Raw genomic sequence first — 57,671 nt, 5'->3', positions numbered from 1 at the left:
GACCGAAGGAGCGCCGGCGGATGATTTCGAACAGGCGGGCGCGGGAGGCGGATTTCGACACGGCGGTCCCTCGAACAGGGTTTTTGGAGGAGGCGGAATTTATCCGCGACGGCCACGACATTCCAGAGGGGGTATCCCCCGTCAACAGGGATCGGCCATCCCGGTCCGCCGGTTGTGGGGGTGCAGGCGCTGAGGTAGTTGGATGCCGGATATCCCGGGGAAGGAACGAGCAAGGAAATAGGGCATGACGATCGAGCTGCACACCTGGAACACGCCGAACGGCCGCAAGATCTCGGTCGCGCTGGAGGAAATGGGGCTGCCCTACAAGGTGGTCCCGGTGAACATCACCAAGGGCGAGCAAATGGCGCCCGGGTTCCTGAAGCTCTCGCCCAACAACAAGATCCCCGCAATCCTCGACCCCGAGGGTCCCGACGGCAAGCCGGTCAGCATCTTCGAGTCCGGCGCGATCCTGCTTTATCTCGGCGAAAAGACCGGCAAATTCCTGCCGAAATCACTTTCGGCGCGTATCCCCGTCTATGAATGGCTGATGTGGCAGATGGGAGGTTTCGGCCCTATGCCCGGCCAGGTGCATCATTTCATCGCGCTCGAGAACGAGCAGGACCGCGCCTACGGCCTGAAGAGGTACATGGCCGAGACCCGCCGGCTCTACGGCGTGCTCGACCGCCAGCTCGATGGCCGCGACTTCGTCGCCGGCGACCTCTCGGTTGCCGATTTCGCCATCCTGGGCTGGGCCTGGCGCCACCCTCGCCACAAGGTTGAGCTGGCCGACTTCCCCAACGTCAAGCGCTGGTACGAGGCGCTGATGGCGCGCCCGGGCGTGAAGCGGGGGATGGAAGCCAAGCTGGATTGAGGGTTGATCCTGTCCCTCTCCCCGTTCTTCCGGGGAGAGGGTTGGGGTGAGGGGCCTCTCTCCGCGCGTGAGGTCGAGGAGGGACCTGTACCCCCTCACCCGAATTCGACCTGCAATCGAATTCGACCTCTCCCCGCAAGCGGGGAGAGGTGAAAGACCCTCACACTTTCTTCGCTTCCACCGCCATCCGCACCGCGAGCCCGGCCAGCACCGTGCCCATCAGCCAGCGCTGCACCACCATCCAGCTCGGCCGGCTCGCCAGGAACTGCGCGATCGAACCTGCGGCGAGCGCGATCATCGCATTGACGCTGACGCCGATCGCGATCTGGATCGCGCCCAGCACCACCGACTGCGTCAGCACGCTGCCGGCGCTGGGATCGATGAACTGCGGCAGCAGCGCCAGATACAGCATCGCGATCTTCGGATTGAGCAAATTGGTGACGAAGCCCATCGCGAACAATTTGCGCGGGCTGTCGATCGCAAGCTGCTTCACCTGGAACGGCGAGCGCCCGCCCGGCTTCACCGCCTGCCAGGCCAGCCACAACAGATAGCCGGCACCGGCAAAGCGCAGCGCGTCATAGGCGAAGGGAATCGCGAGCAAGAGCGCCGTGATGCCGAACGCCGCGCACAGCATGTAGAACACGAAGCCGAGCGCCACGCCGCCGAGCGAGACGATGCCGGCGGCCGGTCCCTGCGTGATCGAGCGCGAGATCAGGTAGATCATGTTCGGTCCGGGCGTGAGCACGAGTCCAAGGCAGACGAGAGCGAAGCCGAGCAGGGCGGAGGTGTGGGGCATGGGTGAACCGGTGCGGGAGATGCAGTGGTTCTAATATGCGCGGGCGCGCGGGGCCATTGCGCAATTGCACGGAGGACAATTGAGTTTTCGTGTCCCGGACGCGGCACGACGTTCTTGCGCCGGTGCGCCCCCTCGCCCCGTTCTTACGGGGAGAGGGTTGGGGTGAGGGGCCTCTCTCCGCACGGGCGGTCGTCGATAGACCTGTACCCCCTCACCCGGATCACATCTGCGATGTGATCCGACCTCTCCCCGCAGGCGGGGAGAGGTAAAGAGATTCAATGCGCCTCGTCCCAATTGTTCGCGGCGCGCGCGTCGACATGCAGCGGGACCGACAGCAGCACCGCTGGGAACGGCGCGTCCTGCATGACGTGCTGCACGACCGGCAGCGTCTTCTCGACCTCGGCGTCCGGCACCTCGAAGATCAGCTCGTCATGCACCTGCAAGAGCATCTGCGCCGAGAGCTTCTTCTGCGCCAGAGCGTCCTCCACCCGCGTCATGGCGCGGCGGATGATGTCGGCCGCGGTGCCTTGCAGGCGGGCATTGATCGAGGCGCGTTCGTTGAAGGCGCGCACCGAGGCGTTGGAGGCCTTGATGTCGGGATAGTACATCTTGCGGCCGAACAGCGTCGTCACATAGCCGTTCTTGCGGCAGAATTCCTTGGTCTCGTCCATATAGGCGCGGATACCTGGGAAGCGCTCAAAGTACTTCTTGATGTAGGCGGAGGCTTCTTCGCGTGCGATGCCGAGCTGGTTGGCTAGCCCGAACGCCGAGATGCCGTAGATGATGCCGAAATTGATCGCCTTGGCGCGGCGGCGGATCTCGCTCGGCATGCCCTCGATCGGCACGCCGAACATTTCGGACGCCGTCATGGCGTGAATGTCGAGCCCATCGCGAAACGCCTGCTTCAGCACGGGAATGTCGGCGATCTCGGCGAGCAGCCGCAGCTCGATCTGCGAATAGTCGGCGGAAACGAGCTTGTTGCCCGGCGTCGCGATGAAGGCGCGGCGGATCTTTCGCCCGTCCTCGGTGCGCACCGGGATGTTCTGCAAGTTCGGCTCGTTCGACGACAGCCGGCCCGTGGTGGTCGCGGCCAGCGCGTAGGTCGTGTGCACGCGATGGGTCTGCGGATGGACGTAGGTCGGCAGCGCGTCGGTGTAGGTCGATTTCAGCTTCGAGACCTGACGCCACTCCAAGATCTTCTTCGGGAAGTCGTAGCCCTGCTCGGCGAGCTCGTCGAGCACCTGTGCGGTGGTCGACCACGCGCCGGTCTTGGTCTTGCTGCCGCCCGGCAATCCCATCTTGCCGAACAGGATGTCGCCGATCTGCTTGGGACTGCCGACATTGACCGGCTCGCCCGCGATCTCCTGGATCTCGGCCTCGACGCGCGCGGCGGTCTGGGCGAACTCGCCCGACAGCCGCGACAGCACCTGGCGGTCGATCGAGATGCCGCGCCGCTCCATGCGCGCGAGCACCGAGACCAGCGGCCGTTCCAGCGTCTCGTAGACGGCGGTCATGCGCTCCGCGACGAGGCGCGGCTTCAGCACGCGCCACACGCGCAGCGCCATGTCGGCGCCTTCCGCCGACAGAGGCGCCGCCTTGTCGATTGGCACCTGGTCGAAGGTGATCTTGCCCTTGCCGCTGCCGAGCAGCTCGCTCTCCTTCAGCATGGCGTGGCCGAACCAGCGCTCGGACAGCGATTCCAGCCCATGCGAGCCGCGGCCGGCGTCGAGCACATAGGAGATCAGCTGCGCATCGTCGATGCTGCGCAAGGTGATGCCGTGCTGCGCCAGCATCACGGCGCTGAACTTCGCGTCGAAGCCGATCTTGAGGATTCCCGGTGATTCCAGCACGGGGCGGAGCGCGTCGATCGCCTCGTCATGCTTGACCTGGTCGGGCGCGAGTCCCGCATCGAACAGGCCGGCACCGCCGCCGGCCTGCTTGTGCGCCAGCGGCACGTAACAGGCCTCGTTCGGCGCCAACGCCAGCGCGACGCCGCAGAGATCGGCCTGCATCGGGTCGATGGAGTTGGCCTTGATCTCGATCGAGACCTGGCCGGCATCGTGGATGCGCGCGATGAAGGCGTTGAGCTCTTTGAGGCTCTTGACCGCCTGGTATTTGCTGCGGTCGACCGGAAGCTTGCGCAAGGCCTCCTCGCGCGCGGCCGCGAGCGAGATCGGCGCGCCCTTGAGGCTCGCCGTCTTGTCGCCCTTGTCGCCGCCCGTTGCCGTCTTTGCAGGGCCGCCGAACAGGTCGCCGGAGCTCTCGGGCGATTTCGCCTTCGCGCTCTCGCCGGCCCGCGCGCGCTGCTGTTGCTGGCATCGGCGTCGACATTGGCGGGATCGATCTGGGAATAGTCGGCGACGCGGCGCGTCAACGTGGAAAATTCCATCGCCTTCAGGAAGGCGATCAGCTTGCGCGCGTCGGGCTCGTGCACCGCGAGATCGTCCAGCGGCACGTCCAGATCGACCTTGTCGTCGAGCAGCACCAGCTTGCGCGAGATCCGCGCCTTCTCGGCATTCTCGAGCAGCGCCTCGCGCCGCTTCGGCTGCTTGATCTCGCCGGCACGGAACAGCAGCTGGTCGAGGTCGCCATATTCGACGATCAGCTGCGCGGCGGTCTTGATGCCGATGCCGGGGACTCCCGGCACGTTGTCGGTGGAATCGCCGGCCAGCGCCTGCACCTCGACCACCTTCTCGGGCGGCACGCCGAACTTCTCGATCACCTCGGGGATGCCGATGCGGCGGTCCTTCATGGTGTCGTACATGGTGACGCAGTCGGTGACGAGCTGCATCAGGTCCTTGTCGGAGGAGACGATGGTCGCGCTCGCGCCGCGCTCGCAGGCCTGCCGCACATAGGTCGCGATCAGATCGTCGGCCTCGAAGCCGGCCTGCTCCAGGCAGGGCAGGTCGAAGGCGCGCACGGCTTCGCGGATCAGCGCAAATTGCGGGATCAGGTCGTCAGGCGCCGGCGGCCGGTGCGCCTTGTAATCAGCGTAGATCTTGTTGCGGAATGTGACTTCCGACTTGTCGAACACGATCGCCAGATGCGTCGGCCGGTTGTCCTCGGGCATGTCGCGCAAGAGCTTCCACAGCATGTTGCAGAAGCCGAGCACGGCATTGACCTGCAAGCCGTCCGACTTGCGGTTCAGCGGCGGCAGCGCGTGATAGGCGCGGAAGATGTAGCCGGAACCGTCGACCAGGAACACGTGGTCGCCCTTGCCAACCCCCTTCGCCGCAACCGGTTTGGCAGCAGCTGGCGCAGCGGCTTTGGTGTCGGCTGCGGCCGGGGCTTCATTAGCCTTGGGCGCAGCCTTGGTGTCAGCTTTGGCGGTGGTCTTCGGGGATGTTTTGGGCATGGCCGCAATGTATGAATTTTTGCGGGTTTTGACAGCCTTGGAAGGGGGATTTTTGGGCGGATTCCCACACCTCTCGTCGTCCCCGCGAACGCGGGGACCCCCGCGCGAGCGCTTGCGCTCGTCGCGATAACCACAGGGAAGAGTTTGGCGAAGGTTGACTGTGACTAGGCCGTGGTACGGAGACCGCGATCCATCGACAAATCACGCGGTATGGGTCCCTGCGTGCGCAGGGACGACAGCGCAATTACTCCGCCGCCTGCAACACCGGCCCCGCCTTCCTCGGCGCGATCCAGAACGCATCCGGACGCTCGAACAGGAAGTGCGCATTGAGCCGCAGCGCGACCTGCCAGATGGCGAGCGAACCGATCACGCCGACTATGGTCACAATCAGCGACACCGTGCCGATGTCGGGAATGACGCCGGTACGCAAGAGCAGCGTACGGGTCGCCGCCATCGGCAGGAAGAAGGCGAGATAGATCACGATCGAATGCTCGCCGCAGAAGCGGAAGAAGTTCAGCCAATGCGCGCGCGCCAGCAATGTGCCCATCGTGATGATGGCACAGGCGCCGGCGAAACCGAGCACGAGCGAGACGATCTTCCACTCGCTGGCGCCAGAGGCGACGAGGCCGGCATTGACCAGTACCCAGGTCGCAAGTCCAGCGAGCGCCAGCGCGGGATGTTTCCGCGCGCGATCCGACAGCGCGAACACGTAAGGCGCGAACAGGTAACCCGAATAGAAGTAGACGAAGCGCGCGCAGAATTCGTCGATCGCGGTCCAGCCGGTTGCGATGCGCGCCGTCTCCAGCGCGGCGGCCATGATCCAGACCGCGAGCGGCGGGATTCGCCGTGTCAGTTTTGTGACGACGAAGAACACCGGCAGCAGATAGATGAACCACAGCGTTCCGAACGGCTCGATGAAGGATTCCAGATACAGCAGGCCGGCGTCACGCCAGCTCGATTCCGCGGCGAAGGCGGGCGCCTTGAAGCCGAACTGGATTGTCACCCAGACGACATAGAAATAGGCGAAATGCACCACCTTGCGATCGAGATAGGTTCGCCAGTCCCGATCGATCACCAGTGGCAGGAACAGGCCCGAGATCAGGAAGAAATCGGGCATCCGGAACGGCTTTGCGAAGGCCACCAGGACATGCATGAAACCGGTCTCGCTGGCGGCGAGCTCCACTCCCAGCACCGAGTGCATCATCACGACCATGATGATGCAGATGCCCTTGGCGTAGTCGACCCAGTCGACACGCCCGGCCGTCGGGGCCTTCGGGCTCCCGGTTGCGGCGATTGTGCCTGATGATGCCATGATGTCCCGTTTCGAGGCGTGTTCCGCCCGGCTCTGTGTGGGCGTGGGGCAGTTTGGATCCCAGTGGTTTCCGACTTCTTTACCGGTTCAAGTCGCGTGCCGGTTTTTGCATGCGGACTGTTCCCTCCCCATCGGAAAGTGCTAAACCGCCCCGAGTTGGGGTTTCGTTAACCAGCCAGAACAGGGTTTTTCATGCGAATCGCGATGATCGGCACGGGTTATGTGGGACTGGTATCCTGCAACACGCCCGGGGCGCGCGTCGGGGTCCGCCCGCACCGTCGAGATCGACACCACCGGTGGTCCCGGATTCGGCTTCGAGCACTTCAAGGAGCTCGACTTCCTGCGCGACCACGAGGTGGTCCTGACCTTCGACGATGGCCCCTGGCCGAAGAACACGCCCGCCGTGCTGAAGGCGCTCGCCGATGAATGCACCACCGGCATCTTCTTCTCGATCGGCAAGCACGCGACCTACGAGCCGGAGATCCTCAAGCAGGTCTATGCAGCCGGGCACACCGTGGGCAGCCACACCTGGTCGCACGCCAATCTCAACAACAAGAAGCTGACGGAAGCGCAGCGCAAGGAAGAAATCGAGAAGGGCCTGTCCGCAGTGAAGTGGGCGCTCGGCGGCATCTCGCCCTCGCCGTTCTTCCGTTTCCCGGCACTCCAGCATCCGCCGGAGATGGTCACCTATCTCGGCAACCGCAACATGGCGATCTTCTCCTGCGACATCGACTCCTTCGACTTCAAGGCGTCCAAGCCCGAGAAGGTGATCGAGACCGTGATGAAGAAGCTCGAGGGCAAGGGCAAGGGCATCATCCTGATGCACGACTTCCAGAAGCACACCGCGGAAGCCCTGCCCGAGCTGCTCAAGCGCCTGAAGGCCGGCGGCTACAAGGTGGTGGCGATGCGCGCCAAATTCCCGGCCTCGACGCTGCCGGAATACGACCAGGAGCTGATGAAGGACGTCAAGCTGCCGACAGTGAGCCAGCGCCCGGTCAATTCCGTGGTGACGACCGTTTCCGAATAGCCTGCACTTGTCTTTCCGTTTCGAAGGCTACGTCATCATCTCGGCGGACGGCATGCTTGCCGATCCGTCGCACATCATGCCCTCAACGCTGGTGTTCGAAGGCGACAAGCGCTTTTTCGAGCAGGCGCTCGATCGCGCCGCGATCATCGTGCACGGCGGGCACTCGCACGAGCAGCAGCCGAACTCGCCGAAGCGGAAGCGGCTGATCCTCACCCGCAAGATCAAGGCACTCACCGTCGATCCGGAGATGCCGAACGCGACGCTGTGGAATCCGGAGCATGCGAGCTTCGAGGAGGCCTGCGCCTTCGCCGACGTCGCCTCCGGCACCGTCGCGATCATCGGCGGCCCCGTCGTGTTCGACATGTTCATGGACCGCTACGACACGTTCTGGCTGTCGGAAGCTCCGCGCGTGCGGCTGCCCGGCGGTGAAGGGTGTTTCGTCGGCGTGCCAGAGCGGACGCCGCACGAGGTGCTGGCGTCGCATGGGATGAAGCCGGGCGCGCCGTATCTGCTCGACGCGGCGCATGAGGTGACCGTGACCCCGTGGCGGCGGGCCGGAGGCGCGAACTAGACTCCCAAAACAACCCCATGCACAGTACCGGTGCCTTGATACAGGTACATATCTCTCGTTCCTGCCGCGGATATCGGGCTTCGCTCGTGGCGCTACCGGGCGCTCGATCGGGTCAAACTGCCCTTCTCGAGTTCAGCGCGCACGTCCTGGAGGACGCTGCGCCAATCGCCGGGTTGAGGCTGCCGGAATTGCCGGAGCGTCGGATACCAGGGGCTGTCGTCGCGGTTCAGCAGCCAGCGCCAGCACCGGTCGAAGCGATTGAGCAGCCAGACAGGGCGGCCAAGCGCACCCGCAAGATGCACCACCGCAGTATCAACACCGATGACCAGGTCGAGTGCCTCGATCAGCCCGGCGGTCTCACCGAAGTCGTGGAGATCATCCGTCCAATCGTGCAGGACCAGACCAGTCGGCGGCGACTGGCTCGCCGCCGGCCCCTTCTGCAACGAGACGAAACTCACCCCCGGCAGATCCGCCAGCTCTGAAAATCGATCGAGCGAAACCGATCGGCGCTGATCACCGCTCATCGTCTGATTGCCTGCCCAGACGAGGCCGACCCTGAGGCCGTCGAGCTGCCCGACTCGCTGCCGCCAGGCCGCCGCGCTTTGCGGGGCGGCCTGCAGATAGGGTACCTCTCGCGGGATGGTTTCCAGGGTGGTGCCAAGGGCGCGCGGCAAGCTCAACAGCGGGCAATGCAGATCGAACGTCGGCAGCGGATCGCCGAGCGCGACGATGCTTTGAAGTCCCGGCAGCTCCGCCAAGAGCGGCGCAAGGAGCGGCAGCAGCGCCCGCTGAACCTCGAGAACGACCCGCCACTTCGCCGCAATGGCCGGCACGAAGCGAACGAACTGGAGCGTGTCGCCCAGGCCCTGCTCCGCATGCAGCAGCAGGACCCGATCACCGATGTCTTCTCCACCCCAGAGCGGCTGGCTGAAGCCGCGCAGATGCGGCTTTTTCTTCGCCTGCTTCCACCGCCACTCATATTCCCGCCAGCCTTCGTCGAACTGGCCGGCCAGCAACAGTGAGGCCGCCAGGTTGAAATGCGCGTCGGCATAATCCGGCCTTTGCGACACCGCCGTTCGCAAGGTCTGAATGGATTCATCAGGCCGTCCAAGATCGAACAGCACGGCGCCGAGATTGTTGAGCGCCTCCGGCAAGGCCGGATCGTGAGCGAGAGCGACCCGATAGCACGGCTCTGCGTCCTGGAAACGACCGGCCTCGCGAAGGGCATTGCCGAGGGTCAGTTGCGCGGGGAAATAGTCCGGCTCCAGACGCAAAGCTTCCCTGCAGCAGGCTTCCGCCTCGTCCAGCCGCCCCTGCAGTCGCAGCAGGTCACCGAGATTGTTCAGGGCCCCGGGGAAAGCCGGCTTGAGCTTGCAGGCTTCGCGAAGATTCACCTCCGCCTCGTCAAGACGGCCGAGCTTGATAAGAAGACCACCAAGATTGTTATGGACATCCGCGAATGCCGGGTCGAGGCGCAGGGCCTCACGATAACAACGCTCGCATTCCTCGAAAGCGGACAGCTCGAACAGCACCGCTCCAAGGTTGCAATGGGCCGCCGCAAAATCCGGGCGCTGCCGCAGCACATGGCGAAACTCGCCGACCGCATCATCGAACTGCTTCCGCTTCGCCAGCAGATTGGCGAGATTGAAACGGGCATCGACCTGAGCACGGGCGAGGTTGCGGTCGAGGCCAGCGGGATGCCGCAGCACGAACCGATAATGGGCCTCCGCGCCCGCGACGTCCCCGCACTCGCCCAGCAGGGCGCCGAGCTGATTGTGCGCATCCAAATTGTCGGGCTTGAGCTGCAGCGCTTGCCGGTAGCTCGCGATGGCCTCGTCCCTTCGTCCCAGAGCGCGCAGAGCGCCAGCCATGTTGCTGTGATGGACGCTGTTGGAAGGCTGAAGCTTGACGACGCGGATGATGACATCGAGCGCCCTGTCGGGGTGGCCTGCCTGGAGCAAGGCAACTCCCAGCAGGTGCAGACAGTCGGCATGATCCGGCTGGGATGCCAGGATCTGCCGATAGATCGCCTCTGCTTGCGGCAAGCGGCCTGCGCGATGGTGCGCCAGAGCGGCCTCGAATGACACGGAACCCGACGACGCTTCAGCATACATTGCGATGGGCCCTCATCGATGAGATTACGAGAGGTGCGAGGCAGATGCCCCTTCGTGCATTTGAATGCTGAGGATTCCTCGAATCTGCCTCACACCTCGCTCCCCGCCATTCTGCGGCAGCGACCTTGCGTGAAGCTGGGCCCGTCGCGTGCGACCTGCGAGCCTAGACGTCCCCGTAGGCGGACTCGGCCGGGCGCGTGGTGCGGCCGTAGCCGATGATCATGCAGAGCGCGCCGATGATCGCGAGATTCTTCAGCGCGTCGACCACCATCTTGGCGTTGTCGGGCGCTGCGAGATTCCAGAAATCGGCGGACAGGTAGGTCGAGACTGCGATGTAGATGATCATCAGCATCGCGAAGAAGCGTGCGCCGAAATTCAGCGCGATCATCAGGCCCGCGATGATCTCGAGCCCGCCCACCGCGATCGCCAGCAGCTGCGGCGTGGTCATCGCGGTCGCCGTCTCGATCTGCTTGGCGTAGGGCTCGATCGCCTCGGGCACCACGATCTTGCTGGCGATGAAGTCCGCCGTTGCCTGGATCGCAAAGAGCTTGGTCGCGCCCGTGTAGATGAACAGTACGGCGAACAGGATCCGCCCGAAAGTCACGAACGCTGGCATGATCGGCCTCTTGGCTCAGGCTTATTGAAAATCGGAATTTGGACGAACGCGCCCGGCGATTATGAAGAGTCGTGCGCCGGTTTACAAACGGGGAAATGGAAAACTGAAAGTAATTCAAAGTTGGCGGCGCGGACGTTGCCCCTTCTCCCCTTGCGGGAGAAGGTGGCGTAAGCGGCCTTTGGCCGCCGTTCTTAAGAACGCCGAAGCGAGGCTTCGGCTACGGCGCCGGATGAGGGGTATCTATCCGCGGATCCAATCGTGAAAGGTACTCGCGGAGAGAAACCCCTCACCCGTCTCGCCGCTCCGCGGCGATCCACCCTCTCCCGCAAGGGGAGAGGGTAAGAACGGCGCGCAGTCGCGCGCCTACGTAAACAAAGTCGGCTGCTGCCGCGACGCACGCTCCTGCGCTTCCACCACGGCGACCGCGGTCATGTTCAGGATACCGCGCGCCGTCACCGAGGGGGTGAGGATATGGGCGGGCCGCGCCGGGCCGATCAGGATCGGGCCGACGGGCAGTGCGTCCGCCAGCGACTTGATCATTTGATAGGCGACGTTGGCGGTGTCGAGACTCGGCATGATCATGATGTTGGCCTCGCCCTCGAGCTTGGAGTGCGGCAGTACCATTTTTCGCGCTGCAGCCGAGAGTGCCGTGTCGCCCTGCATCTCGCCGTCGGCCTCGATCTCCGGATGCTTCTCCTTCAAGAGCTGGGTCGCCCGGCGCATCTTGCGCGAGGAGTCGGTGTCGTAGCTGCCGAAATCCGAATGCGAGACGAAGGCGATCTTCGGCTTGATGTTGAAGCGCTGGACGTGGACCGCCGCGAGCGAGGCGATCTCGGCAAGCTCCTCCGCGCCCGGATTGGGCCGCACCTGGGTGTCCGCGATGAAGAACGCGCCCTTGGTGGTGATCAGCAGCGCCAGCGCCGCATAGTCGCTGACCCCGGCCGCGAAGCCGACGATCTCGCGGACGTGACGCAGATGGTGCATGTAGCGGCCCTCGACGCCGCACAGCATGGCATCCGCCTCGCCGCGCGTCACCGCGAGCGCGGCGATGACCGTGTTGTTGGTGCGCACCACCGTGCGCGCCGCATCCGGCGTCACGCCACGGCGGCCGGCGACCTCGACATAGGACTGCACATAGGAGCGGTAGCGCGGATCGTCCTCGGGATTGACGAGGTCGAAATCCTTGCCGGCCTTGATCGACAGGCCGAAGCGCTTGATGCGCGCCTCCACCACCGAGGGACGTCCGACCAGGATCGGCCGCGCCAGCTTCTCCTCCAGCACCACTTGCGTGGCGCGCAGCACGCGCTCGTCCTCGCCTTCGGCGTAGATCACGCGCACCGGCTGGGTCTTGGCCTTGGCGAACATCGGCTTCATGACGAGGCCGGAGCGGAAGGCGAAGCGCTCGAGCAGCGCGGTGTATTCGTCGAAATTGGTGATGGGGCGCGTCGCGACGCCCGACTCCATCGCCGCCTTCGCCACCGCCGGCGCGATGCGCAGGATCAGGCGCGGGTCGAAGGGGCTCGGGATCAGCGAGCCCGGGCCGAACCCTTGCGTCTCGCCGGTGTCAAAGCCCTGCGCGACCGCGTCCGACGGCGCCTCGCGCGCCAGCTGCGCGATGGCTTCGACCGCGGCGTGCTTCATCTCCTCGTTGATCGCGCTGGCGCCGACGTCGAGCGCGCCGCGGAAGATGAAGGGAAAGCAGAGGACGTTGTTGACCTGGTTCGGATAGTCCGAGCGGCCGGTGCAGATCATCGCGTCCGGGCGTACCTTGCGCGCCTCCTCCGGCATGATCTCCGGTGTCGGATTGGCGAGGGCCATGATCAGCGGCTTGTCGCCCATCGCCTGGGCCATCTCCGGCTTGAGCACGCCGGGCGCCGAGAGGCCGATGAAGATGTCCGCGCCGCCGATGACGTCGGCGAGCGTGCGCTTGTCGGTCTTCTGGGCATAGACCGCCTTCCAGCGGTCCATCTGCGTGTTGCGGCCGTCATAGACCAGGCCGTCGATGTCGCAGACCCAGATGTTCTTGCGCTGCGCACCCATCGACACCAGCAGGTTGAGCGTCGCGATCGCGGCCGCCCCTGCCCCCGACGCCACGATCTTGACGTCGGACAGCTTCTTGCCGTTCAGGCGGAGACCGTTGGTGATGGCGGCGGCGACGATGATGGCGGTGCCGTGCTGGTCGTCATGGAAGACCGGAATCTTCATGCGCTCCTTCAGCCGGCTCTCGATCTCGAAGCATTCCGGTCCGCGGATGTCTTCCAGATTGATGCCGCCGAAGGTCGGCTCGAGCGCGGCCACGGTCTCGACCACGCGGTCGATGGTGTCGGCGGCGATCTCGATGTCGAACACGTCGATGCCGGCGAACTTCTTGAACAGGACCGCCTTGCCTTCCATCACCGGCTTGGACGCCAGCGGGCCGATATTGCCGAGGCCGAGCACCGCGGTGCCGTTCGAGACCACGGCGACCAGGTTGGCGCGGGTGGTGAGCGAAGCGGCTTCGGCCGGGTTCTTGGCGATCTCGGTGCAGGCGGCGGCGACGCCCGGAGAATAGGCCAGCGCGAGGTCGCGCTGGTTGGCAAGCGGCTTGCTTGCCTGGATCTCGAGCTTTCCGGGGCGCGGCAGACGATGATAGGCGAGCGCCGCCTGGTGGAGATCTTCAGAATAGGACGACATGCGGTGTCTCGCCTCGCGTTACCGGCCTCAGAATGCACGATCTGGAGCTGCCGCCCAAGCGGACGGTATTTCCGGGTCATGGAAACGGGATGAAGCACGGCCGAAGCCCCGGTGGCAACATCCGATTGCGCCCCCATCAACAGGGCGCATGGTCAAATATCTGATAGCGCTAGCTTTCCCTGGACCGTGCAGCGTTTCCCGAATATGGCAGGTTGCGCGCTGCAAAACGAGCAACTGGAGCTGGGAATGAAGCGAATCCTGATCGGCCTGTTCGTGGCAGCCGTGCTCGCCGCCGGCGGATGGTTCGGCTTCAATCTCTACGCCAAGCACCGGGCGACAGCCGAGATCGAGGCGGCGTTCGAGCAGATCCGTGCGGGCGGCGGCAAGACGGGCCACGGCAGGATCGGATTCGATCTGATGAGCCGGACGCTGACGATCGAGGACATCAATCTCGAACCCGCCCAGCAGGACCTTGCCCACGTCAAGATCGCCAAGGTCGTGGCCGTCGGCGCACGTCAGGCAGACGATGCCCGGTTTTCGGCCGACAGCATCGACGTGTCAGGGGTCGAGGTCGCCTTCACGTACACCGAGAAGGCAAGGCTGAAAGCGAACTACAAGATCCCGCAGATCACCGCACGCGATTTTTCCGGTCCGACCCGTCCGGCCAACGCGCCGCTCTCCGGTTCGATCATCGACATGTACCGATTCATGCTCGCGCAATACGCAACTGTCTCGGCGTCCTCGATCGTGGCGCCAACCGTTGCGGTTCACGTCGATGCGGGCACCGGCAATGCCGGCAGCGGAGACTTCGCCTATTCCGGTCTTGCGGTCCAGAACGTCGATCGCGGCAAGGTCGAGACGGCGAAAACCGACCGCATCACCTACTCGCTCGACGTCAGCCAGCCGGGCAAGCCCGCGAAAATGACCGGCGAGCTGTCCGGTCTGGCCGCCTATGATTTCGACGCAACCGCAGTGACGGCCGCGCTCGATCCGCTGGGATCGAGCGACGACGGCTTCCACCGGGTCTATCGACGCATCTCGGCCAATTCATACGCCGTCGCAATGGCGCAGGGCGTGCGTGTGCAGATCGACAACATCGCCATCGACGACATTGCGATCCGGCCCTCGAAATTCCGTATGGCCGACATCATGGCGCTCATGCCGGCTGATGGCTCGATCCCGACGCCGGCGCAATCCCGCAACATGATCGAGAAAGTGGCCGACTTGTTCGAGGGCCTTCAGATCGGCAAGGCCGAAATCGGCAAACAAACGGTCGAAACCCCGCAAGGGACGGCAAAGCTCAACGCCGTCAAATACGATCAAGACAGGATTGCGGTGGAAGGCCTCGACATGCCGTCCCCGCAGGGACAGTTCAGGATGGAGCGCTTCGCGCTGAAATCATTCAGCGCGGCCAATCTGATGCGCTGGGCCGGCAGCCTCAGCAATCCCGGCCAGGCCCCCTCGCCCGACCAGATGCTGGGCCTGTTCCGGGTGCTCGCAGGCGCCGAGATCAAGGGCGTGGTCTCGCCGTTCAAGAACACGCGGCAGTTCGTCACCATCGATACGATCAGCCTGGACTGGGGCCAGCTGATCGGATCGATCCCGAGCAAGGCCAATCTGGTCGTGAAGATGGTCACGCCGACCGATCCCACCAGTCCGTCGCAGCGGGCCCTGGTCATTGCCGGCGTCGACAAGCTCGCGATCGACCTCGACCTCGGCGCGGCCTGGACGGAGTCCTCCGGTGCGTTCGCGCTGGCGCCGGCTACGATCGATCTCGGCAATCTCGCCAGGGCGCAGGCGCGCCTCGCGCTCGCCAACGTGCCGCGCACGGTGTTCACGGCCGATCCGGTGCAGGCGATGAGCCAGGCCGGACAGATCGAGGCCGGCGCGATCGAGCTCACCTTGCGCGACAGCGGCGTCGTCGATCTGATCGTGGCGCAGTTCTCGCGCATCCAGAATGTCAGCCGCGACGCCGCGCGCAGCGCCATCGTCGAGATGATCCGGGCCCAGGGCGAGAAGATGGCCGCGTCCAATCTCGATGCCAAGGCCGCGGCGGACTCACTGGCGGATTTCGTCGCGACCTCGGGGCAGACGCTCACCATCAAGCTGACCCCGCTCGGCAAGGTGCCGCTGGTCCAGCTCATGGATGTCCTGAACAGCGAGCCGGTCGTCGCGCTGGCGCAGTTCAGGATCGAGGCGTCGACGGGGCTGTAGGCAACACAGCGGTGGTGCGCTCCCTCGCCCCGTTCTTACGGGGAGAGGGTTGGGGTGAGGGGCTGCTTCCGCAATCACGGTGAGGGTTGGACTCGCGGAGAGTCCCCCTCACCCGCATCGCATCTTCGATGCGACATAGCCGAAGCTACGCTTCGGCGTCTCTTTAGATCGGCCGGTGAAAGCGGCCTACGCTCTCCCCGCGTGCGGGGAGAGCGAAGAGCCTCACTTCTGCGGCAGGTTCACCCGCACATGCAGCTCGCGGAGCTGCTTGGTCGTGGCTTCCGACGGCGCGCCCATCAGGAGGTCCATCGCCTGCTGGTTCATCGGGAACAGCGAGATCTCGCGCAAATTCGTGGTGCCGCAGAGCAGCATCACGATGCGGTCGACGCCGGCGGCCATGCCGCCATGCGGCGGCGCGCCGTACTGGAAGGCGCGGTACATGCCGCCGAAGCGGTCGACCACTTCCTGCTCGCCGTAGCCGGCGATCTCGAACGCCTTCACCATGGCTTCCGGCACATGGTTACGGATGCCGCCCGAGGCGATCTCGTAGCCGTTGCAGGTGATGTCGTACTGGAACGCCTTGATGGTCAGCGGGTCCTGGCCCTTCAGCGCTTCCAGGCCACCCTGCGGCATCGAGAACGGGTTGTGCGAGAAGTCGACCTTCTTGTCGTCCTCGTTGTACTCGTACATCGGGAAGTCGACGATCCAGGCGAGCTCGAACCGCTCCTTGTCGGTGAGGTTGAGCTCCTCGCCGACCTTGTTGCGGGCAAGGCCTGAGAACTTCCAGAACTTGTCGGGATCGCCGGCGACGAAGAAGGCGGCATCGCCTTCCTTGGTGCCGATCTGTGCACGGATCGCGGCGGTGCGCTCGGGCCCGATGTTGTTCGCAAGCGGACCTGCGCCCTCGCCGCCCTCGCGCCACATGATGTAGCCGAGGCCGGGCTGGCCTTCGCCCTGCGCCCACGAGTTCATGCGGTCGCAGAACGCGCGGCTGCCGCCGCCTGCGGCCGGGATCGCCCAGACCTGGTTCTTGGGGTCTTCGAGCATGCGCGCGAACACCTTGAAGCCGCTTCCGCGGAAGTGCTCGGAGACGTCCTGCATCTCGATGGGATTGCGCAAATCCGGCTTGTCACTGCCGTATTTGCGCAAGGCTTCTGCGAACGGGATGCGGCGCCAGTTCTTGGTCACCGGCTTGCCCTTGGCGAACTCTTCAAAGACGCCCGTGATCACAGGCTCCATCGCCGCGAACACGTCTTCCTGCGTCACAAAACTCATCTCGACGTCGAGCTGGTAGAACTCGCCCGGCAGACGGTCGGCGCGCGGGTCCTCGTCGCGGAAGCACGGCGCGATCTGGAAGTAGCGGTCGAAGCCCGACATCATCAGCAGCTGCTTGTACTGCTGCGGCGCCTGCGGCAGCGCGTAGAATTTTCCCGGATGGATGCGCGAGGGCACCAGGAAGTCGCGCGCGCCTTCCGGCGAGGACGCCGTCAGGATCGGGGTGTTGAACTCGAAGAAGCCCTGCCCCTCCATGCGCCGGCGCATCGACTTGATGATCTCGACGCGGGTCATGATGTTCTGGTGCAGCTTTTCGCGGCGCAGGTCGAGGAAGCGGTACTTCAGGCGGATGTCTTCAGGATATTCCTGGTCGCCGAACACCGGCAGCGGCAGGTCGCCGGCCGGGCCCAGCACCTCGATCTCGCCGACATAGACCTCGACCTTGCCGGTCGGCAAATCGTCATTGTCGGTGCCTTCGGGGCGGCGGCGGACCTTGCCGTCCATCTTGACCACGAATTCCGAGCGCAGCTTTTCGGCCAGCGAGAACGCCGGCGAGTCCGGGTCGACCACGCACTGGGTCAGGCCGTAATGGTCGCGCAGGTCGATGAACAGCACGCCGCCATGGTCGCGAACGCGATGGACCCAGCCCGAGAGGCGGATGGTCTCGCCGATGTTGCTCTCGCGGAGCGCGCCGCATGTATGTGACCGGTAGCGATGCATGGTCGTCCCAAAATCAATGTCGGAGGGGTCGAATCGGACGGCCGTGACGGCCGGTCCGAAGTTGCGGCAGGGTTTACCCGACGAGGCCGGGGGCGGCAACCAAGGGAACGGCCTGATTTGGGCCAGAAGGGCCCATTTTTGGCTTATCGGGGCCGGAGCCTTTGCCATCAGCTGTTCCAGCCTTATCTTGGGGCCATGACCGTGCATTTCCCCTTCCAGAACTCCTATTCAGCGCTGCCGGACAGCTTCTTTGCCCGCGTCGCGCCGACCCCGGTGGCCGCGCCCCGGCTGATCAAGCTCAACCGGCCGCTGGCGGTCCAGCTCGGGCTCGATCCCGACATGCTGGAGACGGCGGAGGGTGCCGAGATCCTGGCCGGAAAAACGGTTCCCGCCGGGGCCGATCCCATCGCCATGGCCTATGCCGGTCACCAGTTCGGGCAATTCGTGCCCCAGCTCGGCGACGGCCGCGCCATTTTGCTCGGCGAGGTCATCGACAGGGACGGCGTCCGCCGCGACATCCAGCTCAAGGGATCTGGCCCCACGCCGTTCTCCCGCCGCGGCGACGGCCGCGCCGCGCTTGGGCCCGTCCTGCGCGAATACATCGTCAGCGAAGCGATGTATGCGCTCGGCATTCCGACCACGCGCTCGCTTGCCGCCGTCGTCACCGGCGAGCATGTCATCCGCGAGACCGCACTGCCCGGCGCGGTGCTGACGCGCGTTGCCGCGAGCCACATCCGGGTCGGCACCTTCCAGTTCTTCGCCGTCCGCCGCGACACCGACGCGATCCGCCGGCTCGCAGACCACGTCATCACCAGGCACTACCCGGACCTGCTTCACGCCGAGCGGCCCTATCACGCCCTGCTCGCGGCCGTCGTCGCGCGCCAGGCCGAGCTCGTCGCGCGCTGGCTGCTGGTCGGCTTCATCCATGGCGTGATGAACACCGACAACACCTCCATCTCCGGCGAGACCATCGATTATGGCCCCTGCGCCTTCATGGACGCCTACAATCCCGCGCAGGTGTTTTCGTCCATCGACGAGATGGGCCGCTACGCCTATGCCAACCAGCCGCGCATCGGCCTGTGGAATCTGACGCGCCTCGCCGAATGCCTGCTGCCGCTGTTCTCGGACGAGCAGGAAAAGGCGATCGCGGAAGCCCAGGACATCCTCGGCGCCTTCGCCGAGACGTTCAGCGCGGCCTATCAGGCCGGCCTGCGCAAGAAGGTCGGCCTGTTCACCGAGCGCGACGGCGACGACGCGCTGATCCAGGACCTGCTCGACGCCATGGCCAAGAACCAGGCCGACTTCACCCTCACCTTCCGCAAGCTCGGCGATGCCGCAGGCGATGACGGCGCCGACGTCCGCGCGCAGTTCATGGAGCCCGCAGCTTTCGACGAATGGGCCGGCCGCTGGCGAGCGCGCACAGCGCTGGAGCCGCAGAGTGCCGCCGACCGGCGCACGGCGATGCACGCCGTCAATCCGATGTTCATCCCACGCAACCACCGCGTCGAGGCCGTGATCCAGGCTGCGGTGAACGACGACGACTACGCGCCGTTCGAGGAATTGGTGAAGGTGCTGGCGAAGCCGTTCGAGGATCAGCCGGATCACGCCGCCTATGCCGATCCGCCGCTGCCGGACCAGCGGGTGTTGCAGACATTCTGCGGGACGTGAGGCTGGCTCGACCGCGCACCACCATCTCTGATTGACGCACGGCATGGATTGCGCGCTGGGCTCGTCCATTCCTGTCCGGCGGGCGTTGTGGACACGTCCCGTTCACGGGAACCGCTGTCATCAAACTGAAACACACGCGCTCTAACGGGCTGGCAGGCCGTCTTGCCGGAGGCGACCATCCTCCAACAGTCCCGACAGGCGCGCCATGCCGTTCAAATTCATCCACATCACCGACACGCATCTGGCGAACCCCGGGCTGAAGCTCTATGGGCTCGATCCGCGCGCCCGGCTCGATGCCGCCGTCGCCGACATCAACAAGCACCAGTCCGACGCTGCGTTTGCGGTCGTGACCGGCGACCTCACCCATTGGGGCGAGCCGGAATCCTACGCCAATTTCGCCGAGGCGATGGCCGCGCTGAAGATGCCGTACATCGCCATGGTCGGTAATCACGACAAGCGCGTGGCCTGCCTCGCGGCCTCCGGGCCGCGCCGCGCGATCCCAACGGCTTCGTGCAGGGCACCCGCACCACCGAGCACGGCCTGTTCGTTTTCCTCGACACGCTGGACGAGACCAGCCACGCCGGCGAGATGTGCGCCAAGCGCCTCAACTGGCTCGCCGGCACGCTGGCTGCGGCGCCGGACGACATGCCGTTCGTCGTGTTCATGCACCATCCGCCGTTCCCGGTCGGCGTCCACGCCATGGACGAGATCGCGCTGAAGCAGAGCGCCGAATTCGCCGAGGTGATCGCACCCTATCGTTCGCGCATCCGCCACCTGTTCTTCGGCCATGTGCACCGGCCGATCTTCGGCAGCTACGGCAAGATCCCCTTCTCCACCCTACGCGGCACCAACCACCAGGTCTGGTTCGAGCTCGACCCCGCCGCCACCGACCATCTGGCGAGCCACGAGCCGCCGGCCTACGGCGTTGTGCTGATCGACCAGGAGAACCTCGTCGTGCACAGCCACGACTTCCTCGACCAGAGTCTGCGCTTCCCCTTCGAGCCGCCGGCAGGAGTGGACGGCCGCGACTATGCGCTCAACTTCCCGGCGCGGTGAGATGAGCCTCGCTGAACCCGCGGCTCTCCCGGTCGCGGCATCGGCGCCGCCGCGCCTCAACGTCCTGAAGCGGTTCTCTCACCGCTTCAAAGCCTCGCTGCCGGCCTATCTGCTGCTGCTGCCCTCGCTCGTCTTCCTCGCCCTGTTCACCTATGGCGCGATGGGCCGCGTCATCATCGACGCGCTCTATCAGCGGGCGACGCCGAAGGCGCCGGTGCGCTTCGTCGGCCTCGACAACATCAGCGCGGTGCTGGCCGACCCCGCCTTCATCGGCGCCGTTATCAACAACCTGATCTACGCCGTCGGCACGGCGGTCCCGAGCATCGGCCTTGCGCTCCTGTTCGCGCTGGCGCTGGCGCGCACCAATGCCGTGACCAGCGCGCTGCGCGCCGCGCTGTTCCTCCCCGTCCTGATCCCGATGGTCGCGGCTTCCGCGCTGTTCCTGTTCATCTTCCTGCCCAATGTCGGCCTGCTCGATTACTACATCGGCCGGCTGCTGCCGGTGCTGCCGAACTGGCTCGGCGATCCCGATATCGCGCTGTACGCGATCATGGTCATCACGATCTGGAAGAACGCCGGCTATTACATGCTGTTCTTCCTCGCAGGCCTCCAGTCCGTGCCCGAGGATGTCATGGAGGCTGCCCATCTCGATGGCGCGGGGCCTTGGCAGCGCTTCCGGCACATTACTCTGCCGGAGCTGAAGCCCACCTTCTTGTTCGTCATCGTGATCGCGACGCTCAACGCGGTGACGCAGGTCGACCACGTCTTCGTCATGACCAAAGGCGGGCCGTCGAACGCAACCAATCTCGTGCTGTTCTACGTCTACCAGCAGGCGGTCGAGCATTACGACGTCGGCAAGGCGTCGGCGGCGACGCTGCTGACGCTCGCCGCCCTGATGGGCCTCACCGCGCTCTCGTTCCGCACCATGGCGAATCGCGAGGGCGGGCCATGAAGCTGATCGACGCGCTGTGGAAGGACGCCCCGCTCGCGACCCGCCGCGAGATCACGCCGAAACTCGGCTTCCTGCTGACCGTGCTGCTCGCGCTGGTCTGGCTGATCCCGTTCCTGTGGATGGCCATGGCGACGCTGCGCCCGGCCTCCGACGGCATCAACCTGATGGCCGAGCTGATGCCGAGCCTCAAGCCCACGCTCGACAACATCAGGGATGCCTGGGAGATCGGCGACTTCCCGCGCTACTTCCTCAACACCACGATCATCTGCACCGGCATCCTCCTGGTGCAGTTCGTCACGATCACGCTGGCGGGCTTCGCCTTTGCCCGGCTCGACTTCGCCGGCAAGACGCTGATCTTCTATTTGTTCCTGATGCAGCTGATGCTGGTGCCGGTGCTGCTGATCGTGCCGAATTTGCGCATCGTCGCGCAGTTCGGCCTCTACGACACGCTCGCCGGCGTGATGATGCCGTTCTTCGCCTCCGCCTTCGGCACCTTCCTGATGCGGCAGGCCTTTGAGGCCATCCCGACCGAGCTGGAGGACGCCGCCCTGATCGACGGCGCGAGCCTGTTCCAGCGCATCCGCCACATCTACGTGCCGCTGTCGCTGCCGAGCTTCTCGGCGTTTGCCATCATCTCCGTGACCAGCCACTGGAACGACTTCCTGTGGCCGCTGATGGTGATCAATTCGCCGGACAAGCGGCCGCTCACCGTCGGGCTCTCGGTCTTCACCGCCACGGCGGAAGGCACCCAGGCCTGGGGCACCATCGCCGCCGGCACGCTGATGGTGATCGCGCCGCTGCTCATCACCTTCCTGATCTTCCAGAAGCGCTTCATCAGCTCTTTCGTCACCTCAGGCATCAAATAGGAGATTTTCCGATGCTGTTTACCCGCAGGCTCATGCTCGGCCTTGCCATGGCAGGCTCCATGGTAGGCGCCCTCGCCGTCCCGGCGATGGCCGAAGGTCCGACCGAGATCGACCTGTTCTTCCCCGTTCCCGTCGACGCAAGCTCGCCCGCGACATGGGCACGTTGATCAAGGAGTTCAACGACGGTCACCCCAACATCAAGGCGACCGCCGTCTACACCGGCTCCTATGACGACACGCTGATCAAGACGCGCGCCGCGATCAAGGCCGGCAAGCCCCCGGCTGCCGTGATCATGTCGGCGAACTTCCTGCTCGACATGCAGATCGAGAACGAGCTCACCAATCTCGATCCCCTGATCGCCGCCGACGGCACCACCAAGGACCAGTTCCTCGGCCAGTTCTTCCCGGCGCTGCAGGGCAATGCGGTGATCAACCGCTCGGTCTACGGCGTGCCCTTCCACAATTCGACGCCGCTGCTCTACATCAACGCCGACAAGGCCAAGGAAGCGGGCCTCGATCCGAACAAGCCGCCGCAGACCTGGGCCGAGCTCACCGACTGGGCCAAGAAGCTCACCAAGCGCGAGGGCGACAAGGTGACCCAATGGGGCATCGCGATCCCCTGCGCCTATGACTATTGCGGCTGGATGATGGAAACGCTCACCATGACCAATGGCGGGCGCTACTACAACGAGGAGTTCGGCGGCGAGGTCTATTACGACACGCCCTCGATGCTGGGCGCGCTGACCTGGTGGAACGACCTCATCTACAAGCACAAGGTCCACGCCCCCGGCGCCACGCCCGGCCCCGCCGTCAGCACCTCCTTCATCTCCGGCAATGCCGCGATGATGATGCTCTCGACCGGCTCGCTCACCTACGTGCGCGACAACGCCAAGTTCGCCTACAAGGTCGCGTTCATCCCGCGCAACGTCCGCAATGCCGTGCCGATCGGCGGCGCCTCGCTGATCGTCCCGGCCGGCCTGGAAGCCGACAAGCAGAAGGCCGCCTGGACGCTGATCAAGTGGATGACCTCGCCCGAGAAGAGCGCCTGGTGGAGCCGCGCCACCGGCTATTTCGCGCCGAACATGGCCGCCTACAAGACGCCCGAGATGGTCGACTTCCTCAACAAGAACCCGGACGCCAAGACCGCCGTCGAGCAGCTCGACGTCGCCAAGCCCTGGTTCGCGACCTACAAGACCGTGCCGGTCCGCAAGAACCTCGAGGACGAGGTCATGCTGGTCCTCAACGGCAAGAAGCAGCCGAAGGAAGCCCTCGCCGCCGCCCAGAAGGCCGCGGATGAGACGCTGAAGCCGTACAATGCGGAGACGTCGCTGAAGCTGCCGTAAGGGCCGCTGACAGCACGCCAACAAGTTCGGCGCTCCGCCCTGCGGGGCGCCGAACTCATTTGAGGGGCAGCCGCGTCAGTTGCGCTTGCCGTCGAGCCTGAACACCATCTGCGTGGGACGCACGAACCGCAATGCGACCAGGAGCACGGACAACACCGTGCACATGTAGATGACGGCCATCGCGTCGATGGAATAGACCGGCCGGACGCCGCCGGCGAAGACGTTGTAGTACAGCGCGACGACCAGGGTCTGCGAGCCGCCGCCGGCGAGCAAGAATGCCAGCTCGAAGTTCGAGATCGTGTTGACGAGGACCAGCAGGCCCGCCGTCAGAATGCCCGGCAGCATCAACGGCAGCAGGATGCGGCGGAAAATCTGCAGCCGGCTCGCCCCGAGCATTTGCGCCGACCATTCCAGGTTCAGGCTGATCTGCTCGAAGAACGGCAGCAGGATGAAGACGGCAAGCGGAACCATGGGGACGAGCACGGCAAGGATGACGCCCAAGACGGTGCCACCCACGCCGAACCCATAGAGCGTCGTGGCGAGCGGAATGCCGTAGGTCATCTGCGGGATCAGCAGCGGCAGGAAATAGAGCAGCAGCAGGATCGGCTTGGCGTTGAAATTCCGCCGGGCCAGCACGTAAGCCGCCGGAAAGCCGATCGCCAGCGCGATGAACACCACGGCGAGTGCAATGAACAGCGTGATGAAGAGAACGTGCGAGAGCTCGAACTCCCGCCAGGCGTAGGTGAACCAGTCGGTCGTGAAGGCCGGCGGCAACGGCTTGCCGAACCAGCGCTTGGCGAACGAGCTCACGACGACATGCGTCACGATTCCGAGCAGGTTCAGGATGAACCCGAGCAGGAACAGGTAGATCGCCAGTTTCCACATCCGTCCGCGCATCAGCATCCCCTCAGCGTTTGCCGACGCCCATGGTCGTCGCGATGGTCATGCGACGGCGCACCAGCACGATGACCACCAGCGCCGCGAGCTGGCAGAGGCCCATGATGACCGCGATCGCGGACGCGTAGGACATGTCATATTGCTCGAAGGCCTGCTGATAGGCCGCGATCGAGATCGTTCGCGTCGAACCGGCCGGCTGGCCGACCATCACCGCTGATGGAAACACGGCAAAGCTCATCACGAAGACAAGCGCGAACGCGATGATCAGGCCGGGCGCGATCAGCGGGAACATGACGCGGCGGAAGATGGTCCAGGGCCCTGCGCCCAGCATGCGGGCCGAGCTTTCCAGGCTGGGGTCAATGCCAGAGATGTAGCCGAGCAGCATCAGGAAGCAGAACGGGAAGTTCTGCATGAACAGCGAGAAGGTGACGCCGATCGAATTATGCGTCAGCTCGAGCGGATTTTCGATCAGCCCAGCCGCGATCAGCAACTGGTTGAGCCAGCCATTGTGACCGTAGAAGCCCAGAATGCCTTCCGACAGGAAGACGACGCCGAGCGAGATCGGCAGCACGAGGATGGTCGTGATGGTCCGCTCGAACCAGATCCCGCGCCGCATCCCGTAGGCCAGGAACAGCGCGACCAGGACGACGGCGATCGTCGTCGGCAACGCCAGCATGAAGGTCGTCTTGATCGTATTGTACTGATAGGCGTCGTTGAAGAACGCGACATAGTTCGAGAACATCCCGGCATCGCGCTTCTTCGGCTGCAGGCTGATGTAGATCCCGTAGAGGAACGGGTAGACGAACATCGCGAGCACATAGAGCAGCGACGGCACAAGACAGAGGATCGCGACGAGGTCGAGTTCGCTGCGGGAATCGGAGCGGATGCGGGCCACGATCTCTCCCTCACTCGCGCCGCAGCAGCACGAACTTGTCCGCCGGCAATGTCAGATCCAGCGTCTCGCCCAGCGAGAGCTTCTCCAGCGAGCGAATCCAGAGCCGGGCACCGCCATCGAGCGCGATCTCGGCCTCCTGCTCGCGGCCGAGATATTCGACGAGCTCGACCCTGCCGCGCACGGCATTGACGCCATCGGCAACCTTGCCGAGACGCACGTCCTCCGGCCGGATCGCCAGCACGGCCTGCTCGCCCGGGCGGAAGCCGTCCCTCGCCTTCGCCCGCAACATCTGTCCCCTGAAACCGGCTTCGACCGTTCCGTCCGCCGCCATGCCGAGCGTCACGTCGAGAAAATTTCGAAAGCCCATGAAATCCGCCACGAAGACGTTCTTCGGCCGGTCATGGATCTCCTGCGGCGTGCCCACCTGCATGAGCACGCCTTCGCGCAGCACGACGATCCGATCGGAAAGCGAGAGCGCTTCAGCCTGATCATGGGTGACATAGATCGAGGTCAGGCCGAGGCGCGCGTGCAGCTGCTTGATCTCGGCACGCATCTCGACACGGAGCTTGGCGTCGAGGTTGGACAGCGGCTCGTCGAACAGCATCAACCGAGGATGCAGCACCAGTGCGCGCGCGATGGCGACGCGCTGCTGCTGCCCGCCCGAGAGCTGGCCGGGATAGCGGTCTTCATAGCCGGTAAGACGCACCAGACCCAGCATTTCGCGCACGCGCTGGTCTATTTCCGCAGAGGGGCGCTTCTGCAATGAGAGGCCGAACGCGACGTTGCCGAACACGGTCAGATGCGGAAACAGCGCGTAATTCTGGAACACCATGCCGAAGCCGCGTTTTTCGGCTGGCACGTCGTCGATCCGCTGTCCGTTGAGGCGGATCTCGCCGTCGCTTGGCGGCACGAGCCCCGCGATGATGCCGAGCGCCGTGGACTTTCCGCACCCGCTGGGCCCAAGAAAGGTGACGAACTCGCGGCCACCGATCTCCAGCGGAAAGCGGTCGAGCACGACCTTGCCGCCATAGCGCTTGGTGATCGACATCTCGAGTCTATCGATGGAATCGGCCATTCCCTGCCCCGCATACGCGCGCGAGGGCCGCACTTCGCGTGCCCTCGCGTTTTGGTCCCTGTTCTTGTTATTTCTTGACCTGGTCGCGCCGACCTCGCGGTCCCACCGTTCCATCGCGTAGCTCAGTTCGGTCACGCCGAGCGGAGGCGACACTTTCCACTTGGTGCCGATCTGATCGTACTCAGGACGCCAGAACTCCTTCACCTCGTCCTGGATGTCCTTGGGCGCCGATGCCAGGGTCGCGGCCTTCACGACTGGTCCGATGAAAGCCTTCCAGGTGAGCGCCTGCTGCTCCGGCTTCCACATGAACTTCATGAGGTCGACGATGATGTCGACTTGCTCCTGCGGAACGCCCTTCGGGATGCACCAATAGTGGCCGTCGACCACGAACGTGGTGTTCTCAAGGATCGCGATCTTCGAATCCGGCGGGATCACGCTTTGCGCGCGGGGCTTCATGTCCCATTCCATGATCCCGGCGATCATCCAGCGCTGTCCCTGCGCGAACTCCTTCAGGGTGATCGCGGTGCCGGTCGGATAATACTCGACGGACTTGCCGAGCTCCTTCAGAAAATCCCAGCTCTTGTCCCAGCCCTTCTCGGGATCGAGTGGCTTGGAATCCCCGAGAATGAAGGCAAAGCCCTGCAACATCGCGCGGCCCGGCCCGCTGTTCGCCGGGCGGGCATACATGAACTTGCCCGGGTTGGCCTTCACCCACGACAGCAAGTCCTGTGCGGTCTTCGGCGGGCTCGGCACCTTGGCGGGATTGTAGATCAGCACCGGACCGCCGGCATTGCCGACGGACGGAATGAGAAAGCCCTTGCCCTCGTCGTAAAGCGCCTTGCCCGCATCGGTGAGGCCGTCGCGCGGAAAACTCTTCTGATAGTCGGGGATCGCAATGAGCTGGCCGTTCTGGGCGAGCAGCGAGCCGCCGTCCTGCCCGGTCAGCACCAGATTGATATCGAGGCGTCCGGCATCCTGCTGCGCCTTGATCTTGGCCGGAAGCTCCGGCGCCGGCGCACGCTGGATCTTGATCTCGCTGACCTTGTCCGGATTGGCCTTCTTGTAATTCTCGATGATGGGCTGCACCGAGGCGAGGTCGCCGCCGGTATCGATGATCGAAAGACTGATCGGAGCGGCAAGAGCTCCGCTGCAAAAAGCTGCTCCCATCAAGGCGGCGGCCATCAAGGTCGCGGACCTCATCCTCATTCTCGCCTCCCACGCGCTTTATTTCTTGTTCAACTTGTTATTTATTTGTAAGGCGAGCATCGACGAAATTGCAGCCGTTTGTCAAGCGACCCGTTCCGTCGAGAATTGCTGCTGGGGCCGCGCGCCTCGGTGCACCGGTTGAGATGTTAAAAACTTGTCTGGCGGAGCCGGAGTTGAAAAAGCCTGCGATCAAATCCGCGGAGTTGCCGCTCTCCTCCTCGACCGGACGATTGAGCGACCGGATCTACGACCACGTGCTGGGGCAGATCGCGATCGGCATCCTTCCCGTGAACTGCCGGCTGCCGCCGGAAAACGGCCTTGCTGAACTTCTCGGCGTCTCGCGCCCCGTCGTTCGCGAAGCCTTGACGCGACTGCGCGATGACGGGCTGATCGCATCGCGCCAGGGCGCGGGCTGGTTCGTGACGCGGCGCCCGGCCGCCAATGCCTTCGATTTCGCGCCCGTCAGCAGCATCCCGGACATCCAGCGCTGCTTCGTGTTCCGGATGGCCGTCGAGGGCGATGCTGCCGCGCTCGCCGCGCGCAATCGGGACAGGCAAGCTCTCCGCCGGATCCAGCAGGTCCTGACCAAGCTCGACACCATGGTCGCGCAAGGCCGCGAGGGCGGCCTCGGTGTCGAGGAGGACCTGCTGTTCCATCGCACCATTGCCGAGGCGAGCGGCAACCGGTTCTTTGTCGAGACGCTGGCCTCGCTGCGGGAGCAGATTGCGATCGGCGTCAGCCTGAACCGCAACCTCTCGCTCATTCAGCCGCGCGGCCGCATCCTCAGAGGCCAGCAGGAGCACCGCCGCGTGTTCGAGGCCATCGAGGCTGAAGATGAAGAAGGCGCGCGCCGCGCCATGCGCACGCATATCGAGAACGCGCGAAAGCGTATCTTCGAGGGCGGCTGATCGCCGCGCGAACTCCGATCGCGACGATCTCAGATCGTCACCACGATCTCAGATTGTCACTACGATCTCAGATCGTCACTACGATCTTCCCGAACTGGGCGTTCGACTCCAGGAAGCGATGCGCCTCGACGATGTCCTCGAAGCGGAACGTTCTGGCGATGATCGGGTTCAGCGAGCCATCCGACAGCCCGTCGAGGATGAACGCCTTTGCCCGCGCAAGGCGCATGGGGTCTCGGATGACCTCGTGGACGAGATAGCCGCGCAACACCAGGCTCTTGGTCAACACGTGGAAGAGCGGAAATGGCGTGGGCTCGGGGCTCAGCCCGCCGTACTCGATCAAGATGCCGCCCGGCGCCATCGCCGCGGTCAGCGGCTCGAAGGCGGGACCGCCGACCGCGTCAAAGACCGCACGGACCCCATTTGATCCGGCGATCGCCGCGAGCCGCACTCCGACGTCCTCCTCGTCCGAGACGATCACGTGAGCGGCGCCCGCATCGCGCAAGGCGCGCCGCTTGGCCGAGGTCCGCGTCAGCGCGACCGGGATAGCGCCGATCCGGTTTGCGATCTGGATGGCCGCAAGCCCGACGCTGCTAGATGCGGCCGTGATGGCGACGACGTCGCCTCGCAAGAGTCCGGCGATGTCGACCAGCGCGCCGTAGGCCGTCAGATACTGCATCCACATCGCAGCCGCCGTCTCGAAGCCGAGCTCGGGCGGATGCTTCACGACGAGTTCGGCCGGGAATGTCGCGAGCTCGGCATAGGCCGGCCATCGCACCATCGACAGCGGCGGCACGATGCTGACGATGTCGCCCGGCACGAAGCCGATCACGTCGTCCCCGATGGCCTCGACGATGCCCGCCGCCTCCAGTCCGAGCCCCGATGGGAACACCGCGCTCTCGATATAGGTCCCTCTCCGCAACAGCGCTTCCGCACGGTTGAGGCCGAGTGCCTTGACCCGGATCTGAACTTCACCCCTTGCCGGCGGCGGAACGTCGACGGTCTCAATGCGCAGCACCTCAGGGCCGCCATGATGATGAAAGCGAACGACGCGAGCCATGGGCACACTCCAAAACAGTTGAACTGAATGGAGCTATGCCGACCCCGCGAAAGCAGATAAATCGCCTCCACGAGCGAACAGTCGAAACCAGGAGTTTTCAATCATGGACCGCCTGACCAGCATGGCCGTGTTCGTTCGGGCCGTCGACCTCGGCTCGTTCGCCGCTGCGGCCGACGCCTTGGAGATGTCTGGGCCGATGGTCGGCAAGCATGTGCGATTCCTCGAAGAGCGCTTGGGCACCCGCCTCCTCAACCGCACCACCCGGCGGCAGAGCCTGACCGAGGCCGGCCAGGCCTATTACGAGCGCTGCCGTGCCGTGCTCAGCGAGGCCGAAGCCGCCGATGCCGCCGTTGCCAATGACTTGTCCGAGCCGCGCGGCAGGCTACGCGTGACCATGCCGGCCCTGCTGGGACGGCACTGCATCGCACCGCTCTTGATGAAGCTCGCGCGGAAATATCCGCATCTCGAGCTCGACCTTTCGTTCGGCGATCCGATCGCCGACCTCGTCGAGGCCGGCTACGATCTTGCGATCCGCACCGGCGATCTCGACGACCAGTCCGGCCTGATCACGCGCCGCATCGGGGGCCAGCGCATGGTGGTATGCGGCGCGCGCTCGTATTTGCGTGCCAACGGCAGGCCGAAATCGATCGACGACCTCGCCGCGCACCAGGCGATCATCTACCGCCGCTCCGGACGCGTGCGGCCGTGGCTGTTTCCACAAGAGGGCCAACCTCCACGCGAGATCATGCCGTCAGGCCGGCTGAGGCTGGACGATATGGAAGCGATCGCCGATGCCGCCGCGCAGGGCATGGGGCTCGCCTGGCTGCCTTTTTGGCTGGTCCGCGAACGCCTCAACACCGGCGCGCTGGTCGGCCTGTTCGCGGGCCAGAGCGAATTCCTCTACGACTGCCACGCGCTGTGGCCCCGTTCGCCCCGACTGGCCCCAAAAGTCCGTGTCGCCGTGGACATGCTCGCTGCGGCCTTGCCGAAGCTCATGGCGTGACGCGCGCCCAAAGCCCCCGTTTACCTCTCGTCCACCATCTGGCCCGGCCCGCCGCCGGTAACCACGAGAATTAACAGACCGTCAACGCACCCCCGACAAATCTATCAATGTTTCTGGAGATTTCGCCGTGGATCTGTTGGTTTTCGAGTTCCTGGGACTGGCCCTGGTCGCCATGTGCGTCGTCGTGGTGGCGCTGCCCTGCGCCCGCAAATCCTCGCACCGGATCCGCTACGAATAGGAATTTTCCGCGGAAAGGGCCGATTCCGGCCCGATGCAGGGCTCGAATTCTCTTAGAGCCCCTTGACATCACAGCACTTTCGGCAGAACGGCTGATGGCACGTGTCATGGGCCGTTCATGGATTTAATTACCACCACCGCTGACCTCGCGGCTGCCTGCAGCCGCCTCGCCAAGCACCCCGTTATAACAGTCGATACCGAGTTCCTGCGCGAGACCACCTATTACCCGCTGCTGTGCGTGGTGCAGATGGCCAGCGCCGAGGAGGCCGTGGTCATCGACACCCTGGCCGAGGGCATCGACCTCAAGCCGTTCTTCGAGCTGATGGCCAATGAGAGCGTGCTGAAGGTGTTCCATGCCGCCCGCCAGGACATCGAGATCATCTGGCATCAGGCCAATATCATCCCGCACCCGGTGTTCGACACCCAGGTCGCCGCCATGGTGCTGGGCTACGGCGACAGCATTGCCTACGACCAGCTGGTCGAGAAGGTCACCGGCCACCGGCCGGACAAGACCCACCGCTTCACCGACTGGTCGCGCCGGCCGCTCAGCAAGGAGCAGATGCATTACGCGGTGTCCGACGTCACGCATTTGCGCGACGTCTTCGCTGCGCTCGACGCCGACCTGAAGAAGCGCCGCCGCAGCGAATGGGTCTCGATCGAGATGGAGGTTCTGACCTCGCCCCGCACCTACGACTTCCACCCCGAGCGCGCCTGGGAGCGGCTGAAGACGCGCGTGCGCAAGCCGAAGGACCTCGCCGTCCTGATGGAGGTCGCGGCATGGCGCGAGCAGGAGGCGCAGAGCCGCGACGTGCCGCGCGGGCGCGTGCTGCGGGATGAAGCCATCAGCGACATCGCCACCCACGCGCCGAACACGCTGGAGAAGCTCGCCCATCTGCGCTCGGTGCCGAAGGGTTTTGAGAAATCCAAATGGGGCGCGGACATCGTCGCCGCGGTCGAGCGTGGCCTGGCGCGGGATTTCTCGATGCTGCCGAAGCTGGAGAAGCCGCGCAACAACAATAACGGCGCGGCGATCGTCGAGCTCTTGAAGGTGCTGCTGCGCATGACCGCGGAGCGCCATGCGGTCGCCAGCAAGGTGATCGCCACCGTCGACGATCTCGAGGAGATCGCAGCCAGCGACGAGGCCGACGTCCCCGCCTTGCGCGGCTGGCGCCGCGAGCTGTTCGGCGAGGCCGCCTTGAGGCTCAAGCGCGGCGAGCTGGCGCTGGCGATCGAGAAGGGTCGCGTGGTCGGGGTTCAGCGGGCGTAGCGGTCAGCCGCAACACTCACACGGTCATCCTGAGGTGCGAGCTGCGCGTAGCGCGGCGAGCCTCGAGGGATGAGCGGCCCCCGCTGCAGCCGGGCCGTCGCCCTTCGAGGGCCGCTGAAGAAGCGGCCACCTCAGGGTGACCGGGCCGTCGCCCTTCGAGGGCCGCTGAAGAAGCGGCCACCTCAGGGTGACGGAGTTAGACTTGATCGCGAGCCGAAACGCGAGCCCTACGCCGGCGTCAGCTTCGCCACTTCGCCCTTCATATCCTCCAGCACGCCGGAGATCGCAGCGACCAGCTCGTCGATCTGGCCCTTCGTGGTGATCAGCGGCGGGCAGATCGCGATGGCGTCCAGCATGTTGCGGGAGATCACGCCGCGCTCCTGGAGCATGCGGCTGGCAATGCCGCCGACCGCGCCGGGCGTCGCCGCTGCGGTCTTGCGGCCCTTGTCCAGCACGAGCTCGAGCGCTGCGATCATGCCGACGCCGCGGACCTCACCGACCAGCGGATGGCTGACGAGCTCGCGTAGGCGGCCCTGCATGTAGCCGCCGAGCTCGGCGGCATGCGCGACCAGGCCGCGCTCCTCAATGATCTTGAGATTTTCAAGCGCGATCGCCGAGCCGACCGGATGGCCGCCCGCGGTGAAGCCGTGGCCGAGCACGCCGATCTTGTTGCTCTCGTCCGCGATCGGCTCGAACATGCGGTCGTTCATGATGATCGCCGAGAGCGGGAAGTAGCTCGAAGTGATCTGCTTGGAGACCACGATTGCATCCGGCTTAATGCCGTAGGTCTCGCAGCCGAACATCTTGCCGGTGCGGCCGAAGCCGCAGATCACTTCATCCGCGACCAGCAGGATGTCGTACTTCTTCAGGACGGCCTGGATCTTGTCCCAATAGGTCGCCGGCGGCACGATGACGCCGCCCGCGCCCATCACCGGCTCGCCGAAGAAGGCTGCGATCGTGTCCGGCCCTTCCTTCTGGATCAGCGCGTCGAGCTCCTCGGCCCGGCGCGTCGCGAACGCCTCCTCGCTCTCGCCGGGCGCGCCGTCCTTGTAGAAGTGCGGCGAGCCGGTGTGCAGGATATTCGGCAGCGGCAGGTCGAACGAGCGGTGGTTGTTCGGCAGGCCCGTGAGGCTGGCCGAGGCAATGGTGACGCCGTGATAGGCGCGCATCCGGCTGATGATCTTCTTGCGCTGCGGCTGGCCGAGCGCATTGGAGCGATAGGCGATCAGCTTGAGGACGGTGTCATTGGCTTCCGAGCCGGAATTGGTGAAGAACACCTTGCTCATCGGCACAGGCGCGAGCGCGACCAGCTTCTCGGCGAGATCGATCGAGGGCCCGTGCGATTTGGCGGAGAAGGTGTGGTAGAACGGCAGCGCCTGCATCTGCTTGTGCGCGGCCTCGACCAGCCGCTTCTCGTTGAAGCCGAGCCCGACGCTCCAGAGGCCCGCCATCGCCTCGAAATAGCGCTTGCCCGCCGCATCGAACACGTAGGGGCCCTCGCCGCGCTCGATCACCAGGGGACCGGCCTGCTGATGGGTGCGCGCATTGGTGTAGGGATGGAGCTGGTAGGCCACATCCCGGGCCTCTTGCGAATTGGGCAGCATGGACATTTGCGTGCTTCCTCAACGGTGCGTCACTGGCGTGATGACGCAGACCAGTGCAAGCGATGAGCTTGTCCAAAGAAAGCGTCGACATCTTGGCTATTGCGGCAGGCCGCAACTTGCAACGTCATTTCGTTGGCAACCGGCGCACATGAGCGTTGCAGGAAAGCAGGCACATCGGCAGCCGGCACGTCCCCTCGCCTAGCCCCGCCGCGCCAGGACGAAAGCCGCAGCTGCCGCGATCAGCGCCGGGACGGCTGCGGCGCCGAACAGCGGCTGCGGTCCCATGTCGCGGGCCAGCATCAGGCCGCCGATCAGAGGCCCCAGGATTGAACCAATGCGGCCGATACCGAGGGCCCATCCCACGCCGGTCGATCTGATCGCCGTCGGATAGAAGGTCGCCGTCAGCGCGTTCGAGGCGATCTGTCCTCCGACGATGCAGAAGCCCGACGCGAAGATGGCAATCGTGACCAGAACGATCGAATGACTTGCCATGCCGACGGCCGCGACTGCGACCGCGGCGACCAAATAGGTCAGCGCCAACGCGCGAAACGAGAAGCGATCAATGAAATGACCGAGCGTGAAAGTGCCGACGACGCCGCCGACCTGCAGCATCGCGCCGATCGCGGCCGCCGCCGAAACCGAGACTCCGAGGTCGTTCAGCACCGTGGGGAGCCAGTTCGACAGGAGGTAAAGGTCGAGCAGGCTCATGAAGAAGACGATCCAGAGCAGAAGCGTCACCGATCCGCGTCCTTCTGCAAACAGATGCGCAACAGGCAGTCCCGTGAGCCTGGGCTCCTGCACGACGAACCTGGCACTCGCCGGGAACGAGGTGCCCGGGACCACCTTCTGGAGCAGGTCAGCCACCTCCCGGTCGCGGCCGCCGATCATCGCCAGGAAGCGGATCGACTCCGGCAACGCCTTGAACAGGAAAGGAAGCAGCAGCAGCGGCCCGAGGCCGCCGACGAGAAACACCGAACGCCAGCCGAAGGCCGGAATCAGCGCGGCCGCCAGCAACCCGCCCAGCGCCGCACCAATCGAAAAACCTGCGAACATGATCATCACGAGCGTGGCGCGGCGGCGATGCGGGCTGAATTCGGAGGTCAGGGCAACGGCGTTGGGCATCGCACCGCCAAGCCCGAGGCCGGTCAGGACGCGCAACGCGATCAGCCAGGTCGTGTCCGTTGCGAACACCGTGAGCAACGTCCCGATGCCGAACACCAGCGTACTCGAAAGGATGATGCGCCGGCGGCCGATCCTGTCGGCCATTGGCCCGAAGACGAGGGCACCGATCATGAGGCCCAAAAGCCCCGCGCTGAACACAGGTCCAAGGCTCCCGCGTGCCAGCTTCCATTCCTGCGCGACCGCCGGGGCGACGTAGCCGATGGCCTGGGTGTCGAAACCGTCGATGAACAGCACGGCGGCGCAGACCAGCAGAACCCGGATCTGAAAGGCTCCAACCGGCTGAGCATCGACAAAGGCGGGAACGTCGATCGCGTCGATCGTGCCTGGCCCGACCTCATCTGCAGCTGTCACAGCCATGCCAAACCCCTCCCCGGCAGCCCATGCACTATTATTCTTCTCAAAATCTCTTATAATGAGATTATTACGAAGGCAAGTCATGCAGGTACCGCCGTTTTGCGGCCCGCGCGAATGCGGTAACACGGCGAACACGCGAAGCTGGATCTAGCCCCACTTGGTCAAAGCAAACAGTCAGGATCGAGTCCTTGCCGTGCTCGATCTCTTCACGGAGGCACGGCCGCAATGGTCGCCGGACGAGCTCATGAAGGAGCTCGGCTACACCAGGCCGACATTGTACCGCTATCTGAAGAGCCTGAAGGAGAGCGGGTTCGTCATGCCGATGCGCGGCGGGCGGTTCGCACTCGGCCCGCGCGTGGTCGAGATGGATTATCTCAGCCGCCGTTCCGATCCGCTGATCGCGGCCGCCACGCCGCATCTGGAACGCCTGTCGGCCATGCATCCCTGCACCGCCCTGGTCGTGCGGTGGTACGGCGAAAAGATGCTGTGCGTAGCCTCGATCGCGTCCGCGGTGAATCCCGTGAGCAGCTATCCGCGCGGCCGGCCGATGGCGATGGGACGCGGCGCGATCGCACGCTCGATCATGGCCTTTCTGCCCAGGCAACGCGTGATGCCGCTCGTGACGCGCTACGCGGCCGATCTGCGCAGCGTCGGTGCCGGCAGCACGCCGGACGAAATTCTGGCAACCCTGAAGCGTGTGCGCCGCGCCGGCGTCGCTGTCGCCTTCGGCGAAGTGACGCCGGGCGCGATTGGGATAGCGGCCCCGATCCTCGATGCAAGTTACCCGGTCGCCAGCCTCTGCATCACGATCGCGGGCCAGGATACTAAAGGCGAGTTGATCGATCGCATCAGCGCCGAGGTCCGGGAAGCCGCCCGGCAGATATCCTTGATGACCGACACCAGCCAAGAATAATCTCATTATACGAGATTTTACTTGACGCGTTTCCTGGGGCGTCCCATGTGGACGGACGATCGCGCCTCGCGCGATGACAACCTGGGGAAACGATGTGAGGCAGGTTTCAGCGGACAGTGACGCGCCCGTCGTGGTCGTCGGCGGCGGACCAGTCGGGATGGGCCTGGCGATCGGCCTCGGCCTGCGCGGAATCAAAACCATCGTGATCGAGCGCCACGAACAGCCGCAACCGATCCCAAAGGGTCAGAACCTCACCCAGAGAACGATGGAGCATTTCCATTTCTGGGGCGCCGAAAGCGCCCTGCGCGAAGCTCGCACCATTCCTCCCGATTACGGCATCGGCGGAATGACCAGCTATGGCACGCTGCTCAGCGGCTACAATTACAATTGGCTGCAGCGCGAACTCGTCCGCCCGTTCTATTTCACCGACAACGAACGCCTGCCGCAATACGCAACCGAAGCCGTGTTGCGGCAACGCGCGGCACAGCTCTCCTCCATCGACCTGCGATACGGCTGGACCTGCCGGGACGTCCGGCCCGACGCCGACGGCGTAAGTCTCGACATCGAGCATCGCGACGGCACGAAACAGAGCCTGCGCGCCGACTACGTCGTCGGCTGCGATGGCAGCCGATCGATCGTGCGCGAACGCGCAGGCATTACGCAGACCCGCTCCGACCACGATCGGCTGATGGTGCTACTGGTGTTCCGCTCCGTCGAATTGCATCGGCTGCTTGCGGCCTTTCCGGGCAAGTCGTTTTACAGCGTGCTGCATCCGGAGCTCGAGGGCTATTGGAAGTTCTTCGGCCGGGTCGATCTCGGCAGCACCTGGTTCTTTCACGCCCCAGTTCCCGCAGATACCACGGCCGACAATTTCGATTTCCGCCGCCTCTTGCACGATGCCGCGGGCGCTGAATTCGACGTCGAATTCGAGCACATCGGATTCTGGGATCTACGCTTCACGCTCGCCGACAGCTATCGTGCGGACCGCGTCTTCATCGCGGGAGATGCAGCGCACAGCCATCCGCCCTATGGCGGCTACGGGATCAATACCGGCTTCGAAGACGCCGTGAATCTGGCGTGGAAGCTCGCCGCCAAGCTGCAAGGCTGGGCGCCCGCCGGTCTGCTCGACAGCTATGATGCGGAGCGGCGGCCGGTGTTTGCGTCCACCGCGCGTGACTTCATCGAGACGCCGATCTTCCGCGACCGTGATTTTCTTCGCCGGCATGATCCGGCGCGAGATCGCAGCGATTTCGAGGCCGCCTGGCACGGGCGCCACTCCGGCGCGCGCGCCGAGGTCAACGCCTTCGAGCCGAACTACGAGGGGTCATCGATCGTCTTCGGCCCGGCTGGAGCTATCTGCAGCGCGATCGGCTCGCATGCCTATCCTGCGCGCGCAGGTCACCATCTCACCCCGCAGCCCCTGTCGTCAGGCAAGAACGTGTTCGAGGAACTGGGTAGCGGGTTCACCCTGATCAACCTCGCGGACGGCACAACTGCGACAGCATTCGAGCAAGCCGCAGGACGACTTCACATTCCGCTGAAGGTGATCAAGGACACCGCCTCTGGCGGACGGGAGCAATACGCGGCGCGGCAAATCCTGGTCCGCCCCGATCAGTTCGTCGCCTATGCGGGCGACGGCGACGGCACCGAGGCGTCTTACATCCTGCAACGCGCTGTCGGCGGCGCGTGACGAGGCAAACCTCAAGCCGCGCTGTCGTCATCCCCGTCGTCGGCGGCAACGGCTTCCCTCACCTCGACGAGTGCCATCGAGAGCAGATAGACCGTCGTCGGCAGGCCAAGCCGGCGCGCCCGCTCGGCCGCCCGCGACAGATCGCTCGCCAGCTCCTTGAGCTCTTCTCCCGGTGACAATGTCTGACCCCATCCGCCGATCGCGGCCGCCTACACCGCAACGGCGCCGCTGGTTCTGATCAGTTCGGCGCTGAAATGAATTGTAGCAAAATTTCCAACGACATTCACTACCGCCTGCTTGTAGGCGTCCGCATCGCCCGTGCCCGCCTGCCGACAGGCTACGGCATCGCCGATCACCTGATAGCGGTGGCTACGGTGAAACCCGTCGATGGCGGTGGCCAGGATGGTTTCGTCGAGCGAAAAGCCGATCAGGATGCAGCGCACATTGCGGATATTGGACATGTAGTCCACAAATCGCGAGGAGCTGTAGGCCGAGGGTAGCGGGTGCTCGAACGTCATCTCGCCCGGCCGTGGCTTCGCTTCCTCGATCCAATCGGTCAGCCTGGATGACGGATTGAACCAGGCCGCCTGCGCGATCCGCTTCAGATGCATCACCGGCTGGAGATTGTTGCGCCACAGCGCCAGCAGCTCCAGGCAGCGCGCCGTGGCGGCATCGCCATCGCGGATGAGATGGCGTCGCCCGGGGGTCAGATATTCGACCTGGAGATCCGCGCAGATCAGGATCGGCGGATCATCGTCAAGAAAGACCGGCATAATCTTGCGCGTAGCTGCACCAGTTTCATCGATCAGCGAGTGCGAGGTCCCGCAGCGGCGAAGTCACCGCCCGCCCCGCGGATGCGTCGAGCACGCCCGGGCGATCCCAATCGCCCTCGGGGCGGATGATCACATAGGGATCGCTCTCCAGCGTGATGGCATCCGGTCCCGGCTCGATCTCCAGCAGCATCTCCGTGTAGGAGAAATCGGAGAAGGTGATCTTGCGATTGTGGCCGAGCGGCTTGGCGCCGAAATGGGCCCAGAAATCGACCAGCCGGTCCTGCGCCTGGCCGTAGATCTTGCGGAACCCCTTGCGCTTCACATAGTCGACGCTGGCCTGCACCAGCTTGAACGAGACCCGCGAGCGTCGATATTGGTGCCGCACCGCGAGCCGCTCCACCTTAGCGAAATCGCCGAAGAAGCGAACCCGCAGGCATCCCGCGGGCTCGTTGCCGACATAGCCGATGAAATGCGCGGCAACCATGTCGTTGCCGTCGAACTCCTCCTCGAACGGACAATCCTGCTCGGCGAGATAGACCGCGGAGCGGATCGCCGTGACCAGCATGAGATCGTTCGGGTCGCGCGCGAGGCGGATGGTGATGGCGCGGGAGTCGGGCTTGGCGAGAGGAATCCTAGTACCGTGCATCTGCAAAACTCCTTGCGTGAATGATCGCGGCCGGCATGCGCATCGGCTGCCTGTGCCAGGGACGCTGGTAGCACCAGAGGTCGGGTTGGAAGCTTGGGACAGGCTCGAATCCTGTCGCCCTCATGATGCCGCGGCCGGCCACGGTTGACGGCTGCGCATAGCAATCGGCGCTGCGAAACCTTAGCTGTCGCAGATGAGCCGCGGCCTTGCCGAGACCGGCGATGCCACGACCACTCGCCGCGATCGCCCAGATGTAGATGGCAGCAACGTCCTGCCTTGGCGCGGCGAGATAGTGCGTCTCGGGCGCGGTCAGGCAGATCTCGTCGAGCAGCAGCGCATCGTGCCCGCGCTCGCTCAGGAACAGGAAGGCCATGCCGCCGAGCAGCTTGCCCTTGCGGCTGAACGTCAGGATGCTCTGAGGATCGAAGGTGAGATATTTCGCGAGCTCGGCCGCGCCAATCTCTACGCCTGGCACCAGCCGATGCGCCATTTCCGAAAGCGCCGCAATTTCGGAAAATTGCGCGCAACGGACATCGACGTCCGGGCTTTGCGGCAGCGCATCGAAATCATGCCTTGCGGCAAACGAGCCCCTTTCCATACTCATGTCGTCCCACTATCGTTCGAAGCCTTCAGCGCCCCGCTACGACATTGAGCTTAGCGGTTGGGGATCAGGAGTATGCAGCAGTTATTGCACCGGGGTGCTGCGATGATGCAGCACCGTGAAGAAGCCCTGGATGCATCCTGGGACGATTTGAAGCTGTTTTTAGCGTGCGCAAAATATAAAAGTTTTCGCAACGCGGCCGAGGAGCTCGGGCTCACCTCGACCACCCTGATGCGCAGGATCGATCGGCTCGAAGAGAGCATCGGCTGCAAGCTGTTCCTGCGCGACCAGAGCGGGCTGACGCTCAGCGACGAAGGCACCGCGATGATCGCCGACGTTGCGCACATGGAGCGCCACGCCTTCAACGTCTTCCGCCGCGCCTCGCGCTCGTCGAACGACACCGCGGGCACCGTGCGCGTCGCGGTGACGGAAGGCCCCGGCAATTTCTGGATCCTGCCGCGGCTGATCGACTTCCAGAAGACCTATCACAAGATCACCGTCGACCTGCGCTGCGCGATGGAGCAGGCCGACGTCGCGCGGCTCGAATCCGATATCGCGATCCAGCTCGAGCCGCCGACCAATCCCGATCTGATCGTCACCAAGCTCGGCCGCCTCCACATCTATCCCTTCGTCTCCAGGGAATACGAGACCCTCTACGGCCTGCCGGCAACGCTCGCCGATTTGAAGAACCATCGCATCGTCAAACAGACCGCCCCGCAAATCGACGACGGCGCCTATGCCCGCATTCTCGGGCTGACGTCGCTCGAAGGTATCGTCGGGATCAAGACCAATTCATCCGTCGGGGCGCTCTATGCGGTCGAACGCGGCGCCGGCATCGGCTTCCTGCCGACCGTGTCGATCGCGCTCGGCGCGCCGCTCGTCGCCGTCGATCTCGGCGTCAGCCACCACGCCGATCTCTGGCTCACTTATCACAGGGAGTTCCGCAGTTCCGAACGCCACAAGATCGTGGTCGACTGGCTGAAGAGGATCTTCGATCCCAGGACCTATCCCTGCTTCCGCGACGAGTTCATCCACCCGAACGCGCTGGTGCCGATGATGACGGCCGTGCGCGAAGGGTTTGGACTGAGCGGTTACGTCGCGGCGACGCCGACGTAGAGCATGATGCGGAAAAGTGCGTAGCGGTTTTCCGGAAAGATCATGCTCAAAAAGCGCGATGGTGATTCATCTTCATCCCATCGCGTTTTAGACGCCAGCGGGATCCAGCTTACCAACGATATTCGAAGCCGGCCGTGCCCTGGTGCGACGTCAGCTCGTTGCGGAACTTTCCGTCGTAATTGACGTAGAGCCGCGCCGTGTTGGTCAGGCTGAGCGAGGCCGAGGCGCCGGCATCCATGCCGTAACGGCTCTCGCCGATGCCGGGCACGACGATGCTCTGGGTCCCCAGGCTGACCTGAATCGATCCGAGGTCCTGGTGGAAATTGTCGACGAACTTGCCGTAGGCGGACAGGTCCAGGATCTTCTGGTCGAGGATGAAGTAGCGGCCGATCTCGCGCCGATCATGACGCGCGCGCGTGAGAGGGTGGTGGAACCGACGTTGAGCGGATCAAGGCCGCCGGCCTCCTGGAATGCCGCGCTGGTGGCGCGCACATATTCGACCGCGCCCTTGGGCACGATGCGCATCTGGTCCTTGGTCCAGTAGTAGCTGATCTCGGTCAGGGCGCCGTCGACCGCGGCGCGATAGCCCGCGGTCGCAAGGCCGAAGCCGGTATCCCGGCTGGAGTGGACCTTGCCGAAGCCGTGCACCAGCGCGAAGGCCCAGGTCCATGGTCCCTTGTCGACCGAGCCGTTGAAGCCGAGCTGCGTCAGGTCAAGCGTTGCGGACTGCAGCGCAAGCGGCACGTCGATGTCGGTGTGGCTCTGGTCGACCGAGAAGCCGAGATTGACGCCAGGCGCAACCCGTGCGCCGAAGCCGGCAACGCCGCCGAAGGTCTTGCGCTTGTCGCCGACGAAGTCGCCTTGCGCATCGGTGCGAACCGAGATGCCGTAGCCCTCGAACCAGGTGCGGTAGCGCGGATCTTCCGTGCTCGCCGACGCGCCGCCGCCACCTGGATTGGTGCGGAAGGCGCGGTTGAAACCGCCCGAGGCCTGGTTGCCGAGCCGCTCCAGAAAGCCCGAGCCGAGATCGAGCGCGGCGTTGCCGGCGGATTGGTCGTCATTGGCCGACGTTGGCGATGGCGTCGGAGGCGGCGGCCGTCTCTGCGCCAAGGCGGGCGTCGCGGCCACGGTCAGGCCAATCGTCACCACAATTGCCATGACAAATGTGGTGACGATTGCCTTGGCGCGCGGGAGCATGGGCATACCACCGCTCCCCTCCAACCGGATCGCCCGCCGTGTCCCCGAGAGCTGCGACGTGCAGCGCATAACGACAAAATCCCAAAGCGAAAAGCGACGCGCAAAAATGCAACACGCGCCACGCTGCATGCGACGATTTGCGCTGAACTGCAACGGTGGGTCAATCGGGTGCAGGGCGCGAGCAGGAGTGATTGCCCCGGATTGTGGTTCCGCTGCCACAGGTTCGAAATAGCGGCTGCAGATAGCCGGACCGCTCTTGAAAATCGCGCGCGGCTTGCTAACGGGCGATTTTCATGTTGCAATATTCGACACAATCGGAATTGGCCGCTCGGCTGTGCGTTTCGCGACATTGAGACTCAAGACTCGAACAGACTTCCGGAAGCCCGTTTGTGGCGTGGCACGCGAAACAGCGGCCGCGTCTTTTTTGTATCTAGTGGAGGAGACTGAGGATGCCGCAAAAGGGCACCGTCAAATGGTTCAACCCGACCAAGGGCTATGGGTTCATCAAGCCGAACGGCGGCGACAAGGACGTGTTCGTCCACATCTCCGCCGTCGAGCGCGCCGGACTTTCGACACTCAATGAGAACCAGGTGGTTGAATACGACCTCGTGGAGAACCGCGGCAAATCATCCGCGGAGAACCTCAAGGTCTCCTGATGTCTCTCAAGCCTAGCGCGAGAGATCATGACGTTGCCCCCGGCTCTGCCGGGGGATTTCGTTTGTGACGACGACTCGCGCTTCAGCCCACCACAGGCGCAACCAGAAAATTCTCCGACGCAGAGCTTCCCGCCGTCCTGCACACATCGCCCTCGATCTGGACCTTGCCAGTTGCGAGCAGCCGCAGCGCTTCGGGATAGATGCGGTGCTCGACTTCGAGGATGCGCTCCGACAGCGTGTCGGCGGTGTCGTGGTCGCTGACGGGCACCGCGCCCTGCATCACGATCGGGCCGGCATCGGTCTCGGGGATCACGAAGTGCACCGTCGCGCCGGACAATTTCACTCCGGCGCGCAAGGCCTGGCCGTGCGGATCAAGGCCGGGGAACGACGGCAGCAGCGATGGATGGATGTTGAGCATCCGCCCGTACCAGGCCTTGGTGAACTCGGCCGTGAACAGGCGCATGAAGCCGCCGAGACAGATCAGCTCGATGCCATGCTGGTCGAGCGCTGCCTGCAGCACATTCTCGAAGCCGGCGCGGTCCTTGCCGAACGGCTTGCTCTCGATCACCAGCGTGTTCACGCCGGCCGCCTTGGCCCGTTCGAGCCCGAGGGCGTCGGCCTTGTTCGAGATGACGAGCGCGATCTCCGCAGGGAAATCCGGCGCGCTGGCGGCCCTGATCAGTGCGGACATGTTGGAGCCGCGGCCGGAGATCAGGATGGCGACGCGGCGCTTCATCACAGCGCCAGGTCGAGATGGCCGTTATAGACGACGCGATGCTCGCCCTCGGCCGGGATCACGGTGCCGAGCTGCGCCACGGTCTCGCCGGCATCGGCGAAGACCCGCACGACCTCCTCGACCTTGTCGGGCTCGACGATCGCGATCATGCCAATGCCGCAGTTGAAGGTGCGCAGCATTTCGAGTTCGGCGATGCCGGCCTGGTGCGCCAGCCATTTGAACACCGGCAGCACCGGAAGGCGCGCGAGGTCGATGCCGACGCCGAGATGGCTCGGCAGCACGCGCGGAATGTTGTCGGTGAAACCGCCGCCGGTGATGTGGGCGAGCCCCTTCACCGCGCCGGTCTCGCGGATCGCGCGCAGGCAGGATTTGACATAGAGCTTCGTGGGCGTCAGCAGCGCGCCGCCGAGCGTCATCACCGGTGCGAACGGAGCCGGCGCCTCGAAGCCGAGGCCGGATTGTTCCACGATCTTGCGCACCAGCGAGAAGCCGTTGGAGTGCACGCCCGACGAGGCAAGGCCGATCACGGCGTCCCCCGCGGCGATATCCTTGCGCGGCAGCAGCGTACCGCGCTCGGCGGCGCCGACGGCAAAACCGCCGAGGTCGTAATCGCCATCCTTGTAGAGGCCGGGCATCTCGGCGGTCTCGCCGCCGATCAGGGCGCAGCCGGATTCCCGGCAGCCTTCGGCGACACCCGCGACGATCGAGGCCGTGGCCTCCGGATCGAGCTTGCCGCAGGCGAAATAGTCGAGGAAAAACAGCGGCTCGGCGCCCTGCACCACGAGGTCGTTGACGCTCATGGCGACGAGGTCGATGCCGATGCCGCCATGCAGGCCGGTCTCGATCGCGATCTTGACCTTGGTTCCGACGCCGTCGGTGGCGGCGACCAGGACCGGGTCCTTGAAACCGGCCGCCTTGAGGTCGAATAGGCCGCCGAAACCGCCAATCTCGGCGTCGGCGCCGGGCCGCGCGGTGGCGCGCACCATCGGCTTGATCAGGTCGACCAAGCGGTTGCCCGCGTCGATATCGACGCCTGAATCGGCGTAAGTGAGGCCGTTTTTGCGGTCGGTCATGCCCGATTTCCAGTGGGTTTGCGGCTGGTTACGTCGAATTCCGGGGACGCGCAATGGCAAGCGTGGCGCCCCGCCCTATACTATGTAGAGATATCAACCGGTTCAGCCTCCCTGGGGGCCGGATTCGAGGTCAGACCGGGTGCCGGGAAGCGCCGCGTGAGTATTCCGAACATCATTACCCTGGGCCGCATCATGCTGGTCCCGATCATCGTCTGGGCCATCGTGTCGAGCCAAATGGAGGTGGCATTCGCCGTCTTCCTGATTGCCGGCATCAGCGACGCCGTCGACGGCTTCCTGGCCAAGCGCTTCAACATGACGAGCGAGCTTGGCGCCCTGCTCGACCCGCTCGCCGACAAGGCGCTGCTGGTGTCGATCTACCTCGCGCTCGGCATCTGGGGCGACATCCCGCGCTGGATCGTGATCCTGGTGGTGTCGCGCGACATCATGATCGTCGCAGCGGTGATCGTATCCTGGCTGTTCGACAAGCCCGTCGAGATGAAGCCGTCGAAAGTATCCAAGCTAAACACAGCGGCCCAGGTGTCCTACGCAGCGCTGGTGCTGGCCGCCCTTGCCTTCGGCTTCAAGCCAGCGCCCTATGATATCATCCTGATGGGTCTCGTCACGGTCTTCACGCTCTCCTCGGTGTCGCTCTATCTCGTCGAGTGGCTGCGGCACATGAGCACGATCGAGGCCAAGTGAGTTGGGATCTGTGAGTTGACGACTTTTCGGTGAGGGACTTGGCCCCGCAACAGGCCAACTCCCGCTCGATGAAGTCGAATCTCGTCAAACACGGCCGGCACGCCGGCATGGAGCAAAGCAAGCGTGGCAGGCCGCGTTCATCCCCGACAATTGGCGTTTTCGCTTCCGCATGCGGAGAGCCTCAGCCGGGACAATTTCCTCGAAGGCCCCGCGAACGCCGCCGGCCTTGCCCTGATCGACAGCTGGCCGGATTGGTCGAACCGGATCATGTGGCTGGCCGGTCCCGAAGGCAGCGGCAAAAGCCATCTCGCCGCGATCTGGGCCGAAGAGGCCGGCGCCCGCTCGACCACGGCCAATGCGTTGACCGCCGCAGGCGTCCCGGGCGCGCTCGCCACTGGCGCGCTGGTGGTCGAGGATCTCAAGGCCGGGGATTTTGACGAACGCGCCCTCTTCCATCTGATGAACCTCGCCCGTGAGGACGGTGCCTACATCCTCTTCACCGGACGCGACGTGCCGGCATCGCTCGAGATCGAGCTGCGCGACCTGCGCTCGCGCCTGCGTGCGGTGCCCGTGATCTCGCTGCTGCCTCCCGACGACCAGCTCTTCCGCGGCCTGATCGTCAAGTTCTGCGCCGACCGCCAGCTCACGATGGACGAGAGCATCGTCAGCTACCTCGCCACCCGCCTGGAGCGGTCCTCGGCGGCCGCCCGACAGGCCGTAGAGCTGCTCGACAGCGAGGCCCTCCGGCTCGGCCGTCCCGTCACACGGGCGCTGGCCGCCGAGCTGCTGCGGGACGCCTGAGCGCCGCTCGGGCGCCCTTTTCCGCTCTTTGCCGCTCTTGCTCCCCTTGTCGCCCTTGGCCGCTTGACGCGGCGCGACGGCGGAACATCAATGTCATCGAAACGTCATCGCACTAACACATGCTCCCGCCGGTTTTTGCGCATAAGTCGCAAGGTGGGGCGAACTGGATGGACCGACTTCTCATGGACTCAGCGCAAGCCGTTGAAACTAAAGAAAAAGCCCCTGAGACCGAGGGCCTGCCGGCAATCGCCACGAGCCCCGAGCGGTTCATCAATCGCGAGCTGTCCTGGCTGCATTTCAACCGCCGCGTCCTGGAGGAATCGGTCAATCCCAGCCACCCCATGCTGGAGCGGGTGCGATTCCTGTCGATATCGGCGAATAACCTCGACGAGTTCTTCATGGTCCGCGTCGCCGGCATCAAGGCCCAGGTGCGCGAGGGCATTGCCGAACGCGCGCCCGACGGCCTGACGCCGTCCGAGCAGCTTGCGCTGATCAACCGCACCGTCTCCCAGCTCGCCTCCGACCAGCAGGCGATCTGGCGCGACCTGCGCGGCACGCTGGCCGATGTCGGCATCGTGCTCGTTGACGGCAAGGACGTCACCAAAGCGGAGCGGACCTGGATCGAGGACTATTTCCTCAACAACGTGTTCCCGCTGCTGACGCCGCTCGCGATCGACCCGGCTCATCCCTTCCCGTTCATTCCGAGCCTCGGCTTCACCATCGCGCTCCAGCTCACGCGCGAGGCCGACGGCAAGCAGATGAACGCGCTGATCCGCATGCCCGGCAAGATCGACCGCTTCATCCGCCTGCCGTCCGAGGGCAAGGCGGTGCGCCTGCTCTCGCTGGAGCAGGCGACCGGCCTGTTCATCAACCGTCTTTTCCCCGGCTACAATCTGCACGGCCAGGGCGCCTTCCGCATCATCCGCGACTCCGAGCTCGAAATCGAGGAAGAGGCCGAAGACCTCGTCCGCCTGTTCGAGACCGCGCTGAAGCGCCGCCGCCGCGGATCGGTGATCCGGCTCGAGATCGACGCCAAGATGCCCGAGGAGCTGCGCAGCTTCGTGCAGCACGCGCTGTCGGCCGCCGATGACGAAGTGTTCCTGGTCGATGGCGTGCTCGCCATGAACGAGCTCTCGCAGCTCACCCGCCTCGACCGGCCCGACCTCGAATTCACCCCTTACGTGCCGCGCCATCCCGAGCGCGTGCGCGAGCATGGCGGTGACATCTTCGCGGCGATCCGCCAGAAGGACCTCATCGTCCACCATCCTTACGAATCCTTCGACGTCGTCGTGCAGTTCCTGCAGCAGGCCGCGCGCGATCCCGATGTCGTCGCGATCAAGCAGACGCTGTACCGCACCTCCAACAACTCGCCGATCGTGCGCGCGCTTGCGGAAGCCGCCGAAGCCGGCAAGTCCGTCACCGCGCTGATCGAGCTCAAGGCTCGGTTCGACGAGGAAGCCAACATCCGCTGGGCGCGCGACCTCGAGCGCGCCGGCGTGCAGGTCGTCTATGGCTTCCTCGAATTGAAGACGCACGCGAAACTCTCGATGGTGGTGCGCCGCGAGGGCGGCAGCCTCACGACTTACGTCCACACCGGCACCGGCAACTACCATCCGGTCACCGCGCGTATCTATACCGACCTCTCCTACTTCACCTCCGATCCGACCATCGGCCGAGACGCTGCGCGCGTGTTCAACTTCATCACCGGCTATGCTGCTCCGAGCGATCTGGAGAAGATGGCGGTATCGCCGCTGACCCTGCGCAAGCGCATCATCGAGCACATCCAGGGCGAGACCGCGCATGCCCAGCACGGCCGTCCCGGCGCGGTCTGGATGAAGATGAATGCGCTCGTCGATCCCGACATCATCGACGCGCTCTATGAAGCCTCGCAAGCCGGCGTGCAGGTCGAGCTCGTGGTGCGCGGCATCTGTTGCCTCAGGCCCGGCATTCCCGGCCTGTCGGAGAATATCCGCGTCAAGTCGATCATCGGGCGATTCCTGGAACACGGCCGAATCTACTGCTTCGGCATGGGCCAGGGCCTGCCGAGCGCCAAAGCTGCTGTGTATATCTCGTCCGCCGATATGATGCCGCGCAACCTCGACCGCCGCGTCGAGGTGCTGTGTCCGCTGCAAAATCCCACGGTGCATCAGCAGGTTCTCGAACAGATCATGGTCGCGAACCTGAAGGACAATGAGCAGAGCTGGCAGTTGTTGCCGGACGGGTCCTCAACGCGTATGAAGGCCGCGAAGGGCGAGGAGCCTTTCAACGTGCACAACTACTTCATGACAAATCCGAGTCTGTCTGGCCGTGGAAAGTCGCTCAAGGAATCCTCGCCGCGCCGCCTCACGCGCCGTAATGAACGTCATCAATCCTGATCCGGGACCGTCGACGTGAAGCGGCCGCGCAAGCGCGGCTCGAGCGTCGCGGTCATCGACATCGGGTCCAACTCGGTCCGTCTCGTCGTCTATGAGGGGCTGACGCGGAGCCTCCTTCCGATCTTCAACGAGAAGACGCTGTGCGGCCTCGGGCGCGAGGTGCAGAGCACCGGCCTGCTCGCGCCTGACGCCGTCGACAAGGCGCTGACCTCGCTGAAGCGATTCCGCGCCCTGTGCCGCGTGATGCAGGTCGGCCGCGTGTTCGCGATCGCGACCGCGGCCTGCCGCGACGCCTCCAACGGCCCCGACTTCATCGCCAAGGCCGAACGCATCTGCGCGGTGAAGATCGAGATCCTGTCCGGCCCGCGCGAGGCGCGGCTGTCGGCACTCGGCGTGATCTCCGGCATCCATCTTCCCGACGGCATCGTCGGCGATCTCGGCGGCGGCTCGCTCGAATTGATCGACGTGCGCCGGAACAGCGTGCGCAGCGGCGTGACGCTGCCGCTCGGCGGCCTCGCGCTCCAGGACCTCGCGCACAAATCGCTCAAGCGCGCCGACCGCATCGTGCGCGAGGAGATCGATGAGGTGCCGCAGCTCGTCGCAGGCCGCGGCCGTGCCTTCTACGCCGTCGGCGGCACCTGGCGCGCGCTCGCGCGCATCCACATCATCCAGAGCGGCTATCCGCTGCAGGTGATGCACGGCTACTCCATTCCCGCGGCTGAGGCGCTCGACTTCTCGCGCCGCCTGCGCCGCCTTGCCGCCACCGGCATGCTCGCCGACATCGAGGTCGTCGCCGACGCTCGCCGCCCGCTCCTCACCTATGCGGCGCTGGTGCTCGAGCACATCATCCGCGTGGCAAAGCCGAAGACCATCGTGTTCTCGACCTTCGGCGTCCGCGAGGGCCTGCTGCACGAGAAGCTCACGGAAAGCGAGCGCAACAAGGACGGGCTGATCTGCGCGGCCGAGGAGCTGAACCAGCTGCTGTCACGTTCGGCGAAGCATGCCCGCGAGCTGATCGCCTGGACCGATATCCTGGTGCGCGTGGTGAAGCTGCGCGAGACGCCGGAGGATCGCCGCCTGCGCCACACCGCGTGCCTGCTCTCCGACATCGGCTGGCGCGTGCATCCGGACCATCGCGGCGAGCAGACGCTGAGCCTTGTCGTCAACGCCAATTTCGGCGCCATCACTCACACCGAGCGCGCCTTCGTCGGCTTGTCCGTATTCTATCGCTATGCGGGCCTCAGCGAAGAGAACCAGCCGCCGGCCACGATGCAGGAGCTGCTGACGCCGGCCCAGCTCGAACGTGCCCGCCTGCTCGGCGCGGCGTTTCGCGTCGCCCATCTGATCTCGGCGGCACGTCCCGGCGTGCTGCCGGCCACGCATTTCCGCAGCCAGGGCCGCAGTCTGATGCTGGTGTTCGAGCACCGGCTCGTCGACCTCGTCGCCGACCGCGTCGGCAGCCGCTTCCGCCAGCTCGCCCGCCTGATCGGCCGCAACGGCTCGATCGTGCGGCGGTAGGCTAGTCTGTTCCACCTGTGAAAGCAGACATCACGTCGTCGAAGACTGAGGACCGCTAAGGGCCACAAGCAGACGTTACGCCTCGGCTCATCCCGGGTGAGTCCGACTTCGCGACGACAAACCAAGTAAGACTTACTTACGTGGCTCGGTCACCACCTTGGTTGATCCGTCCGGCGCTGCCTGCATTCCCGGGGGGCTTTGACCTTGCGGGCTTTCCGGCGGCGCGCCCCCCGATTTCGTGTCCAGCGGTCCGGTCCAACCTTGTGGCTGCAATTGACCTTTTTCTTCTGGTGCCGAGCGTCCAGTTGTCATGTCCTTGGGGTCGGTCTGCGCTGCCGCAAATCCGCACGACAACGCCCAGCCGACTGCCGTTATCAGAATGATCCGCATTGCGAGACTCCGCTTGGCTGATCGAACCAACAGGCGGGTCCCGCTTCAGTTCCCTCCCCGCAAACGATCTCCGCCTCGGGTCATGGCCGATCTTCGCGGCTTCCGCTCTCCGCCCAACTGCGGACGCGTCGACAGCCACCGGGACCTCCAGCCACGGCCAGGAGCGGAAGCCGCGATTTGGACCACAGGCCCGCTGCCATGATCGGCGATAAGTATCGTACGTGAAGTGGTTCACAAATGGACGAGTGAGACCGCGGTACGCTAACCGGGCCCTTGGCCGACGTGCACCAGTGGGATCAGCAGGTTCGAGATCGAACATCGACGTTCACCGCTCGGTCGCATGTATCGTATTTCTCAATGCTGACTCCATGAACTGCCAAATTTGGTTCGAGGGCATTCTGTGCGGCCGGGAGCCCAAGAACGACAAATCTCTTCGCGCAACTCAGAACGTTGATTGGAGAATAAGCCAAACGATAAATCAGATGGAGGTTCCGATGGTGAAGAGAGCGATCACGCTTGGCGGTGGGGGCCCGGCAGCAGGGCTGCATATCGGGGTTCTGGAAGCTCTCGCCAATGCAGGAATAACCTTCGACGTGTGGGCATTGTCGTGCATCGGCGCCTGGGTTGGGATTGTCTATAACCAGTTCGACGACAAAGTAGTTGCGAATAAATACAGGGCGAAAAGGACCTATGAATTCTTCAGGGATAACGTGTTTCGCGACGACGAAAGCTACAAGCGCTTTCCCATCAACACGGTGTTCGGCCCGGATTGGGGAACCATCAGCAAGGCTATGTCCGACTTCGTCACAGATGCCAATACCTATAAGCATTTGTGGGATCCGCAGGCGATGGCGAGTGCCGTCGAGAAAACCATGTCGCTCTGGTTCCCTCAACGCCCAAATAGGGGCTGCGGGGGAAGGTTCACGATCCCGGACGAGGGCGACAGAAATAGATGGATTCTCAATCAGGTGTTGGCACCAAATCCTTTCGTTCGCTATGCCACGTCGATGATGTATCTGTCCCATGTGACCGGCCTCTCCAGGATCAACTATCCGCAGAGCCAATTCATGAACGGCATCAATTTCGACGAGCTGAACAAGCCCGAAAAGCCGTTCATATTTCACAACGCCTGGAATCTCGACGATCACAAGCTCGCGTTGTTTTCCAACCGTGAGTTTGATCAGACTCGGAGGGCCAAGGACATTGAGTACAACGTGCCCATCACTGCATCCAGTCTGTGCGCGTGTTCAGCCCTTCCCTTCATCGAAGAAACGGTGGAGATCGACAAGGTTACATATTGCGAGGGAGCGCTGATCGACACGGTCAACTTCGAGAGCCTGATCCAGGAGCATCATAAGCCGGGCGATGAGCTCGACGAAATATGGGTGAGCCGGATCGTCGATGCGAAGCAAGTCCGCAAACCGAAAAACCTTCACGATGCCTTGGCAAATCTCTGCCAATTGTTCGCAGCAACCGTTGGCGAAGACGACGTCAAGCTCTTCAAGTACCACGTCCGGTGCGACGGGAAAAAGGACAGTCGGTGGCAAGGCACAGTCGTGGAGATTCATGTGCCGGGGCACATCAATTTTAAATGGAATCACAGCAACCTGCATGGTGGGCGCAAGTTGGGGAAAGCCGCCGCGGAACAAGCGATTGCCGCATACTACGAACATCAAGATCGTCCGCCGCATCCCGGGCCACATTTCATCAACGAGGATCCGGCGAACGACCATGCGAAGGAATGGCGGGAGGTGCAAGGTACCTATCAGGAATGTCGTCAGCAATTCGACGCTTGACGCCGGGGTAAACCGGCCTTGCAACCTGCTGAGTCACGTCACTCTATCTGTAGTTCAGCCAGAACTACCGCAGGCGGTCGAGCAACGCCTTTGCCTGCTTGACGTCCCGTGTTTCAAAACCCTCGGTGAACCAGGCGTGGATGGGCGCGAGCAGGTCGAACGCTTGCTGGTGCTTCCGCTCATCGATCCACAACGCGGCAAGGTCTGTTGCAGCTCGAAGCTCGAGGGCCTTGGCGTGCTGGCTTCTTGCGATTGTCAATGCGCGATCGAGCAGTAGTTGCGGCTCGGTGGCAGCTTCCGATGCGCCGCGGACGAGCAACGCGCCCGCTTTCAGCCGGTACAGCTCGGCCTCAAATATCCGTTCGCTGTTGCGGCCGGTCGTGGCGAGGCCCTGTTCGATCAGCTCCAGCGTAGGTTCGCGCTGATGGCTCGACAACAAGGCCGGAGCCAGGAGCACGTACAGTGCCGTGATGCCGAGCTGATAGCCCGCGCCACGATATTCATTCATCGCAGCCTGGATTTCCTCGAGCGCGGCGGATGAGGGATCAAGAAAGGTGGCGCTTATCCCCCGGACGGCGCGCGACAATCCCCGCCATTGCCTGAATGCGTGCTCTTCCGACAAGCTGAGACAGCGGTCCGCGTAGCGGTGCGCCGTCAGGAACTCGCCCCGAAGCGCGTGGATAATGGACGCATAATAGGTCGCGTAAGCCTGGGAGTGCGGATGATTGATGGCATCTGCGCGTTCGATGGCAGCATTCACACGTGCGAGCGCCGTATCGGGGTGGCCCAGCAATAACAGCGCCCATGACATCAGAGCAAGGTCGGCCACGCCCGCATCCTGCCCGGCGGCCCGCGCCGCCAATCTGTCCTGCTCGCTGCTCGCCTCGAACGTCTCGAAGGCCCGTTCGATCACCTCGCGCGCGCCCGTGAGATGTCCCATGAAAAGGCGAATCATGCCTTGGCCGCGCATCGCGTTGAGCAGCGTCGGTCGATCGTGGCGCGCTTCGGCGAGATCGAGCAGCGCCGAGATCATTTCCTCGGCGACCGGCAGCTCACCACGAATGACGCTCGCTGTGGTCAACCAGAACATGATCTGCAGTTGTTCGGGGGGATCGTTGAGGCGCTGGCAAAGCGCGCGTGCGCGCGCGAAGGTCGCCACGGCCTGAGGCGAGGCCGGCCCCAGGGTGGCGATCAGGCATGGTCCCAGCTCGAACTGAAAATCAAGCTCCAGCCTGTCCTTCACTGCGCCGTCGGCCAGATGGGCCAAGACCTCGATGCCCTTTCGCAAATGCGCGATGGCTTCGAGGTTGGCGGAGCGCATGGCCGCCTTCCTGCCTGCCTGGAGCCAATAGTCCCTGGCCTTGTCGAACAGTCCCGCCTCCGTCAGGTGGAGTGCGAGGGTTTCGGGTTGAGCCTCCACGATTTCCGGAAATCGTTGCTCGAACGCATCGGCTATGGTGGCATGCAGCGCGGCGCGCCGGCTCTTCAGAAGTCCCGCTTCGGCGGCGTCCCGCACCAGCGCATGCTTGAAGGTATAGACCGCCCGCGGTATCTCGCCCCGGCAGAATATCAGCTCCGCCCGAACCAACTGGGCAAGCGCCTCCTCGAGCCTCTGCGCCGGCAACCCGGCAACAGCGCTCAACAGTTCGTAGGAGAACTCGCGCCCGACGACGGCGCCGATCTGGGCCACGTCCTTCACCGGGGCTAGTCTGTCCAGTCTCGCCATCAGCGATGCGCTCAATGTAGTCGGAATCGCCATCGGGGGCAGCGGACGGCTGAGCGTGTAATGGTCGTCCTGCTCGTGCAACAGCCCGGTTTCGAGCACGGCTTTCGTCAACTCCTCGACGAACAGGGGCACGCCATCGGTACGGGCGAGGATTTGGTCCATGACCTCCTCGGGAAGCGTCTTGCCCGCCGTGACACGCTCGACCAATGCCGCCCCGTTGCGGCGGTTCAGCCGCGTGAGCGAGAGCGTCGTCACATGAGCATGGCTAGGCCAGGGCGGCGTGAACTCCGGTCTCGCGGTGATGAGCAGCAAAACGCGAAGCCGCGGTACCTTCTCCAGTGTGACCGTGAGCAGCTCCAGTGAAGTCGGGTCCGCCCAATGGGCATCCTCGAAGATGACGAACACCGGCTGCCGCGCCGCCAATGCGTCGAGCTGGTCGAACAGCGCGGCAAGCGTGACGTCCTTGCGGTTCTGCGGACTGAGCTCGGGCAGACGGTAGCGGTTGCTGATCGGCAGCGACAGAAGGTTGGCCAGGGGCGGCACGACACGGTCCGCGTCACCACCGAAGCGCAGGAGCAGAGCCTCGAGCTTGGCAAACTTCTCCGTTGGCGTCTCGCCTCGCTCGAACCGGGCGGCGCGTTCGAGGTTGGCGATGAAGGGATGCAGCGCGCTGTTGGTGTGATGCGCCGAGCAGAAATGGCGCACCGTGATGTGCCGTTCCGCCTGCAGCCGCTCTTGCAGCGCCAGTGCTATGTGCGACTTGCCGATGCCTGGCTCGCCGGTGAGAAGCACGACGCAGCCTTCGCCTGACGCAGCATGCTGCCAGCGCCGCAACAGCAGCTCGATCTCTTCGTCACGCCCGATCGGTGGTGTCAGTCGAGTCTTGTGCTGCGCTTCGAAGCGGCTTTCCACGCCGCTGATCCCGAGCACCTGCCAGGCGGGTATAGGCTCCGACCATCCTTTAAGCGCAACAGGCCCGAGATCGCGATATTCAAAATATCCTTCCGTGAGCTGGTGCGTGCTCTCGGAGATCAGCACCGTGCCGGGCTCGGCGAATTGCTGCAGGCGAGCGGCGAGGTTCGGTGTCTCGCCAATCACCGCCTGCTCCTTGGCGGCGCCTTCGCCGATCAGGTCGCCGACCACGACCATGCCGGTCGCGATGCCGATGCGGACCTGCAACTGGGTGCTGACGTCCGTCTCGAGGTTGGCGACGGCATCGACCAGCGCGAGCCCGGCGCGTGTTGCCTGCTCGGCATCGTCCTCGTGGGCCTGGGGATAACCGAAATAGGCGAGCACGCCATCCCCCATGTACCGCGCGATGATGCCTTGGCTCCGCGCGATGATCTCCGCGATGCAGGCATGATAGGCGCGGATGACCGCGCGCAGATCCTCTGGATCCAGTCGGGCCGAAAGTGCCGACGAGCCCACCAGATCGCAAAACATGACCGTGAGCTGGCGTCGCTCGGCGCTGTCCCGCGGCGCTGGTCCGGCGGCCGCTTGAGCCGATCCGAGGACGTCACCCTTGAGGTCTGCGATCACGCGCAGCAGCTTGCGCCGGTGCCCGAGCAGGACGCCGAGGTCCTTGAGGTCCTGCTCCGTGAGGTCGCCAATGACGGAAAGGTCGATGGCATTCTCGGCGAAACGCTGGGCGTACTCGCCCAAACCGATCGATGCGAGCCACTCTGCAGTACCTGTCATGGGATACCTATGGCTTATGCAATGAGAATAGCACACTGGAACAGCCTGCGAAGGCGCATCTATCGCCAGAAGCGCAGATCGCCCGACCTCTCGCCCAATTGATAAGGGCTCCGGCGAAAACTGGATGCTGGCAAGCGATGTCCGCTCAGGGTCAAAAGGCGCCATCAGTCGGCGCCACGGCCGCGTGTGCTCAGCCCGCCGAAGGCGGACATCTTGGCGTTCGACATGGATGTCAGTAACGCGCCAGAAACCGAAGGTTGTACCAAGTTTGTGCGGGATTGTCCGCATAGGGACATGACGCTTTGGGTCACGATCAGGCATCCCGGACTTGTCCGAGCTTGGTCCCCTCATGGCCCAGAAGCGGACGCTCGGATGTATGAGTACGCGCCCTAGCTCGCCCTGATCCTCCTCGGGCGCTTCTTGAGCCACATGATCGCGCCACTGACGAAGAGGACGAGTGGCGCGATGCCGGCTGCGAACACCAACAATCGTCCGGAAAGTCCGAACGTCGCGCCATTGTGGAGCCAGAGCTGTTCGGCCACATAGCGGTCGCCCAGCGACATGGCATCGGACGTGCGATCGTGCAGCACCGCGCCACTCCATGGATCGAGCCAGATCGCCCCTCGTGCCCGCACGGCGGGATCAGCGCCATCCGCGCGGAACTGCACGCGCCACGTGTTGCGCGTTTCGCCTGGCGGGGACAGCATGGCGACCGCCCTGCCCGGCTTGGCCTCCTCTGCGCGTCGCATAATCGCATCGGGAGAGAGCAGCGGTGTCCCGGCGGGAGGCGGTGCTGCGATCCGTGGCGAGGGATCAGGTGTCGGCTGCGACAGAACGCCGACGATGGGACGCACCACGTCCGGAAAAACGAGACCGATGCCGGTGATCGCGAGTCCTGGGAGCACTAACAGCGCCCAAAAGCCGGCGGCGCCATGAACGTCGAAGACAAATCGCAGCAGCGACACGTCCCTGCGGATCGATATCGATCGCCAGAACCGGCCCGGCTTCGGCCACCACAGGAATAAGCCCGACGCCGTCAAGCCCAGCAGCATGAACCCGGCCACGCCGACCAATTCCCTGCCCCACCACTCGTAGAGCAGCAGCGTATAGTGGAGACGATAGACCTTGAGCGCGAACGCATTGATATAGTCACGCCGCCCCAGCACCTTCCCGTTTGACGGATCGACCATGGTCGTCCAACGATTTGGGTAATGACCTCTCTGGGTTTCGTGCGCATGTATGACGACCCAGACCGGCCAGGTCCGATCCGGAACGAGGATCGTGGAAATCGGCGCGGCGTCCGCCGCCGCGGCCGCGCGGATCACCTCGCTCAAGACAACCCTTTGTTCCGGGGTCGCAGGCGCGTAGAGCGCCGGGTTCAGAGCGGCGTCGATTTCGCGATAGAAGACGATGAAGCTTCCCGTGAGGCCGATCAGCACGACGACGATACCTCCGGCCAGCCCGAGCCAGCGATGAGTCCATAGAAGCCCACGCCGCGCACGTCCGGCGAGGTTCCGGCCCCGCAACATCGTCATTGCACGCGTCAAGCCGAGCCGGCTCAGAAATCGGTCGACATCGACAGGAGCAGGGTTCGCGGATTACCCTGCGACACCGCGGAGAAGCTCGCAACGCCGGCCCAGTAGTTGGTGTCGAACACGTTCTGGACCAGGGCCCGGAGCGTCACCGGCCGGTTGTTGATGCGCGTGGTGTAGCGGGCACCAAGGTCGAGCCTCGTCCAGGCCGGAACGACCTGCGCATTCGCCGCATCGAGATACTGGTATCCGGTATAGACGGTGTTTGCGACCAGCGTCAGACCAGGCGCGAACGGCGTATCCCATTCAGCAGACAGGTTCGCTTGCACCTGCGGCACACCGATCGGCGTCTTGCCGAGATTGGCCGGCGTGCTCGTCTTGGTCAGTTCGGGGTCGATCAGCGTCACGCCGCCAAGAACTCGAATGCCCGGCTGCACCTCTCCGAACACGGTCAATTCCAGGCCGCGATTACGCTGCTCGGCGTCGGCACGGAAGACCTTGTCGACGCCGAGCTGTCCCGACGGCTTGGTGATCTCGAACAGGCTGATCGTGGTGGCCAGCATGCCGAAATCGATCTTGACGCCTGCTTCCTTCTGCTTGCTGAAATAAGGCGCCAGAACCT

Annotated in this window: 44 protein-coding genes and 4 pseudogenes (2 of these 48 only partly in view); 22 read left to right on the top strand and 26 right to left on the bottom strand. The window is 64.4% G+C overall.

From position 1 onward, the window contains the following. Positions 1 to 61: the 5' portion of an orotate phosphoribosyltransferase gene (gene pyrE, locus FOM02_RS42455; RefSeq protein WP_018647906.1), read on the bottom strand. The gene continues 503 nt to the left of window position 1, outside the view; the window shows 61 of its 564 coding nt (coding positions 1-61); the start codon lies at positions 59 to 61; its stop codon lies off the left edge, out of view. A gap of 183 nt (positions 62 to 244) precedes the next feature. Between pyrE and FOM02_RS42450 the strand changes: the two genes are divergently transcribed. Beyond that, entirely contained in the window at positions 245 to 871 is a 627-nt protein-coding gene (locus FOM02_RS42450) for a glutathione S-transferase family protein (protein WP_027564766.1), read from the top strand. A 160-nt stretch (positions 872 to 1,031) separates the two neighbouring features. On the opposite strand, the gene FOM02_RS42445 is transcribed toward FOM02_RS42450, so the two are convergent. The 4 genes and pseudogenes from FOM02_RS42445 to FOM02_RS42435 all read right to left on the bottom strand — a co-directional run bounded on the left by FOM02_RS42445 (position 1,032) and on the right by FOM02_RS42435 (position 6,334). Further along, positions 1,032 to 1,667: a LysE family translocator gene (locus tag FOM02_RS42445; protein WP_027564765.1), complete on the bottom strand. Its 636-nt coding sequence runs from the start codon at positions 1,665 to 1,667 to the stop codon at positions 1,032 to 1,034. Positions 1,668 to 1,942: 275 nt separating this feature from the next. Next, entirely contained in the window at positions 1,943 to 4,441 is a 2,499-nt protein-coding gene (gene polA, locus FOM02_RS42440) for a DNA polymerase I (protein ID WP_416207801.1), read from the bottom strand. After that, a pseudogene (locus FOM02_RS47430) lies at positions 4,432 to 5,022 on the bottom strand (5'-3' exonuclease); the annotation flags it as partial. The pseudogene FOM02_RS47430 and the gene polA, both read right to left, overlap by 10 nt. 244 nt (positions 5,023 to 5,266) lie before the next feature. Then, positions 5,267 to 6,334 (bottom strand): acyltransferase family protein, encoded by a 1,068-nt coding sequence (locus FOM02_RS42435; protein ID WP_027564763.1) that lies wholly within the window; start codon positions 6,332 to 6,334, stop codon positions 5,267 to 5,269. Positions 6,335 to 6,554: 220 nt separating this feature from the next. Here FOM02_RS42435 and FOM02_RS42430 point away from each other — a divergent pair, with 220 nt between their 5' ends. After that, the gene (locus tag FOM02_RS42430; RefSeq protein WP_265441061.1) at positions 6,555 to 7,361 is read left to right on the top strand and encodes a polysaccharide deacetylase family protein; all 807 of its coding nucleotides are present in this window, start codon (positions 6,555 to 6,557) and stop codon (positions 7,359 to 7,361) included. A 7-nt stretch (positions 7,362 to 7,368) separates the two neighbouring features. Next, the gene (locus FOM02_RS42425) at positions 7,369 to 7,932 is read left to right on the top strand and encodes a dihydrofolate reductase (protein WP_027557644.1); all 564 of its coding nucleotides are present in this window, start codon (positions 7,369 to 7,371) and stop codon (positions 7,930 to 7,932) included. A 92-nt stretch (positions 7,933 to 8,024) separates the two neighbouring features. On the opposite strand, the gene FOM02_RS42420 is transcribed toward FOM02_RS42425, so the two are convergent. The 3 genes from FOM02_RS42420 to FOM02_RS42410 all read right to left on the bottom strand — a co-directional run bounded on the left by FOM02_RS42420 (position 8,025) and on the right by FOM02_RS42410 (position 13,335). Beyond that, entirely contained in the window at positions 8,025 to 10,046 is a 2,022-nt protein-coding gene (locus FOM02_RS42420) for a tetratricopeptide repeat protein (protein WP_051377927.1), read from the bottom strand. A 163-nt stretch (positions 10,047 to 10,209) separates the two neighbouring features. Next, positions 10,210 to 10,662: a DoxX family protein gene (locus FOM02_RS42415; RefSeq protein ID WP_027557643.1), complete on the bottom strand. Its 453-nt coding sequence runs from the start codon at positions 10,660 to 10,662 to the stop codon at positions 10,210 to 10,212. A gap of 363 nt (positions 10,663 to 11,025) precedes the next feature. Then, positions 11,026 to 13,335, bottom strand: a complete 2,310-nt coding sequence (locus tag FOM02_RS42410; protein WP_027557642.1) for an NADP-dependent malic enzyme — start codon at positions 13,333 to 13,335, stop codon at positions 11,026 to 11,028. Positions 13,336 to 13,581: 246 nt separating this feature from the next. On the opposite strand from FOM02_RS42410, the gene FOM02_RS42405 reads away from it, so the two are divergent. Next, on the top strand, positions 13,582 to 15,549 hold the full coding sequence (locus FOM02_RS42405; RefSeq protein ID WP_027557641.1) for a hypothetical protein: 1,968 nt from the start codon (positions 13,582 to 13,584) through the stop codon (positions 15,547 to 15,549). Between the two features lie 222 nt (positions 15,550 to 15,771). Here the strand turns inward: FOM02_RS42405 and aspS are convergent, their stop codons facing one another. Then, positions 15,772 to 17,544 carry an aspartate--tRNA ligase gene (gene aspS, locus FOM02_RS42400; protein WP_027557640.1) on the bottom strand — a complete coding sequence of 591 codons (1,773 nt, stop codon included), beginning with the start codon at positions 17,542 to 17,544 and terminating at the stop codon, positions 15,772 to 15,774. A 195-nt stretch (positions 17,545 to 17,739) separates the two neighbouring features. Here aspS and FOM02_RS42395 point away from each other — a divergent pair, with 195 nt between their 5' ends. The 6 genes and pseudogenes from FOM02_RS42395 to FOM02_RS42365 all read left to right on the top strand — a co-directional run bounded on the left by FOM02_RS42395 (position 17,740) and on the right by FOM02_RS42365 (position 23,428). Next, positions 17,740 to 19,212, top strand: coding sequence for a protein adenylyltransferase SelO (locus FOM02_RS42395; protein WP_027557639.1), 1,473 nt, complete (start codon positions 17,740 to 17,742; stop codon positions 19,210 to 19,212). A 205-nt stretch (positions 19,213 to 19,417) separates the two neighbouring features. Next, positions 19,418 to 19,621 (top strand): annotated as a pseudogene (locus FOM02_RS42390) (metallophosphoesterase); the annotation flags it as partial. A gap of 101 nt (positions 19,622 to 19,722) precedes the next feature. Next, positions 19,723 to 20,268, top strand: a complete 546-nt coding sequence (locus FOM02_RS42385; protein ID WP_265441060.1) for a hypothetical protein — start codon at positions 19,723 to 19,725, stop codon at positions 20,266 to 20,268. A 1-nt stretch (position 20,269) separates the two neighbouring features. Further along, positions 20,270 to 21,220, top strand: coding sequence for a carbohydrate ABC transporter permease (locus FOM02_RS42380; RefSeq protein ID WP_027557637.1), 951 nt, complete (start codon positions 20,270 to 20,272; stop codon positions 21,218 to 21,220). Then, entirely contained in the window at positions 21,217 to 22,086 is an 870-nt protein-coding gene (locus tag FOM02_RS42375; protein ID WP_027557636.1) for a carbohydrate ABC transporter permease, read from the top strand. Before FOM02_RS42380 ends, FOM02_RS42375 begins: the two co-directional genes overlap by 4 nt. A gap of 11 nt (positions 22,087 to 22,097) precedes the next feature. Continuing rightward, positions 22,098 to 23,428: pseudogene (locus tag FOM02_RS42365) on the top strand (ABC transporter substrate-binding protein). Between the two features lie 75 nt (positions 23,429 to 23,503). On the opposite strand, the gene FOM02_RS42360 reads toward FOM02_RS42365, so the two are convergent. The 3 genes from FOM02_RS42360 to FOM02_RS42350 are packed head-to-tail and all read right to left on the bottom strand — an operon-like array spanning position 23,504 to position 27,501. Beyond that, positions 23,504 to 24,325, bottom strand: coding sequence for an ABC transporter permease (locus tag FOM02_RS42360; protein WP_027557634.1), 822 nt, complete (start codon positions 24,323 to 24,325; stop codon positions 23,504 to 23,506). Between the two features lie 10 nt (positions 24,326 to 24,335). Continuing rightward, the gene (locus FOM02_RS42355) at positions 24,336 to 25,220 is read right to left on the bottom strand and encodes an ABC transporter permease (protein ID WP_027557633.1); all 885 of its coding nucleotides are present in this window, start codon (positions 25,218 to 25,220) and stop codon (positions 24,336 to 24,338) included. A gap of 10 nt (positions 25,221 to 25,230) precedes the next feature. Beyond that, positions 25,231 to 27,501 (bottom strand): extracellular solute-binding protein, encoded by a 2,271-nt coding sequence (locus FOM02_RS42350; protein ID WP_265441057.1) that lies wholly within the window; start codon positions 27,499 to 27,501, stop codon positions 25,231 to 25,233. Positions 27,502 to 27,674: 173 nt separating this feature from the next. Between FOM02_RS42350 and FOM02_RS42345 the strand changes: the two genes are divergently transcribed. Continuing rightward, positions 27,675 to 28,409 (top strand): FadR/GntR family transcriptional regulator, encoded by a 735-nt coding sequence (locus tag FOM02_RS42345; protein WP_051377929.1) that lies wholly within the window; start codon positions 27,675 to 27,677, stop codon positions 28,407 to 28,409. A 67-nt stretch (positions 28,410 to 28,476) separates the two neighbouring features. Here FOM02_RS42345 and FOM02_RS42340 read toward each other — a convergent pair whose 3' ends face one another. Continuing rightward, entirely contained in the window at positions 28,477 to 29,466 is a 990-nt protein-coding gene (locus FOM02_RS42340; protein ID WP_027557629.1) for a zinc-dependent alcohol dehydrogenase family protein, read from the bottom strand. Positions 29,467 to 29,569: 103 nt separating this feature from the next. Between FOM02_RS42340 and FOM02_RS42335 the strand changes: the two genes are divergently transcribed. Both FOM02_RS42335 and rnd read left to right on the top strand, forming a co-directional pair. After that, positions 29,570 to 30,469: a LysR family transcriptional regulator gene (locus FOM02_RS42335; protein WP_027557628.1), complete on the top strand. Its 900-nt coding sequence runs from the start codon at positions 29,570 to 29,572 to the stop codon at positions 30,467 to 30,469. A gap of 355 nt (positions 30,470 to 30,824) precedes the next feature. Next, positions 30,825 to 31,973 carry a ribonuclease D gene (gene rnd / locus FOM02_RS42330; protein WP_027557627.1) on the top strand — a complete coding sequence of 383 codons (1,149 nt, stop codon included), beginning with the start codon at positions 30,825 to 30,827 and terminating at the stop codon, positions 31,971 to 31,973. Between the two features lie 227 nt (positions 31,974 to 32,200). Here the strand turns inward: rnd and FOM02_RS42325 are convergent, their stop codons facing one another. Together FOM02_RS42325 and FOM02_RS42320 are read right to left on the bottom strand one after the other, a co-directional pair. Beyond that, positions 32,201 to 33,583: an aspartate aminotransferase family protein gene (locus tag FOM02_RS42325; RefSeq protein ID WP_027557626.1), complete on the bottom strand. Its 1,383-nt coding sequence runs from the start codon at positions 33,581 to 33,583 to the stop codon at positions 32,201 to 32,203. 192 nt (positions 33,584 to 33,775) lie between these two features. Continuing rightward, positions 33,776 to 35,116: an MFS transporter gene (locus FOM02_RS42320; RefSeq protein WP_051377931.1), complete on the bottom strand. Its 1,341-nt coding sequence runs from the start codon at positions 35,114 to 35,116 to the stop codon at positions 33,776 to 33,778. Between the two features lie 154 nt (positions 35,117 to 35,270). Between FOM02_RS42320 and FOM02_RS42315 the strand changes: the two genes are divergently transcribed. Together FOM02_RS42315 and FOM02_RS42310 are read left to right on the top strand one after the other, a co-directional pair. Next, on the top strand, positions 35,271 to 36,026 hold the full coding sequence (locus FOM02_RS42315; RefSeq protein WP_027557624.1) for an IclR family transcriptional regulator: 756 nt from the start codon (positions 35,271 to 35,273) through the stop codon (positions 36,024 to 36,026). Between the two features lie 94 nt (positions 36,027 to 36,120). Beyond that, a complete protein-coding gene (locus tag FOM02_RS42310; protein ID WP_027557623.1) occupies positions 36,121 to 37,716 on the top strand; it encodes an FAD-dependent monooxygenase in 1,596 nt (531 codons plus the stop codon). 11 nt (positions 37,717 to 37,727) lie between these two features. On the opposite strand, the gene FOM02_RS42305 is transcribed toward FOM02_RS42310, so the two are convergent. The 4 genes from FOM02_RS42305 to FOM02_RS42290 are packed head-to-tail and all read right to left on the bottom strand — an operon-like array spanning position 37,728 to position 39,739. Next, positions 37,728 to 37,895 carry a hypothetical protein gene (locus FOM02_RS42305; protein WP_265441056.1) on the bottom strand — a complete coding sequence of 56 codons (168 nt, stop codon included), beginning with the start codon at positions 37,893 to 37,895 and terminating at the stop codon, positions 37,728 to 37,730. A gap of 30 nt (positions 37,896 to 37,925) precedes the next feature. Then, positions 37,926 to 38,489 carry an isochorismatase family protein gene (locus FOM02_RS42300; RefSeq protein ID WP_027557622.1) on the bottom strand — a complete coding sequence of 188 codons (564 nt, stop codon included), beginning with the start codon at positions 38,487 to 38,489 and terminating at the stop codon, positions 37,926 to 37,928. A gap of 25 nt (positions 38,490 to 38,514) precedes the next feature. Next, positions 38,515 to 39,135 carry a GNAT family N-acetyltransferase gene (locus FOM02_RS42295; protein WP_027557621.1) on the bottom strand — a complete coding sequence of 207 codons (621 nt, stop codon included), beginning with the start codon at positions 39,133 to 39,135 and terminating at the stop codon, positions 38,515 to 38,517. Beyond that, positions 39,122 to 39,739: a hypothetical protein gene (locus FOM02_RS42290; protein ID WP_027557620.1), complete on the bottom strand. Its 618-nt coding sequence runs from the start codon at positions 39,737 to 39,739 to the stop codon at positions 39,122 to 39,124. The genes FOM02_RS42295 and FOM02_RS42290 overlap by 14 nt, the downstream gene beginning before the upstream one ends. 72 nt (positions 39,740 to 39,811) lie before the next feature. Here FOM02_RS42290 and FOM02_RS42285 point away from each other — a divergent pair, with 72 nt between their 5' ends. Further along, on the top strand, positions 39,812 to 40,852 hold the full coding sequence (locus tag FOM02_RS42285) for a LysR family transcriptional regulator (RefSeq protein ID WP_027557619.1): 1,041 nt from the start codon (positions 39,812 to 39,814) through the stop codon (positions 40,850 to 40,852). Between the two features lie 109 nt (positions 40,853 to 40,961). Here the strand turns inward: FOM02_RS42285 and FOM02_RS42280 are convergent. Beyond that, a pseudogene (locus FOM02_RS42280) lies at positions 40,962 to 42,010 on the bottom strand (autotransporter outer membrane beta-barrel domain-containing protein). Positions 42,011 to 42,498: 488 nt separating this feature from the next. On the opposite strand from FOM02_RS42280, the gene FOM02_RS42275 reads away from it, so the two are divergent. Further along, positions 42,499 to 42,705 carry a cold-shock protein gene (locus tag FOM02_RS42275; protein WP_008551638.1) on the top strand — a complete coding sequence of 69 codons (207 nt, stop codon included), beginning with the start codon at positions 42,499 to 42,501 and terminating at the stop codon, positions 42,703 to 42,705. A gap of 82 nt (positions 42,706 to 42,787) precedes the next feature. Here FOM02_RS42275 and purN read toward each other — a convergent pair whose 3' ends face one another. After that, positions 42,788 to 43,441, bottom strand: coding sequence for a phosphoribosylglycinamide formyltransferase (gene purN / locus FOM02_RS42270; protein ID WP_027557617.1), 654 nt, complete (start codon positions 43,439 to 43,441; stop codon positions 42,788 to 42,790). After that, complete coding sequence (gene purM, locus FOM02_RS42265) at positions 43,441 to 44,514, bottom strand: phosphoribosylformylglycinamidine cyclo-ligase (RefSeq protein WP_027557616.1); 1,074 nt, start codon at positions 44,512 to 44,514, stop codon at positions 43,441 to 43,443. Before purM ends, purN begins: the two co-directional genes overlap by 1 nt. Before the next feature lie 156 nt (positions 44,515 to 44,670). On the opposite strand from purM, the gene FOM02_RS42260 reads away from it, so the two are divergent. The 4 genes from FOM02_RS42260 to ppx all read left to right on the top strand — a co-directional run bounded on the left by FOM02_RS42260 (position 44,671) and on the right by ppx (position 49,907). Continuing rightward, on the top strand, positions 44,671 to 45,213 hold the full coding sequence (locus tag FOM02_RS42260) for a CDP-alcohol phosphatidyltransferase family protein (RefSeq protein ID WP_027557615.1): 543 nt from the start codon (positions 44,671 to 44,673) through the stop codon (positions 45,211 to 45,213). 123 nt (positions 45,214 to 45,336) lie between these two features. After that, positions 45,337 to 46,014: a DnaA ATPase domain-containing protein gene (locus tag FOM02_RS42255; RefSeq protein WP_027557614.1), complete on the top strand. Its 678-nt coding sequence runs from the start codon at positions 45,337 to 45,339 to the stop codon at positions 46,012 to 46,014. Positions 46,015 to 46,196: 182 nt separating this feature from the next. Further along, positions 46,197 to 48,389: an RNA degradosome polyphosphate kinase gene (locus FOM02_RS42250; protein ID WP_027557613.1), complete on the top strand. Its 2,193-nt coding sequence runs from the start codon at positions 46,197 to 46,199 to the stop codon at positions 48,387 to 48,389. A gap of 15 nt (positions 48,390 to 48,404) precedes the next feature. After that, positions 48,405 to 49,907, top strand: coding sequence for an exopolyphosphatase (gene ppx / locus FOM02_RS42245; RefSeq protein ID WP_027557612.1), 1,503 nt, complete (start codon positions 48,405 to 48,407; stop codon positions 49,905 to 49,907). 132 nt (positions 49,908 to 50,039) lie between these two features. On the opposite strand, the gene FOM02_RS42240 is transcribed toward ppx, so the two are convergent. Further along, entirely contained in the window at positions 50,040 to 50,297 is a 258-nt protein-coding gene (locus FOM02_RS42240; protein ID WP_141262990.1) for a hypothetical protein, read from the bottom strand. Between the two features lie 494 nt (positions 50,298 to 50,791). Here FOM02_RS42240 and FOM02_RS42235 point away from each other — a divergent pair, with 494 nt between their 5' ends. Beyond that, the gene (locus FOM02_RS42235) at positions 50,792 to 52,093 is read left to right on the top strand and encodes a patatin-like phospholipase family protein (RefSeq protein ID WP_231164349.1); all 1,302 of its coding nucleotides are present in this window, start codon (positions 50,792 to 50,794) and stop codon (positions 52,091 to 52,093) included. A gap of 64 nt (positions 52,094 to 52,157) precedes the next feature. On the opposite strand, the gene FOM02_RS42230 is transcribed toward FOM02_RS42235, so the two are convergent. From FOM02_RS42230 to FOM02_RS42220, 3 genes are all read right to left on the bottom strand, one after another. Then, a complete protein-coding gene (locus FOM02_RS42230) occupies positions 52,158 to 55,517 on the bottom strand; it encodes an adenylate/guanylate cyclase domain-containing protein (protein WP_027557610.1) in 3,360 nt (1,119 codons plus the stop codon). A gap of 389 nt (positions 55,518 to 55,906) precedes the next feature. Continuing rightward, positions 55,907 to 57,046 (bottom strand): PepSY-associated TM helix domain-containing protein, encoded by a 1,140-nt coding sequence (locus FOM02_RS42225; RefSeq protein WP_092216766.1) that lies wholly within the window; start codon positions 57,044 to 57,046, stop codon positions 55,907 to 55,909. A 29-nt stretch (positions 57,047 to 57,075) separates the two neighbouring features. Continuing rightward, positions 57,076 to 57,671 carry the 3' end of a TonB-dependent receptor gene (locus tag FOM02_RS42220; protein ID WP_051378474.1) on the bottom strand. The gene runs 1,336 nt beyond the window's last position, so only the last 596 of its 1,932 coding nucleotides appear in the window; its start codon lies beyond the right edge, outside the window; it ends in the stop codon at positions 57,076 to 57,078.

The sequence above is a fragment of the Bradyrhizobium sp. SEMIA genome (genome assembly GCF_014844175.1).
Lineage (GTDB): Bacteria > Pseudomonadota > Alphaproteobacteria > Rhizobiales > Xanthobacteraceae > Bradyrhizobium > Bradyrhizobium arachidis.
The sequence above is the reverse complement of the archived record's forward strand: the minus strand, read 5'-3'. Positions and strand labels throughout refer to the sequence as shown.

Coding starts and splice junctions, on each gene's coding strand:
- rnd (WP_027557627.1), top strand. CDS start 30,825: ATGGATTTAATTACCACCACCGCTGACCTCGCGGCTGCCTGCAGCCGC.
- FOM02_RS42230 (WP_027557610.1), bottom strand. CDS start 55,517: ATGACAGGTACTGCAGAGTGGCTCGCATCGATCGGTTTGGGCGAGTAC.
- aspS (WP_027557640.1), bottom strand. CDS start 17,544: ATGCATCGCTACCGGTCACATACATGCGGCGCGCTCCGCGAGAGCAAC.
- FOM02_RS42225 (WP_092216766.1), bottom strand. CDS start 57,046: ATGTTGCGGGGCCGGAACCTCGCCGGACGTGCGCGGCGTGGGCTTCTA.
- purN (WP_027557617.1), bottom strand. CDS start 43,441: ATGAAGCGCCGCGTCGCCATCCTGATCTCCGGCCGCGGCTCCAACATG.
- FOM02_RS42395 (WP_027557639.1), top strand. CDS start 17,740: ATGACCGTGCATTTCCCCTTCCAGAACTCCTATTCAGCGCTGCCGGAC.
- FOM02_RS42350 (WP_265441057.1), bottom strand. CDS start 27,501: ATGAGGATGAGGTCCGCGACCTTGATGGCCGCCGCCTTGATGGGAGCA.
- FOM02_RS42340 (WP_027557629.1), bottom strand. CDS start 29,466: ATGGCTCGCGTCGTTCGCTTTCATCATCATGGCGGCCCTGAGGTGCTG.
- FOM02_RS42290 (WP_027557620.1), bottom strand. CDS start 39,739: ATGAGTATGGAAAGGGGCTCGTTTGCCGCAAGGCATGATTTCGATGCG.
- FOM02_RS42320 (WP_051377931.1), bottom strand. CDS start 35,116: ATGGCTGTGACAGCTGCAGATGAGGTCGGGCCAGGCACGATCGACGCG.
- FOM02_RS42375 (WP_027557636.1), top strand. CDS start 21,217: ATGAAGCTGATCGACGCGCTGTGGAAGGACGCCCCGCTCGCGACCCGC.
- FOM02_RS42250 (WP_027557613.1), top strand. CDS start 46,197: ATGGACTCAGCGCAAGCCGTTGAAACTAAAGAAAAAGCCCCTGAGACC.
- FOM02_RS42295 (WP_027557621.1), bottom strand. CDS start 39,135: ATGCACGGTACTAGGATTCCTCTCGCCAAGCCCGACTCCCGCGCCATC.
- FOM02_RS42285 (WP_027557619.1), top strand. CDS start 39,812: ATGCAGCAGTTATTGCACCGGGGTGCTGCGATGATGCAGCACCGTGAA.
- FOM02_RS42415 (WP_027557643.1), bottom strand. CDS start 10,662: ATGCCAGCGTTCGTGACTTTCGGGCGGATCCTGTTCGCCGTACTGTTC.
- FOM02_RS42450 (WP_027564766.1), top strand. CDS start 245: ATGACGATCGAGCTGCACACCTGGAACACGCCGAACGGCCGCAAGATC.
- FOM02_RS42335 (WP_027557628.1), top strand. CDS start 29,570: ATGGACCGCCTGACCAGCATGGCCGTGTTCGTTCGGGCCGTCGACCTC.
- FOM02_RS42435 (WP_027564763.1), bottom strand. CDS start 6,334: ATGGCATCATCAGGCACAATCGCCGCAACCGGGAGCCCGAAGGCCCCG.
- FOM02_RS42360 (WP_027557634.1), bottom strand. CDS start 24,325: ATGCGCGGACGGATGTGGAAACTGGCGATCTACCTGTTCCTGCTCGGG.
- purM (WP_027557616.1), bottom strand. CDS start 44,514: ATGACCGACCGCAAAAACGGCCTCACTTACGCCGATTCAGGCGTCGAT.
- FOM02_RS42380 (WP_027557637.1), top strand. CDS start 20,270: ATGAGCCTCGCTGAACCCGCGGCTCTCCCGGTCGCGGCATCGGCGCCG.
- FOM02_RS42430 (WP_265441061.1), top strand. CDS start 6,555: ATGTGGGACTGGTATCCTGCAACACGCCCGGGGCGCGCGTCGGGGTCC.
- FOM02_RS42410 (WP_027557642.1), bottom strand. CDS start 13,335: ATGTCGTCCTATTCTGAAGATCTCCACCAGGCGGCGCTCGCCTATCAT.
- FOM02_RS42420 (WP_051377927.1), bottom strand. CDS start 10,046: ATGTATGCTGAAGCGTCGTCGGGTTCCGTGTCATTCGAGGCCGCTCTG.
- FOM02_RS42235 (WP_231164349.1), top strand. CDS start 50,792: ATGGTGAAGAGAGCGATCACGCTTGGCGGTGGGGGCCCGGCAGCAGGG.
- FOM02_RS42275 (WP_008551638.1), top strand. CDS start 42,499: ATGCCGCAAAAGGGCACCGTCAAATGGTTCAACCCGACCAAGGGCTAT.
- FOM02_RS42405 (WP_027557641.1), top strand. CDS start 13,582: ATGAAGCGAATCCTGATCGGCCTGTTCGTGGCAGCCGTGCTCGCCGCC.
- FOM02_RS42445 (WP_027564765.1), bottom strand. CDS start 1,667: ATGCCCCACACCTCCGCCCTGCTCGGCTTCGCTCTCGTCTGCCTTGGA.
- FOM02_RS42325 (WP_027557626.1), bottom strand. CDS start 33,583: ATGTCCATGCTGCCCAATTCGCAAGAGGCCCGGGATGTGGCCTACCAG.
- FOM02_RS42240 (WP_141262990.1), bottom strand. CDS start 50,297: ATGCGGATCATTCTGATAACGGCAGTCGGCTGGGCGTTGTCGTGCGGA.
- FOM02_RS42300 (WP_027557622.1), bottom strand. CDS start 38,489: ATGCCGGTCTTTCTTGACGATGATCCGCCGATCCTGATCTGCGCGGAT.